Below are 57671 nucleotides of genomic sequence, written 5' to 3'. Positions count from 1 at the left end.
GCTGCGAAATCGCGATCCGGAATCCCGACCTTCTTGTCGTCATCGGGGGCGCAGAGCGGGACGTGATCGCGCTCTGCGACGAGGCCGCCAAGCATGGCGCGCGCACCGGCCTTCTCGCCGTGAAGATCGCGTCGCATACGTCAAGGCTCGCAGCGGCCTGCAAACCGCTACAGCAGACGCTTGATGCCAGCAGGCACACAGCCATCGCAAACGGGCGTGTGCTGCTTGCCGGCGGCGACGGCGAGCGCATCTTTTCGGTCGAAAGTGCCACAGCGAAACTGGCAAGACGGGTCGCGCATCCCATCGATTGGACCACGATGCTGGAAGCGCTCGCGGAGCTGGGCGTCACGGAAGTGCTGGACCTCGGCCCGGGCCATGCACTGGCCGAGATGATGCGAGCCTCGCAGCCGTCCATGCGCTGCTACGCCGCCGACGGATTTCGCACCATCGACGGCCTGCGCAAGTGGATCGCTGCGGCCTAGGCCATCGGTCTATCTCTCGCTTTTCCCCTTTCGAATCTCGGTCGATCGCGTGCCGCGCGAGCGGACAGAACCCTGGCGTAGATTAGATCGGCGCGCCCCGACTTCTGAGAGGTCCTGGCGCTGTTGGTGATTCCGACCGTAATCTCTCCGATCGTCGTGGGAGCGACCTGGCGGCTGATGTTCGACGTCCGGTTCGGTTTCGGGCCGATGCCATTACCTACTACAGTTACTAGCCGAAGGACGACAGCCCCGCGCGACATGATGAGCAAGCTGGGGCACGGTCTCTCCGCGAGCTAGGCCGAGTTGGTGGCGATCCCGCCCCCGGGGGGGCGAGCAGGCGCTTGGCAGGGTCAGGTCGAGCGCTCAGCGGCTGCCCGCACGACAAGGCGCTCGACCGCGGCGGGATTCACTCGCCGTGATATTACTGGACGGCAGGTAACAACTTGATCTCATCTCCGGGCGCGACCGCCCCGCCGTGTTCGATTTCTGCATAAATCCCGAGGTCACCCTGGCTACGATATTCGCGGATAGCCAAGGGGACATTAACATCCCGAACAGCGCTTTTGGGATTTACGCTTGTCGCCGGGCATCGTCGCGTGCGACGGACAACCTTCAAGACGACCTCTCCAATCTGAAGGCGCTGTCCGATCCAGTCGAGCTCGGTCCAGGGTTTGGCATGATCGAAGTAGAGATTGGCGCGGAAGCGAGTTGGATCGAGTTCCATGCCAATGTGTTCGCCAAGTGAAGCGACGGTCCGAAGATTGATGAGCGAGATGCTTCGCATCAATTCGGGGGAGTGGACGCTAACATCCGTAAACTGGTGCCCGGGCGAATAGACCACCCGTGGTTCGCCGCGAAGATCTGCGTTCGCGACTTGAGCCAAATACCACGCGAGTCTTGTTCGATCTTCCTCGTTCTCCAAGAGAAACTCGCTGATCTGCTCTCGGTCCCGGATCTCCAAACGATCAGGGAATTGGCGAAACTTCGCCTCCAACCGAGCTAGGGCTTCGTATTTGGCAAGCATTAAAAAGTGAGACTTGGCTGCAGGTTGCGGGGCGGCCGCGTCGATCTCAATCGAACCGTCAGTAACCGCATATTGACGATCACAGGGAAAACCACGCCCAGGCGAAAGTTCGACTCTAGCCAAGGGCTCGGCCGACAATCCTTTAAACGGATAGCGATAAAGGTTGATGACTTGCATGCTCTCTCATTTCGATGGGGAACCGTTCTCTGCAGAGCGCTGGGCAACAGTTGCTGGCGGAGCGCATCTGCATCCGGCAAAATGCTGCGCGGAAGATATTCATATCGACATCAAACTAAAGCCAGGTTAGATGCGCCGGATTGCGTTCGGAAGAAGGGCCCTTGATCTACAGAACCCCCCTGCTCGCACTCTCACGCAATTGGCGAACAAAGATTTCATCATTGTATCGGGACAGGCTGAGACGCTCGGCGAATTCGGGCCTCTTGCCCAACACCCAGCCGGCGCAGAGCGCTCCCGTTGCACAGGCGGCCATCGTTCCAAAGCCGGACATAGCACCTGCCACGTAGGCGTGCTTCGTCTTCATGGGACCGATAAGCGGCCAATTCTCCTTGGTCATCGTATAGTAGCCGCCATAGTGGGTGATCTGCCGTGGCAGCCGGCCATAGTATTGCTTGAGGCGAGGGTTGAGCCTGCTGGCTCCCCTGAGAACGATATCCGGAAAGTTCGGATCCGTTGGAAGATCGTCTCGCGGCTCCGATGGCGTGCGATTGTAGGCCCAACCGAGCTTGATCCACTTCCCGAGATCGCCGCCTTCCGGACGGCAGTGGATGCCGCCCGGCATCGGGCGGGCGAGCCACGCAGTCGCGGGATCCTCCTCGATGAGTTGGCGCTCTTGGTTGGTCCAATCAATCGCCTGCCCATCCAAATCGATCGAAAACGGCATTCTCCGGTCGATGGCGCCAAGATTGTCGGCAAAAGCAATCTTCTGATGGAAGATGTTCTCGACCGGAAGAGACTCCCCGAGCATGCGCGCGATATCGGCGACATAGGGGCCGGCCGCATTCACGACGATTGCGGCCCGGATCTTGTCTTCACCGTCGGGACCGCGCGCCGTCACCACGAAACCATCTTGCTGTCTGGCTATTTCTGTAACGCGGGCGGGAGCCAGGATACCTCCTTTCGCGCGGATCTGCTCCAGCATCAGGCTTCCAAGCTGCTGGCCGCTGATGTCTCCGGCACGGCGGATGTGGAGGATCGTGGATACCTCTGGGTCGAAGGTCGGAAAGTGGCGACGGATCAGGTGCCTGTTTTGGAGCACATCAACCCCTTCGGGAGCATCTCGCCAGTCCGCAGAGACTGGCGGAGTATAGCTCGGTGCCGACGCGCCCTCGTGAACACGTATCCGGGGGGCGCCCTCGGGCCCGTACCCAGTTTGGAGCTCCCTTAGGAGTTGCTCGGGCCTTGCTTCACGTGTGGCCAACGCATAGCCGCGTCGGCTCATATGTATGCGGCTGTCGTGCTCGCGCGAAATCTCCTCGAGCAGGTCGATACTGTAGTCTGTGAAGGCCGTCATAATCGGATGAGGCCACCAATTGCGGTAATTTTCGCCGGACGCGGCCGAGGTCAGGCTCATGGGGGCGCGGGGATCGATGATCACGATCTTTGATGACGCACGCCCCTTCGCAAGATAGTAAGCGCAGGCGATGCCGACGATTCCCGCGCCGATGACGGCAATGTCGCCGTTGCGATCGCTCATTTGATCTTCTCCAAGCCGGATTTGGGCGGATGACGCGCATCTCGGTCACCAGAAGGAGCCTCGAGCTTCGACCGCAGGTACTCTAATTTTCGTTCATTTGACCTGTGCCGCAGGACACGAACTCTATCGGAGTGGTCACTCCCGCGAAGCATGTCGCTGGGCGGATCTCAGCGTCTTCTGAGTCTGAACGATATGCTCGCGAAGAAGCCGAACAGCCTTCTCAATCTCGCCAGCGCGGCACAGATCCAGCAACTGGTAGTGCTCGCGCTGAGGTCGCTCCTTCCCCGTCGCGCGGGAAACCAGCGCTCGAGTAAATCGGCTCACATGACCATAGTTCGCTTCGATCATCGACAGCAGTCGCGGTCGATTGCATGGCGCATAGAGCGTCTCGTGGAATTTGCAGTTGAACGCGCCCCATTTTGCCGGATCACGCTCCTCGTCATATGAGTGCAGGATCGCCTTCGCCTCGTCGAGATCAATCTCTCCCATTGCGGGGATGGCCAAGCGCAGCGCATGACACTCAAGCGCGATGCGAATCTCAAGCAATTCGATGACTTCGTCTATCGACAAGTCCGAAACGACCGCGCCACGATTCGGCAGGAACGTGACAAAGCCTTCCGCCTCAAGTTGCCTGAGCGCCTCTCTCACGGGGATCCGGCTTGTTCCGAACCGCTCCGCAAGCTCGTCCTGCCTGAGCTGAGATCCAGGGGCAAGCTCACCGGCGCCGATCAAAACCCTCAGCGCTTCGCGCACGACTTCATGTGCGGAGCCATGACCTACGGCTCCCCGGGGTTTCGCAGCTGCTGCGCCTCTCATGGAACCGTTCCTCGCCTTCGCGCCGAGCAAAACGCTCGCCATATTGTATAAAATCAGTTTACTGAGTATGCAATCGGAGAGTATACAATCATCCAAAATTTTATCCCATGTGATGATTGGAGAGCTAACCGATGAAATTACTGGCTTATTCCTGTCTCATCGTTGCGGCGATCGCTATCCCGGCACAAGCGCAGTCGCCCGGCGGGACCTTGGCCAAGATCAAGGCCGCCAGTGAAATGACGATCGGACACCGCGACGTCTCGGTGCCGTTTTCCTATCTGGACGAGAACCAGAAGCCGGTTGGCTTCGCGATGGATCTTTGTTCAAGAATCGTCGAGGCCGTGAGGACCGACCTCAAACTGCCTTCCATCCAGACCAAGCTTCAGCCGGTCCAGCTCAGCACACAGATCCCGCTGATCCAGAACGGCACGATCGACATCGTCTGTGGTCCCGCAACCAATACCCTGGAACGACAGAAGGTCGTGGCTTTCAGCAACACGATCTTCGTCTCGAGCATTCGCGCTGTCGTGAAGAAGGATGGCCCGATCAAACGCTTCGAAGACCTGAACGACAAACCGGTCTCTCTGACCACCGGCTCGACGTCAATTGCCCTGCTCGTATCCCGCGCTCAAGAAAAACATTTTCAGACCAAGAATGTCATGTCGGCGGATCACGCTGCCTCGTTCCTCGCGCTGACGACGGGCCGTAGCGAGGCCTTCGTAATGGACGACATCCTGCTCGCCAGTCTCATCGCCAACAGCTCGAATCCGGGAGATTGGCGAATTATCGACGACAGCCTCCGGACCGAGCCCTACGGCCTGATCATCCGCAACGACGATCCGGAGTTTAAAGCGCTGGTCGACAAAACGCTGGCTGCCATGATGCAGAACGGTCAATTTCAGGAGCTCTATGCGAAGTGGTTCATGAGCCCCATTCCGCCGAAGAACGTCAATTTGAACTTCCCGATGACTCAGCCCTTGAAGGAAGCCGTCACAAATCCGAACGACAAAGGCGTGTGAATAGAAAATTATGTTTATCCCTCACCAAGGGGCACCGATCACGGCTCTCGCCAGAGCTATCCGACGACTTCATCAAGCACCGCGATCGGTAGTAAAGCGGCGGGCCTACATTATAGAAATGCGCGCAGTCGGCCATCCGGTATCGGCTCGTAGGTCACGGTTGGCTCCCGCCGAAAGGTTCTTCTAGTCTGCGCGCCTGCATATCATCAACGGCCATTCGATGAACCGTTGTGCGATTTTTCAATACATGCGTGGGAGAAACTTCCCGCTACGTCTTGGCAATGCACGCTGGCGACGACAAAGCATCCGTGGGAAACCTCTGCAGTGCGAGATCACCTCGGCGACCAAACGCCGACATCGGAAAGTTGCCGACAGGCACGCATCGAAAACTAATCAGCTCCGCGCAACGAGTTAAACCGAAAGGTCTCGACGGCATTGATAGCCATCGTCTCCCTTTCGGCTACACTCCAGATGAACCTAGTGCTAGTGCCGCCTAACACTTATTAGCATTACGAGGAGTCGCGACGCACGGCACACAACTTCTGAAAAATCGCTCACTCGGCCGTTCGCCGGAACGAACGGCCTGACCAACGAAGGCCGGCAGGATACGGTTATTTCTGCCGCCGGGCGTAAGAGACAGGATATGCCGCCGACCTCGCATTGATCATTGGATCTTGCACCTCGATGCCGGGTGGCAGCGCATTCGGCAGGAACAGCAGTTCCTGCTGTGCTACGTCGTTGTTCTTCACGACTTTCGTTATCGAAATCGTGCCAAGTTCTACGAGCTGGCGAGTGTCGGGCCACGCCACTGATGGATCATCCAGCTTGTCGCCGGCAGCAGCGACTTGAAGCACCACCGTGAAGTCCACCGGTCCCTGCTCCGCGCGAGTCCGGATTTCGGCACCCAGAAAATTCTCTGCTTTGTTGGCCGCATCGCCGTCGCTCAGATAGTGAGCGCCTGCCTTCGGTAGGAATTGATAGCGACCAAACGTGACCAGCCCCTCTCCGTTTGTAAACTTGAAGGTGTTTACGCCGTAGTAGGGCAGCGTCCCGTAACTCTCGGGCGCTGGTTTTGGAGCGGTCAGGAAGGCCTTAGCGATCGGGTGGGTGGCCAGATAATTATCGAGCGGCGTCGGTTTGCTCGCCTTCGGGCCGCTGTTTCCCAGCGCTATCAACAAGTCACGGAAATCGTCGGCCGTCGGCGACGGGAAGCCGTTGAATGAGTGGGCCACGATGTCGCTGTCGGTGCCATCGGGCAGCCTGAACTTGATCGCCAGTCCGCGAGGACTGGCCAGCCCCTGATTGTCTGGAATGTCGGGAATTCCGGCAAAGTTCGAAAACCGCACCGTAACGGGAACTGCTGTCCGCTGCAGGTGAGGTGCCTTGCTGATGGTAGACGCTTTCACACTCGGCGTGAAGCTTCCCTCCAGCACAATTCCCTTCGCATGAACAGCTCGCGACCCGGGATGGGAGCCGAACACCCCGTTCAACGCGTCAACAAGTTGCTCAGGCGAGGACGCCTGCCCAACCGGCGGAGCAGACGGCGTCTGGGCGCCGGCGGGATACATAAGCACAACGGAAATTGCGAACACAAACAGTGGCAACGGGCGGGACATATTCAAGCTCCTTCGTAGAAAACACTTGCAAGAGAAGTCGATCTGGATTGCTGCTCAGCGCGACCGCGCACACAAAAAACCGATCGTTCCTGCGCGCGCGGCCCCAATTAATCCGACAAGAAGCGCCTTATCTCATCGGCCACGATCGCGCCTTCTGTCTCAAGCGCAAAATGGCCGGTGTCCAAGAGAACGATACGCGCGGCGGGAATATCTCGTCGAAACGACTCGGCACCCGGAGGAGAGAAGAATTGATCATTCTTTCCCCAAGCGGCGAGTAACTTCGGTTGTCGCTGGCGAAAGAAAGCCTGGTAGAGCGGATAGCGCTCGATATTGCGCTTGTAGTCCAGCTTAAGATCAATCTGAAGGTCCGCATTTCCAGGACGAGCAAGAATCGCGGCATCCAGCGTATAAGACTCCGGCTCGATGCTGGATGGATCGGCCACACCATGAAAATAGGCCCCCTTTACTCCTTCGAGCGTCATGCGGGCGCGGATGGGTTCACGCTTATCGGGACTCGGATTAGCCCAATAGGCTCGCAGCGGAGCCCACGCCTCCTCTCTCAAGCCTTCGACATAGGCATTGCCGTTTTGGCTGATGATTGCAGCAACACGGTCTGGATATGTCAGCGCCAGATCCCAACCAACCGGCGCGCCATAATCAAAGACGTATAGGACGTAGCGCTTAAGCTCCAACGCGTCGACGAATGCCGTGGCGGTGCGGGAAAGGGACGCGAAGTCGAACCTATAGTTACGTTCTGCTGGAATCTGTGTGAAGCCGAACGACGGCAGATCTGGCGCGATCAGCCGAAATCGATCGGCAAGCCTTGGCATCAGGTGACGAAAGTAAAAAGAGGAATTTGCGAAGCCGTGCAACAGGAGCAATGTGGGAGCATCCGCAGGACCGGCTTCGCGATAGAAGACGTCGACGCCGTCAGCACGCACCCACTTATGTCTAACATCTGTTGACGACTGGGGTGGCGATGCGTGAACTGACAGACCGGTTCCTAGAGCAACGCCTGTAACGCTTCCGGCCAGCACAGCGCGTCGCGTGGGCGAGCCTGCATAGCGCCCAAACATTGGTGATCTGGATGAAGATGGTAACTGAGACATTGATTTCTCGTTCCGCGGTTAGGTGAGTCGAGTCGGTCCACTGGGAAGTCAACACCACTGCCCGGTCGTCCGCCGCGGCCCGCACTCGCCTGGCATTACCTCGTGCACGGCCTACCCGAAGCACCCCTGGCCGCTCCTCATTGACGGCGTGCCGAGCTTAATCTGCGGCCATAACGTCGACGAAGCGGCCTCTTCTTTCGACGTCACCAATCCGGTTTGATAAACCTGCCCACACCGCCGCCGCTCGTTTACAGCGGCGCGCTTCAGGTTAATGCAGTTCACCAGTCATAAATTGCGCCCGGCCCAGGCCGAACGACCAGTCCTCATCGTCGTTGATGACAAAATTGATGACAAGATCAGTTGGAGCGATTCCGCATGCCGACGACAACCTCTCGGCAAGCACTCGGTAGAACTCAAGCTTCGATGCCTTCTGTCGTGGACGGCTCGTCAACTGCAATATGACTAGCCTATCCGTGCGCGCGATGCCGAGGCCGGTGTCGAGCGCGATTACGCACGACCGCGGATGTCGATGCACCACCTGATATCGATCGCGTGTCGGTACGTGCAGCGTCTCAACCAACACTTCATGCGTGACATCCAATAGCTTTTGGAGATCGGCATCGCTCCATCCCTCGATCACGTCAAATCGCAGAAACGGCATTCAAGAACTCCTTGTCCGAACGTCTTTCGACACCACCCGAGAGACCCCCGCCCTGCCCACTTGCGGCGAACTCAACCAGGAGGTGCACGATAAATTGTGCTCGTGACGCTTCGATGGCTTATCAGCAAGCGACCACCACGAAAAGCAGCAACACCACTTGCATCTTTTCTATCCGGCGATGCGATGCATCATAAATTCAGATGACAATCATCTGCCCTGCAGATGATCTACCTATGCACGGTAGTCTTTCCCCTTGGAACCTTCAGCGAGTTCATGCTCACTTCGCAAAGCGTCAATGGCCGTACAGTCATGTTTGACTCTCCTGTCATTGGGATGCAGCCGGACGAGACCCCTCGATGTCCGATAGGCAAAACCCGTCATTCAGAGGTACGAGTTCGCTGAGCGATCATTGCATTTCCTGCAACAATATATTGTCCTGCGACGGCATTCTCTTCAGGTCCCCTCGCAACTATTACGGACACCGAAACAGGAGAAGGACCCAAATGAACCAGCAAATTCGACTCTACGGCGGCAAGTTGTCGGGACACAGCCATCGCGTTGAGTTGTTTCTCAGACTGCTTGACCTGCCGTTCGAATTCATCGCGACGCCCGCCCCGGAGCGCAAAACACCGGTGTTTCTCGCATTGAATCCTTTCGGGGAAATCCCTGTTATCGACGACAATGGCGTAATCATCGCAGACTCGAATGCGATTCTTGTCTACCTCGCCGCCCGTTATGACGAGTCCAGAACTTGGCTCCCCGCGGACCCAGTCGAACTCGCACAGGTTCAGAGATGGCTCTCCGTCGCCGCCGGCCCGCTTGCGTTCGGCCCGGCAAGCGCCCGACTCGGCACCGTGTTTGGACGATCAGTCGATCGTGAGCGGTCTGTCGAGCTTGCGGAGCGCCTTTTCAAGGTGATGAACGAACATCTGGCAGAACGGAAGTTCGTCGCCACCGCCGTGCCGACTGTGGCCGACATCGCTTGCTACAGCTACACGAGCGCCGCACCGGAAGGTGGCGTGTCGTTAGAGCCTTACCAGAACATCCTTCGTTGGCTTGAGCGTATCGAAGCATTGCCGAAGTTCGAGCCAATGCCGCCGGCTCCGCGATAGGAGGCTGATGGAGGATGGCAGCATGACGCCGGAACAAGATCCGTCTCCGTTTCACTATGGTGAGCTTGAAGTCCAGCAGCGGGCTGGCGTGGATCAGAACATCCGCAAGCGTGCAAAGGTGGCAATTCGAAAGCAGATGCCGGATCAGCATCGGGATTTCTTCGCCAACCTGACCTATGTATTTGTCGGGTCCGCCGACAAGGACGGACGCCCGACCGCGTCCCTCCTGACTGGTCTGAGCGGCTTCATATCATCGCCGGATCCTACGCGTCTGTTGGTAAAGGCTCGCCGATCTGCGGAAGCCCCCCTGAACGAGAATCTGGTGGCCGGTGCGAACTTGGGGCTACTAGGTCTAGACCTGACCAATCGTCGGCGAAACAGGCTCAACGGATGGGTTGCAAACGTCGATGCCGACGGCTTTGAGCTTGGCGTGCATCAAAGCTTTGGCAATTGTGCTAAATATATCCAGCTCCGCAAAGGCATAACCGCGAATGGCCTAGGGTCAGACCGAAATCCAAGAAATGAATTCAATCAGCTCAATGATCGGGTGAGGCAGATCATACAGAAGGCTGACACTTTCTTTGTGGCTTCGTGCATTCCAGCACAGCACACTGTGGCCGGCACATATGACTGCGATATATCACATCGTGGCGGACGCCCCGGATTCGTCCTTGCCAGCAATCACGAGATAACTGTGCCTGACTTTTCCGGTAACCTGTATTTCAATACGTTGGGCAACTTTACAGTCCATCCTTATGCAGCGTTGCTTTTCATCGATTTCTTGACCGGCGATCTCGTACATGTTCGCGGTCGCGTTGAACTTCTTTGGAACGATCCGCGTATAGCTGCCTATATAGGCGCCCAAAGGGCCTGGAGATTACAGGTCGAAGATGGATACATTGCGGATCGAGCGTCCATTCGATCCGATCCGGCCGTCGAAGTCTCGCCTTTCACATCGGCAACAGGACTTTGGGAAGGTCATTAGCTTACTGTAACTCGACCGCTCAACTAGGGCCAGACGGGAGAACGCGATGTACGTGCCGCCCAGCGGTCAGTTGCCAGGTGGGCCGAACACCCTCAACGGAACGGCGAAACTCTAGAACACGGCTACGCATCTACCGGCGTCATTTCCGGCCTACGGCGACCAGAAGATGCATCTGGATCGCGACCTGACGAACCGCTGGTTTAATTGGCCAGCCCCTGCTTTCGCCAACCTGTCGGCCTCTCACGATTTCCGAGAGCCAGCTCAAGGACAAATGCTAGCGCGAGAGCTGCGACGCCAATGAGGAACAGCAGATGATAGTCTCCTCCGGTGCTCTGAAAGGCCAAAGACAGTCCGAACGCGGCCAACGCTTGCATGATGGCAAAGCTGGTTGTCGCCACGCTCCAAGCCACCTTCTGGGACGCATGATCGTGCGGCACCAGTTCATGAACACGTCCAAGCACCAAGATCACAATCCCCGGCGTGAACGCTCCCATGACTAGGCTTGAGAACGTGAGAGAAACTGTCCCCGGATGCAGCGCGGGCAACCCAACCGCAAAGGCCTGGAGGGCGTAGGCGATGAGTAATGCGCCGCGCGCCCCGATCCGGTCGGCCAATTGGCCGGTGAGCAAAGGTCCGACGATCGCGCCGACACCGAAGAGGACCCAATAATGTGCACCCACCTGCACACCCTGCCCGAGGCCGCGGGCGACGAAGTCGACCAGGAAGAGCATGTGCGGCACGAGTCCTACTGCGTTGAGGCCGTACTCGATAAAGAGAAGCCATAGCGGCAGCGCTCGTCGGGGGGCACGAGTGCGGATTGGAAGCGCCGGTGGCGGCGCCTTGGGCCATCCGTTCCATGCGACTACAGTCAATACGGACGAAAGAGCTCCGAGGCCCATCCATGCTTGCTTCAAACCGAGATCGAGCAGCAGCGGCACGAGGCTGCCAGACGCCGCAATGCCGGCGCCAACCCCCCGTGAAAATGACGCCCCCGGCAAGACCACGCCGTGAGGGCGCCACGTGTGAAAGCACGGTCGGTGCCGCCAGGACCATTAGGACTCCGCCCGCAAAACCCGAAGCAAGGCGCCAGGCGAAGAACCAGGCAAACGAGACCGGGAATGCACAGGCGAAGAATGCGACCGACGCGAGCAGCATCATCGTACGTATCAAAGAAGCCGCGGAACTGAGCTTGAGCATGGGATGCGCCAGCAAGGCACCGGCCAAATAGCCGGCCAGATTGGCCGCCCCGATGTAGGCAGCAGCAGAGGCGCCGAACCAGTGCGCTCCGACTACTGCAGGAAGAAGGGGTGTGTAAGCGAAACGTGCGAGCCCTATTCCAACCAGAATTGCGCATACACCGGCCCAAATTGCAGGCCATGTGCGCGACGGTGGTGCCGCGATTTCTGTATGGTCCATTGAATAGTGCACCTGTCTGAAACTCGCCGACTGAGAAATACTCCTTCTCCGTAATGATAAAAAATGATTAGATAAGATATCAGCTATCTCATTTTGAGATACGTTCGTACTGACTTGGAGAAGGTCATGGATCTTTCCGACCTCAAGGTGTTCGAGGCCGTATCGCGACTCGGAAGCATGAGCCGTGCGGCGTCCGAATTGCATACGGTCCAGTCGAACGTTACAGCCCGCATCCGCGTGCTAGAAGAAGAACTCGGGGTGCCCCTGCTCCAACGCCTCGCCCGCGGGGCCATACCCACCCCCGCCGGCCGCAGGATACTTCCCTACGTTGCTCGAATTGCAAAGCTTGTTGCAGACGCAGGCTCCGCGGCTCGAGATGATGGGGAGCCGAGCGGATCACTGCTGGTTGGAAGCCTGGAAACAACGACCGCCCTGCGACTGTCTCCTGTCCTGGTGAAGTTTGCCAAGGCGCATCCCGAAGTTCGGCTCGCGATCACAACAGGTACAACGGGGCGACTGTTGAGCGACGTGCTTGAATACCGTCTCGACGGCGCTTTCGTAGCCGGCCCGGTCAACCATCCCGATCTGCAGCATGAAACGTTCTTTCGTGAAGAACTTGTACTTGTAACTGCGGCATCAATTCGAACGCCCAAGCAACTGACTGCAATCAATGATCTGAAAACGATCGTTTTCCAGATTGGCTGCTCCTACCGTCAGAAGCTGGAAGCGGTCTTGGCCGAGATGGGCATTGCGGTCGCACAGCCCCTCGAGTTCGGATCTCTCGATGCGATCGTCAGTTGCGTCGCCGCCGGGCTCGGCGTTACTTTGCTACCAAGGGGGCTCGTTGCGCCCGCCCTTAAGGACGGCAAAGTCGCGGTGCATAAGCTTCTCCCGACCCGCGCAATGGTAGAAACTGTCTTCGTCCGCCGTCATGACGTCTATGTGTCGAGCGCGATGAAGGCGCTATTCGATCTGCTCAAATTGAAGTCGGAATCAAGCCGTGCCGCCTAGAGTAAGCGTGCCTTACCGCCGAAGGAAAATCCCCGCTGCTAGCGCAGCGGGGAATGCGTCGCAGATTGCCTGGCGACAAGTCTAGGGAGAACCGGACCATTAACATAGAGAGCTCAGTTCGGGACGAGTATCGGCGCAAAGGGTGTTGCACAAATACTCACGTCAGAAGCGGAGGCTGTCAGTCGTTGGGCCAGCAGACTGCAGGCTACCTCGCACCCGCCATCTGGCGCAGACGCACTATCGCCGATTTGGCGAGATCCCGAGACAATTCTGCCGCCGGGATTTCGCGGCCCATTCCGATCGCCTGGCCGGCCCATAGATTAGTGAGATCGACCCTGCCCTGCTTCTCCAAAGCGGCCTTTAGTAGCCCGAGCGCGGTTGCAGCGTGGGGAAAAGCTGGAGCATCAGCACAAATTGGCCCGGCCTCGCGCATGAGCCGATTTTGCACGCCGAGCGCCGGCCGACCGGTCATGACGTTGGTGATGACAGTGGGATCGTCTCGTGCCTCGGCAAGCGCCCTCCGGCCTCCCGCACTGACCTTGGACTCTGGGCAGCCACTGCCAGGGCGGATACCTGTGGCTTGGCTATGCACAGCCCAATGATCGAGAACAGAAGGGTTGCAACGAGCTGGTGCAGCGCAATCGTGATAGGCGATAATCCAGGGCCATTGTCTCGCAACTGCATTGCCGCCTCCTAGTGCGATCTGGCCGCGATTGCGCTCAGCCCGACCAAGGATTTATTGTCTGCAATAATACTCCATTGCGCACATTCGCTTCGTATGCCGGCCGGTCAGCGACCAGCCGACACTATTACGCATTGCTCAGACGGCGCGCTCGCCGGACATCGGCGAAGTCGCGAGTTCATCTGCATGCACTGCACGAGATCCCGGGAACCCAATCACATTAACGACCGCCGTTAACACCGCGACTGCGATTGGATATGCCAGCCCCGCATAGATATTGCCCGTGTAACTGACGAGCGAGAGGCTGATCAGCGGCACGAAACCGCCGAATATTCCGGTTCCGATGTGGTACGGGAGGGACATCGACGTGTATCGCAGCCGCGCGGGGAAAAGTTCAACGAGGAATGCAGCATTTGGTCCGTACACCAGCGCCACAAAAATGAGCTGCGCGAGGATAAGGGCCGTCACAGCAACGTAGTTTTGTGCTTCAGTCGCGGCCGTAATCCCCATGTAGATCGGGACATAGAGGGCTGCAGCGAGCAACAGTCCCGTGACCATGAGCGGCCGGCGTCCAATTCGATCAGAGAGAGCTCCGCACACCACGATCAACGGTGTTCCGATCGCGAGTGCAACCGCGACGCAGACGTTTGCGGTTAGGAAGTCCATCTTGAGGACGCTCTGCAAGAAGTACAGCGCGTAGAACTGTCCTGTGTACCACACGCAACCGAGGCCGGCGGTTGCGCCAAAGAGAGCATAGAGTGAGTAACGCAGGCCCTGCCCCGTGCCGAAGCTTTCGCGCACGGGAGACCGCGAGACTTTGCCGGCTGCGCGCATCTGCTGGAAGATGGGAGACTCACTCAGCTTGAGTCGCAGGTAGATCGATAGCACCACAAGGAGAGCGGATAGGAGGAACGGAATGCGCCACCCCCAGGCACGGAAGGCCTCTTCACCGAGTGAAAGACGACATGAAAGCACGACGAGAATCGCGACAAAGAATCCGACGGTCGCGGTGGTCTGGATAAAGCTCGTAAAGAACCCCCGACGATTTGCCGGAGCGTGCTCCGCAACGTAGATTGCGGCGCCGCCGTATTCTCCACCGATCGCCAATCCCTGGACAAGGCGGAGCACGACGAGAGCGACGGGAGCGGCGTATCCGACGCTCGCATATGTCGGAAGAAGACCGACCAAAGTGGTCGAAAGGCCCATAAGCACCAACGTTAGCAGGAATGTATGCTTGCGTCCCAATCGATCGCCGAGACTGCCGAACAGCAGCGCTCCGAAGGGCCTGATCACAAAGCCGGTCGCGAATGTCGCCACGCTGATAAGGACCGCGGCTGTCGGATCATTCGCTGGATAGAAAAGCGTAGAAAAGAAAACAGCCAGGCTACCGTAGAGATAGAAATCATACCATTCGATGATTGTACCGGCACTCGATGCAAGCACGATGGTCCAGATCCCCGGCGAACCGGTGGCATTGTTCGATGGGCCCATAGGTCGTCCTCCCTTGTCTTTGGCGCACGAGTCTCCGCCCGCGTGCGCCGTAGCGCACACGCTTTCCCTATTGCAGTGTGATGAGCCTGCGGGGCCTGCTAAGCTGCGATCGATTTCTGCTGCGGCGCGTATCGAGACAGGCGCGCTTCGGCTTCCGCCGAAATGCGCTTCACGAGTTCGCCCGCAGTCGGAATGTCGCTGATGAGCCCGATGCCCTCCCCGACCGTGACGTTGGCTGTGTCATAGTCGCCCGAGGCCCAGGCCTTTTCGACGCGTTGCAGTTCGGCCTCCTGGAGCGAACGCAACTCATGTTCGCGGCCGTGCCATTTTTCGATGAAGCCGTTTTTCATCAATCGACCGGTGTATTCTGCGGGCCAATTTTTCTTGCGGACGACATCGTAGACTTGCGTCCGGATGGTCTCGTCTCCGGTGGCCAACACCACCTTGTCCTTCGCATTGCGATGGATGACGGACTCTTGAGTCGCCCAGAACCGCGTCCCCATCAGCACACCGTCGGCGCCGAGCATCAGCGCCGCAGCGACGCCCCGCCCGTCCGCGATCCCGCCGGCGGCCAGCAGAAGCACGCGAGATGCCCTTTGTGCGAGAAGGTCAGCGACGGCCGGAACGAAGGGCATTGTCGAACGTGCCGTCAGCCCGTGGCCACCTGCCTCGGTACCCTGAGCGATGACAACATCGGCGCCGACGTCGATCGCACGCTTGGCGTGCTCCAGCGTATGCACCTGGCAGATCAATGGAATGCCCGCGCTCTTTACCTTCGGGGCGAACGGCGCCGGATCCGAGAACGAGAGCATGATCGCCCGCTTGTGCCGCTCCAGCGCAAGATCAAGCAGGCCGGGATCATTCGCGAGCGCCCAGGTAATGAAGCCGCACCCGACGTCGGGACGGGTGACTTTAGCCGATTGCTCCTCGAACCACGCCCGATTGGCATATCCTCCGCCCAGCATGCCCAATGCCCCGGCGGCAGACACTGCGGAGGCCAGCTCGCCCCCGGATGCGGGATCCATCGGCGCCAGCACGATGGGGTGCTCGAGACCAAAGAAGTCGGTCAGCCTCGTCTTGATCGCCATTTCCTGTTCCCTTTTTGCAGGCCAAACCGGCCTCTTCTGATGAGAGGAACCTAATTTACCGATTGACAACGGAAAAGTGATTATTTTTGATCAAAGTCATCACTTCGGGAGATGACAGTCCATGGATAGCACCGACCTGAATTTCTTTTCTGCCGTCGCCATGGCGGGGGGTATTGGCCGCGCCGCCAACGACCTTCACACGGTGCAGTCCAACGTGACACAGCGCATTCGAGCGCTCGAGATTCAACTCGGCGTTCAACTTTTTCATCGATCAAAGAAGGGCGTAACACTTACGTCGATGGGAAGCAGATTGCTTCCCTACGCCAATCGGATCAGTGAACTATTGGCGGAGGCGCACCGCGCAGTGAAGGACGATGCATCTCCTAGTGGCGAGCTGCGCATCGGGTCTATGGAGACAACGGCCGCCCTTCGTTTGCCACCTCTACTCACCCGCTATGCGATCGCCTATCCCGACGTCGACGTTCAGATCGAAACAGGGCCGACGGGAGCGCTCGTAGACGCCGTGCTAGCGCGGAAGCTCGACGGGGCTTTCGTCTCAGCGCCTGTCATGCACGGTGAACTGTTCTGCCAGCCAATCGTTGAGGAGGAGCTTGTCCTGATCACACCGCCGATGGTGACCTCGCCGCAACATCTCCTCAACTTCCTTGCCTCAGGAAGCGGCCGTAAGGTTCTCGTATTCCGCGCTGGCTGCTCCTACAGGCAGCGCCTATCGGAGTATCTCGCGCATAATGGATTCGTTGACTTGCGCTGGATGGAGATGGGAACGCTCGACGGCATCATAGGGTGCGTGGCCGCCTCGGTTGGCGTTTCGCTGATTCCGCGCGTTGTGGCGGCGTCCGCCGAACAGCAGGGTTTGATCCAAATACATCCGCTGCCGAATGGAAGTGGCAAAGCGACAACGGTCTTCGTTCATCGGAGGGACACGTTCGTATCCTCCGCCCTACGGGCGTTTATGGAGTATGCGGGATCGGAAGCATCTCCGGCAAATGTCGCTGAATCAGCCGCTGACGCGCCTGCGGTTATCCGCCTCGAAAGATGACTTGGCGGCTTTCACGGAAGCCGTAATGAATTGATGGACCTCCTGAACTCGACGCGTGTCGTGCGTATCGGGGTGAGAGGTCAACCAATAGCTTCGAACAAAGCGGACGTCGGTCAATAAACGCCTCAGTTCGGGATAGCGACGGGCGGCGTAGTCGTGCAGGATGCCGATGCCATGCCCGCTTCGCACGGCTTCCATTTGCGCAACAACGCTACCACATTCGTAGCGGCGAGACATCAACCGCCCCAGGACTGCTGCGTAATCCAAAGCGCGGCTGTAGACGAAATCCTCGACTTGCGTGACAAATAATCGGCCGGCTAGATCGGCTTGACTGACGATAGGTCCTTCCCGCTCGAGATAACTCTCTGCGGCATAGACGCTGAGTGTGTAGTCGGTCAGCTTTGAGAGTATCAGACGTCCCTGCTTCGGCCGATCGAGCGTGATAGCGATGTCCGCCTCCCTTCGCGACAATGAAAACGTCCGCGGCAGGGGCACGAGTTGAATAACAAGCCCAGGCTGTCGCGCCGCCAACGACCCTAGATGATCCGCCAAAAAGTAGTTCCCCAGACCATCGGGCGCGCCCACACGCACCGTGCCGGTGATTGCTTCAGTCGCACCGCCAATGCTTGATCCAACTTTGAGAAACTCACTCTCTGCGCGCTCGGCCGCGGCGACCAACGCTTCGCCTGCCGCCGTCAGCGTGCATCCTGAGGTATGCCGTTCGAGCAACTTGGCATCCAGACTGCGTTCCAATGCCGTGAGCTGGCGGGCGACCGTGGCATGATTCAACCGCAGATGCCTGGAAGCGCTCAGAATTTGGCCTGCGCGCGCGACCTCCAGGAATATCCGAACCCGCTCCCAATCCATTCGACTACACTTTCTGCACAACGGAGCCGCGAATTCGGCCGTTGATACGCATTTTTATGCGCTCCATACCATCCGCGATCAAGCTTCATGTCGGAGGAGAGGAGCCCCATGTCTGCGACGATTCTGAATTTCATCAACGGCGAACTGGTGCCAAGCCGAGGTAGCCGCACATCCCCGGTCTACAATCCCGCGACCGGCGAGCAATCGGGAGCGCTCGGATTGGCAACGACACAGGAGGTCCGATCGGCCGTCGCGGCAGCGAGGAAGGCCTTTCCCGCCTGGGCAAACACGACTCCCCTCCGCCGCGCTCGCATCCTTAACCGCTTCCTGCGGATCCTCGAAGATCGGATCGACGAACTCGCGGAGGTGATCACGGCTGAGCACGGAAAGGTGCTCTCCGATGCCAAGGGTGAAATCCAGCGCGGCATGGAAGTCGTCGAGTTCGCGACCGCTGCTCCGCAGCTTCTCAAGGGCGAGATTACAGAGAACGTCGGTACCCGGGTTGACAGCCACTCGCTGCGTCAGCCGCTTGGCGTTGTAGCAGGAATCACGCCTTTCAACTTCCCGGCGATGGTGCCGATGTGGATGTTCCCGGTTGCCCTCGCCTGCGGTAATACATTCATCCTGAAGCCGTCCGAGCGCGACCCGTCCGCATCACTCGTCCTCGCGCGGTGGCTCAAAGAAGCCGGATTGCCCGACGGCGTATTCAACGTCGTTCACGGCGACAAGGAGGCCGTCGATGCTATCCTGACCGATCCCGACATCGTAGCTGTCAGCTTCGTCGGTTCGACTCCGATCGCCCAATATATCTATGAGACTGCCACGCGCCACGGCAAGCGATGCCAGGCTCTCGGAGGTGCGAAGAACCACATGATTGTCATGCCCGATGCCGACATGGATCAGGCGGTCGACGCGTTGATGGGTGCGGCTTATGGCTCCGCCGGCGAACGTTGCATGGCGATTTCCGTGGCGGTGCCGATCGGCGAGACGACTGCTGACCGGCTGATCGAGAAGTTGGCGCCCAAGGTTCGGGCCCTCAACATCGGCCCGGGCACCGATCCCGAGGCCGAGATGGGTCCGTTGGTGACGAAGCAGCATCTCGACAAAGTCCGCAGCTACATCGATGCTGGCGTCGGTGAAGGCGCCAAGCTGATCGTCGACGGACGCGACTTCCGGCGCCAGGGCTACGAGAAAGGATATTTCCTCGGCGGTACGCTGTTCGACGGCGTAACGACCGACATGAAGATCTACCGTGAGGAGATTTTTGGTCCAGTGCTCGCTGTCGCGCGCGCCAAATCGTACGATGAGGCCGCCGATATGATCAACAAGCACGAGTTCGGCAACGGTACGGCCATCTTCACCCGGGATGGCGATGCGGCCCGGGAATTCGCTCATCAGATCCAGGTTGGCATGATCGGCATCAATGTCCCAATTCCCGTTCCGATGGCGTTCCACTCCTTCGGTGGCTGGAAGGCGTCCCTGTTCGGCGATCACCACATGCACGGACCCGAGGGCGTTCGCTTCTACACCAAGCTGAAGACGATCACGACGCGCTGGCCGACGGGCATTCGCGCCGGCGCCGAATTCGTGATGCCGACGATGAGCTGATAGGCGTGAGCAGAGGGTCGTGGACGCACACGACCCTCTGCATCGGGCGATTGCAGACTGATGTCTCGATTCAAGCTCGGTTGTTTCTCACCGCCTCCAAGCCCCCATCGACAAGGAGCTTCATCGCTCGTTCGAAATTGATCAGTTCGCAACCAAGCGCTCAAATTCGCTGCCGACCGGCTCCAGCGTCTCTCGGCGCCTGGCCTGCCCCGGCCGGTCCACCAGGTCCTGCCCTTCGATCTCGACGAAAACCGCCGGATCGCGCTGTGACCTGTCGACAGTGAGCGAGAACACGTCGAATCGATTGTAATAACCAACGACGTCATGAAATTGCTTCGGCTCGACGCAACGAGCAATGTCGATGTCGGCATAAGCGATGCCTTCGCTCTCGGAAAGCACCTCGCTGATGACCTGTCCCGTTGGATCAAGAATCATCGAGACAGCATGCGGCGTCCCTTCAACCAGATCTAGCATCGCCGGATTTGCCTGGGCGAGTGCGTCCCTCATTCCGACGTCGACGCAGGCTGACGAAACGATGTTGAAGCACTTGGCTTCGAATGAATGAGCACCAGCCCGTATTTCGATGGCCTTGCGCAGGTCATAGCCACCCTTCTCTTTGGACGGGCGGGTCGGCCAGATCGGCGGATAAGTTGAAATGTGCACTTGCTCACCCTGAGCCATGAGCGAATAGCGCGCCAGTGGATTGGTGTTTTCGCCACAAATCAGCATTCCAACGCGCCCTACCTTCGTCTCGGCTACCCGCAATCCTCGTGCGTCTCCAGCTGCCCAGACCAGCTTCTCATAAAACGTTGGAACGAGCTTGCGATGATGATTGAGGATCGATCCGTCTTCGCCGACCAGGAGATTGGAATTCCAGATGCAGCCCAGGCTAGCGACGGTCCCTTCAGTGAAGCCCACAGAGACCACGACCCCGTGGCGCTTGGCAGCCATTCGGATCCTCGTCAATTCCGGGCTGTCGAGCAGGAGCGCCTGCGCCGACAAGGCTCTGAAGAAATCGTGGGACATGATGGGCGCCTGCAACGCTGCCCAGACGGGGAAACCAGGAATGAAGGATTCCGGGAAAGCAACCAGAGAGGCGCCGTTACGCGCCGCCTCCGCGATGAGGTCACACGCCTTTTCAGCTGTCTTAGCGGCATCGAGGAAGACTGAAGATGTGTGGCATGCGGCGGCCTTGAAGCGCGGCAAAGTCGAAACCATAGACTACCCTCCCGGTGTTGGCCGCCAGAGGTTAGTCCCTCATGAGATGCACGCGAATATGAAAATCTGCACGCCTTGTTGCACGTCTTCAAAGCACCGAGATCGGGACACGATAGATAGCGTTGCGCCGTCCGGTCACTGGTTGAAGTTCACCCGATCGGGATCTGGCTCGCGACAATAACCCGGTGCAGCCCTCCGGCACGAACAAGTCGTACACGAACTTGCTCCAGGACCATTCAGCTGCGCGCTCCAGACGACATTCCTGCCAAGTGGCCCCTTCATCAGCGCTCAGCTCGACCGCCATCAGATTCGCGTCGCCCCAAGCCCAGCCCCACACTTGCACCAGTCCGCCGCGATTGAGCTGGCTATCCGGTTTTGGCCAGACGATGATCGACTGGGGGGCAATTCCCCAAACTGGCCGGCTAGATCCGTCAGCCTCAAGATCGTTGTACCATCTCGTCGTGAAAACACTGGGCGCTCGTTCGGAGCGAAGCTCGATCTTACGCAGCCACTTGACGCTGTTCGTGCCGTAGTACCCTGGAACGACAAGGCGCAATGGAAATCCATTTTCCGCGATCAGCTCGGCGCCGTTCATCTCGTACGCCACCAGAACATCGCTCCCTACCCTGGACAGAGGCAGGTCTTTTAAATAGTGACCGCACTCGATGCCACCGAATTCACCTGAGTCTGCTCCGTGCGACCAGACAAAGCGCGCGGTCTCATCGACTCCTGCCATCCCAAGTAGGTCACCCAAGCGGACCCCAGCCCACGATACATTGCAGACCCGCCTTGTCGGCTTGTCGGGTGCGAGCGGACTTCCTGCGCATTGGTGCACCGAAACGAATTGGCGCTTTGGAAGGCTCTTGAGCTCGCGAAGTGATAGAACCAGACCTGTCTTGACCAGGCCACCAATTTCGAGCTTCCAATCTTCAACAGCTTGAGCGTCTAGGACCCCGAGATGGCACAGGACGATGCAGGCCCGGGTGGGCGTGATACGGTCCGTCAGCTCATGGGGTTCAGATGGAATTCGGCCGAAAAAGCCGCGGGTCTTGTATGTGAATTCGTCTGACATAGCAGCGCTCCAGAGCCGCGAGCCTAATCTGGCTTTAGGGAAACGCTCGAGCAAAAATCGGCAAATGGGCTTGCGGAAATTCCGTCACTCGAACTCGTTCAAGAAGGCCTTGTCTACCTTGAATATCTCATGAAGGAAACGCAGCAAGGTGCGGACTCGTCCCATGTATTCGATATCTTCGTGCACGGAGACAAACAATGACCTCGTGACGACCACGTCCTTCATGATGCGCACGAGACGAGGGTCCTTCTTCGCCGAGAAGAACGGCAAAAGGCCGACACCACGCCCGGCGCCGATTGCATTCTGCTGAGCGGCCATACTTGTCGAGCGGAATACGACGTTCTCCGGTACCAGCACATCATGCAGCCACTGCACCGGCTGGATCGCGACGAGATCGTCGACGTAGTCGATAAAATCGTGACGCTTCAGCTCCTCTTTCGAAGCAGGCGCGCCCCTGCTCACGATGTATTTCGATGACGCGAATAGCCCGAGCTTGAACTCTCCCGCGTTCTTAACCGATAGCTTAGGACCGACGAGCGGCACGAAGCTAACGCAGACGTCCGCTTCGCGTTTGGTAAGGTTGATCAGGTGCCTTTCGGTGACCAGCTCGACCAACACGCCGGGATGCTTCTCATTGAACTGAACCAGTTTCTCGGCCAGGTAGAATGCGGCGATACCCTCCATGCTGGTGAGCCGGACCCGGCCCGTGGGTTCGGTTGGTGCACTTCGAAAATCTTCCGAGACAACCAGGGCGGCTGCTTCGATTTTCTCGGCGGCCTGATAGAGCTTGTGGCCGTCCTCTGTCAGAACGAAACCATCCGGCTTTCTATCGAATATTTTGATCGCAAGATCTCGCTCAAGCTCCGATATCCGCCGACTGACTGTCGTATGATCGACTTTGAGCCGCCGAGCGGCTGGCATCAAACGGCCTTGCCTTGCGAGTTCTAGAAAGAACTTCAGATCGTTCCAGTCGAACATTCGCTCCGCTCTGCCCTCCAAGACTCCAGCGAATTTCGCATTAGTTTCAAGAGATTGCCAGCGTCCTCAGGACGCTATGGACCCTTAGCTTCCCGAGGGCTCGCAAGTCGCGTTGGAGGTTTTATTGGGAATATCAGCCACTTAGGTTCTGAAAGCCGCTTTCTGACTATCCCTTTTTGCGCTGAGTAGTCCCGGCGCCCGCCGGACCGGAAGAACCCAACAGGATCCTTCGTTGCATCTCCCGGAATGTGCCGTCGGCATCTATCTCAGCCGTGGCAAAGGATACGGCGATCGCTACCCCAAACGAAACCGGCATGGCGACAATCGCCGGGTTCTTCAACGGGACGAACCACCAGGCGCCGGCAATGTCCGCCAATGCTTTTCCCAGAACGTCGACCTGGATCGTGGGCGAGAGGCATATCAGAACAATCGAACCTATAGTACCGACGAGAATACTCGCGACCGCTCCCTGTGTGGTGAAACGCTTCCAGCTGATTGCGAGTACCAGCGAAGGAAAGTTGGCCGCGCAGGCTACGGAGAACGCTAGTCCTGCCATAAAGGCAACATTCTGTCCCTCGAACAGGATTCCCAAGACTACAGCGACGACCGCAATGATGATCGTGGCGGCGCGCGCAACCTTCAACTGCTCAGACTCTGTCGCCTTTCCGGCTCTTATGACATTGGTCCAGAGATCATGGCAGAGGGTGGCGACCCCCGACAGGGTCAATCCGGCGACGACTGCAAGCATGGTCGCGAAAGCCACAGCGCAAATGAAGCCGAAGAATGCGTTTCCTCCAACCGCTTGAGCCAGCAAGGGCGCAGCCATGTTGCCACCGCCTCCGGCTTTGAGTACCGCCTGTGGTCCGACGATCACCATGGCGCCAAAGCCGATGACGAAGACCATGAGATGAAATGCTCCGATTAGGCCGGTGGCGTAGAGAATGGAGAGCCGCGCGGCCTTGACGTCCCTGACCGTGTAGACACGCATGAGGATGTGCGGCATGGCGGCCGTGCCGAACATAAGACCAAGCCCCAGCGATATAGCGTCCCATTGACCGGTAACGACCCGCGAGCCCGGCTGAAGCACATTGTCTCCATACCGCTCAGCTGCGGCTGCGAATAGCCTCAGCGGATTCATCTGGAATTGCGCAAGGACAAGGATCGTCAGGATTGCTCCTCCTGCCATCAGGAGCGCCGCTTTGACGACCTGAACCCAGGTGGTAGCGAGCATGCCACCAAAGAGCACGTAGATCAGCATGGCCGTCCCGACAATGATGACTGACCACGAATATGGAATGCCGAAAAGCAGCTTTATGAGCGCTCCCGTCGCAACCATTTGCGCGATGAGATAGAACGAAATGACGGCCAGAGTTCCGATCGCAGCGGCAGAACGGACCGGCTTTTGCGACAGCCGATACGCCACCACGTCGGCAAAGGTGAACTTTCCGACATTTCGAAGCGGCTCAACGATGAGAAAGAGAATGATCGGCCAACCCACGAGCCACCCGATCGAATACACCATGCCATCAAAGCCGTTTGACGTAACAATACCGGCGATGCCTAAAAGCGCCGCCGCAGAAAGAAAGTCTCCGGCGAGAGCCCAACCATTTTGCCACGCGGTGATCTCGCCACCTGCCGCAAAGAACGTCTCCGTTGTCTTGGTCCGCTTGGCCGCCCAATAGGTTATAACGAGCGTCAAGGCCATGAACGCGAAGAAGAACGCGATGGAGATGTTGCTGGACTGTGCCTGCATCACGCTTGCCCCAGCATAGACTTCACGTTCCGGTCAAATATGTTATTCGCCCAATACACGTAGACGAGGCAGAGCAAGAACGAGCTGATGATGACCAATGGCCCGAGCAAGATGCAAAGCGACAGGCCTGTGGCGAGCATTCTGCCGAGGACAGGTTTGGCAAACGCGAACAGGCCCATGAAGCCGAAATAGATGGCGATCATCGCGATGCTCAGCGACGCTGCCACCGTCAATCTCGACCGCGCCAGTGCGACCATCTCTACTTCCAGTGTCTTTGACGATGTCTTCACCTGCTCCTCCTGAACTGTTTGTGACAATTTCGAGAGACTTTGCATCGTTGCCCACTGAGAATTTACGAGAGAAGACTTGCGCATTTCTCGCCCTGTCCCCGCTCGATGGTTGAAGCGGTCCGCGATCACACGATTCGAACATCTAGCTCGCAAATTGCGGAAACGGCTCTTTCTTGTACAAGAATTCGAGGATCTCTTTTCGGTACTTGATACCTTCGAAGTCGGTCGTCAGCTTTAGCCGGTCGCGTGGTCGGGGCGTCTCTACTTTCCAGATCCGACCGATACGAGCAGCCGGTCCGTTGGAAAGTGCGACAATTCTGTCGCTGAGAAAGATGGCTTCGTCGATGTCGTGGGTGACCATCACGACGGTCGTCTTCGTCGTCTCGACGATTCGCACGAGTTCGTCCTGAAGGCTTGATCTCGTCAATGCATCGAGCGCACCGAAGGGCTCGTCCAATAAGAGCACCTTCGGCTGAACGGCGAACGCCCGCGCGATACCCACGCGCTGCTTCATGCCCCCAGAGATTTCAAAGGGGTATTTGCCTATCGCGTGCTCCAGGTGCACGAGCTTTAGCGCCTGTTCGGCCCTATCCATCAGCTCGGACCTGGGCGCTCCTCGAAACGCCTGCTTTACGGCAAGATGAACGTTTTCAACGCACGTCATCCAGGGGAGCAAGGCATGGCTCTGAAAGACCATTGCCCTCTCCGGCCCGGGACCAGTAACGACCGCACTAGCGCAGCGGATTGTACCTGAAGTGGGCATCAAAAGTCCGGCTACGATGTTGAGCAGCGTACTCTTGCCACAGCCTGAGTGGCCTATTAGGCAGACGAACTCGCTATGTTCGATTGCGAGCGATATCCGGTCGAGCGCGATCAGCTGCTTGCCGGAGCGGTCAACAAACGACATCGAAACGTCGTTGATATCTAGATCGGCCATCGTGCTATTCCCGGAAGCTGAGGCGTTCGCCAATTCGTTTAAGAATGACGTCGAGGGCGAGACCGATCGCACCGACCAGAACAATGGCAACGATCATGCTGGCGATCTGCAAGTTATTCCATTCGTTCCAAATGAAATATCCGATCCCGCTTTGCGCGCCGACCATTTCCGCGGCCACGATGACGAACCACGCTATGCCGATGGAAATACGCATTCCGGACAAGATCATGGGCACGCTGGCAGGAAAGACGACCCGCGTCACGTGCTCGAGTTTAGGCACCCCGAACACACGCGACACGTTCAGCCACTCCGCACGCACCGACGCCGTTCCGGTCGCAGTGCTAATCAACATCGGCCATACGGCGCAGATGAAGATAATGAAAATAGTCGAGATTGTGCTGTCGCGAAACGTGTAAAGAGCAAGTGGCATCCACGCGAGCGGTGATACCGGCCTAAGAACCTGAATGAATGGATCGAGGGCTTGATAGCATGCGGGCCACAGTCCAAGGATGAAGCCCAGCGGAACGGCAACGGCTAAAGCCAACGTGAAGCCAAGGGCCACTCGCGCCATGGAATAGACCAAGTGCCAGGCGATCCCTAGATTGTTGGGGTTATCATTGTCCAAGGCGTGCGCGATCAGCTCATAGCCCCGTAGTGCAACGGCCCACGGGGAAGGGATCGCGCTGGCTTGCTGCCCCGATGCACTCTGGCCAGCAAGCCGCGCATACTCCGCGTCGGCAGCGCTGATAGGCCCGGACGGCGTGGTCGTGAGCCATGCCCAGATGCAGATGAACCCTACAAAAATCGCAATAGAGGCCACCCAGGGCTGCTGCAGGCGATTCAACATCCGCGTCAGCCGGACTTCTTGACGGAAGCCAAGTATTCCTGCGGCTTGTTAGAATCGAAGTCCTTCCCGAGGATCTTCTCGCTGCCGAACCCGACGACCGGGGCAGGCGCCCCCTGCTCGCGCATGATGCGCGCAGCGTCCGTGGCGAGCATCACCTTTTCAGCGAGCACCTTGTAGTCGACATCCTCCTTCAGCATGTTCCAACGCCTGAGCTGCGTCATCAGCCAGACGGCGGCTGAATATTGAGGGAATGGCTGATAATCGACCCGGCGGGCATCCTTCTTGATGCTTCCGAGGCCATCAGCATAGGTGCCGCCCAGGACCTGATCGATAACGATTTCAGGAGCATTGAGATATTGCGGCTCCGACAGCACTTTCGCCATGCCGACGCGATTCTCCGGCTTTGAAACGTGAAGACTTGCGGCAATGATGGCGCGGTAGAAGGCCATAAACGTGTTCGGGTTTTGCTGGATCCAACTCTCGGATGCAGTGACTGAGCAGCACGGGTGGCCGTCCCATATCTCCTTTGAAATGAGGTGGATGAACCCGGCTCCCTCGTAAACCGCCCGCTGGCCACCGGGCTCACCACCGAAAAAGCCATCGATGCTCCCGACGCGAAGGCTTGCGACGTACTCGGTGGGCGGCACGATCCGGTATTTGACGTCCTGGTCCGGATCGAGGCCAGCCGCAGCCAGATAATTCCGAAGCTGCAGCGTCTGGTGGCTCTGCTCGAACGGAACGGCGAACGTAAAGCCCTTCCAGTTCTTCGGATCGCGGTTGTTCCTGTGCTTGTTGGCGAGGACGAGAGAGTTTCCATTTTGATTCAGGATGGTGAGCACTTTGATCGACTGGATATTGCCCCCGAGTCCTGCCGTCATCGTGAGGGGCACTGGCATGACCTGCTGCGAGACGTCCAGCTCCCCATTGAGCATCTTGTCCCGAATCAAAGCTATTCCGGCGATCTTCTGCAGGCTGACCTCGAGGCCCTCGCTGCTATAGCTTCCAAGCTTCTCACCGTAGATCAGCGGAACCGCACAGGTAATCGGCAAAAAGCCGACAGCAAGCTTCGCCTTCTCGAGGGGCTTGCGCTCTCCGGCAATCGCCTTCAGCGTCTCGATCGGGAGAATGCTCGATAGCGCCCCGATGATCGCACTTGCTCCGACCTGACGCAGCACTTCACGTCGCAAGATCGGCTGCGGGAACAGACCATGCAGCAGCGCCTGCTCGACTTGGTCCGACAAGGCAGCCTGGAAGCTCGGCTGGGTTGGTCCGTGATCGCAACAACTGCAACACTTGCCGCCGAAGCCATGATGATCCGATGCGTTAGTCATCTGCCCTGCCCCCGTTCCAGCATCCGGTTCGAAAATTGGCGCCCGGCGCCGCTTCGACGGAGCTTGGCGCAACATTTGGGAAGCGGTACTTCGAAAATGCGCAAGGGCCTTCGCAGAAAAGCGATCTCCCGGGCCACGGCGCCCGCAAATCGCAGCCGATCCGTTCATCCTCGTCGGACTGAAGGCAGGGTATCAACCTCGCCGAGATCCCAATATAACCCCGCCATAATCTCCAGGGCCTCACGCGCCAGCCCGATCGGGAGGTGCTCATTGGCTGCATGTTGCCGGCACCCAGGATAGGCATGGGGTACCCACAACGTGGGCAACTCCAACACGTTGGCAAAGACGTCGTTCGGAAGCGATCCCGCGAAATTGGGTAACATTGCCGGCGATTTCCCCGTCGTCCGCAGGATCGAGGCTTGGGTCCACCTAGCCCAAGGATTCTCGGGATCGAGGCGCGTGGCAAGAAAAACGCCGTCGTCAGGGCTGGGCGTCACCTGAACCATGTCGAGCCCGGACTTCGCGAGGTGGCGCCGCAGGGCCGGCACAATGTCCTCATGATCAACGCCAACCACGAAGCGGAGCTGACACCGCGCCCAGGCACTCGGGGGAATGGCGTTGACCGGCGCCTGCGGATTTCCGCAGCTGATGGCGAGAACATCAAACGAGCACCAACCATACACCTGCTCTGCGGGAGTCAGTCCCGGCTCACCCCAAGCCGGATCGATCTGAGGTCCTCCAGGTCCCCCGTCAACGACACAATCGGCAAGCACCCGCCGGACGGCGTCAGGCAGCTCATTTGGAAGCCATTCTTGGATCAGGATGCGGCCGGTCGGAGAGACAATCGTGGTCAAGGCATGTGCGAGCTGGATTGCGGGATCGGAAAGCAGACCGCCCCAATTGCCCGAATGATATGCGCTCTCGCGCGCGTCAATTGAAATGTCGAATGTGACACATCCGCGCGAGCCGAGGAACACTGTCGGCCGATGCTCGGACAAGCGCGGTCCGTCCGAGGCAACGAAGATATCTGCGCGCAAGAGTTTCTTGTGCGTCAAGCAGAGTTCGCGGAGGCCGGGCGAATCGATTTCTTCGCCCATCTCGATCAGGTATTTTAGGTTGAACCCCAGCCGACCTTTTGTCTCGAGGACAGCGCGGAGACCGGCAATGTTGATGGCATGCTGTCCCTTATTGTCGGCGACACCACGTCCATACCAGCGATCATCGAGCTTTGCCAGGTGCCAAGGCGACCTTCCTGCGGCCCACGATCCCTCCATTCCCCGAACCACATCCCCGTGCCCATATCCGAGCACCGTGAGCAATGCTCCATCTTCCCTACGCTCTGCATACAGGAAGACCGCGCCCGCAAGCGTCAAAAGCTGGCAATCGCAGCCAAGCTCTTCAAGCATGCAGCGGAGCTGGCCGAGATACTCGGCAAGCTGACGTTTTCGCTCCGGGTTCTGACTCTCAGAAGGAATAGCGACGAGCCGCGAGAGCACGGCCTCGAAGTCCCCAGAATCCAGATGGCTTCTCGCGCGCGAGATTGCGGCGTTCCGGCTCATTACGGGCGGCTCCTCGCACGCCAAAGGGAGCTCAACCGACGGCCGGAAACACGCGCGTGTGCTCGGCATCAACCGAAACACGCACCCGCTGCCCTGATAGAAAAAGCGGCCGTCCGGGGCTCACCGAAGTCCGGGCTGTCAATCGAATGGACCCTACCTGCACAAGCACGCTTTGGTTTGTGCCCGTGTAGGCCGATTCCAAAACCGTCGCGGTGGCGCTGTCGTCGGCTGTCAAGCCAACATACTCCGGGCGAACGGCCAGAACGCCTCGATCGCCCGACGAGAGCACCTGATGGGTTTTCTGTATAATCTCAAGGCCAAGATCAGCGCTGCGGGCACACACCTCGCCTTGAGACCGCCGCAACTCGACCGGCAGAAAGTTCATCTCGCCGATGAAATCCGCGACAAATGCAGTAGCCGGCTTCTCGTATAGCTCACGCGGCGTCCCGCACTGTTGCAAGCGGCCTCGTTCGAGAACCGCAACGCGGTCAGCCATCGACAGCGCTTCCTCCTGGTCGTGGGTAACGAAGATGATGGTGCTACCAACCTCCTTATGGATCAGTTTGATCTCCATTTGAAGTTGCTGCCTGAGCTTACGATCGAGGGCCCCGAGCGGCTCATCCATCAGCAACAGCGGCGGACGGAAGACGAGAGCGCGGGCCAGAGCGACGCGCTGCTGTTGTCCCCCCGACAACTGGCTCGGAAGTCGCGCACCATATCCGTCGAGTGCAACGAGCTTGAGGGCTTTAGCGACTTCACGCTCAACATCTGCTCCACGCAGGCCACGGCGCCGCAGTGGAAAGGCAATATTCTCGGCGATAGTCATATGGGGGAACAAAGCATAACTCTGAAAAACCATGCCGAAGCCGCGACGATAGCTTGGAACATCATTGATCCGTGTGCCATCGAGCATGATATCGCCGGATGACGACGCTTCGAACCCTGCGATCATCATCAGCAGCGTTGATTTTCCTGACCCGCTCGATCCAAGCAAGGCGACGAACTCTCCTGGTTCGACCGACAAAGAGACGTCATCGACCGCCTTGACAGGACCAAACATCTTGGTCAACGAGTTGACCGAGACGGAGCCACGCTTGCCCTGCGACGTAGCTGCACCTGCCCTTACCCTTTCATTCACCATTGCTGTGCTGACGCTCATTTCGGCCTCGTCTCGAATATCTTGCGCGGTATCGAGGACAATCGCTTCCCACCCGAGCTGGTCACCACGACGGACTCGCTGAAGGCAAGGCCAGCAGCGGATGTGTACATGTGAAAGACCATTCCTTCCTCGACGGTCCAATCCGAACGAGGCGTGAAACAGCGATATAGGTCACTCGTGTGCTGTGAAACGAGCGGAGCGGTACCAAGCGTGTACCCGGTAATGTTATCGTAGGTCTCGCGCAACCCGGCCGCGACAACGCCTTCCCGCACAATGCGGTCGACATCAGCGGCAATCGCGCCAGGCCGGAGCGCGGCGATTTGGCGATCTTGTAACGCGATAAGAGTCTGAGCCGCAGCTCGCTGTTCGTCGGTTGCCGGTCCCACGATGACCGATCGCATGATCCGTACCGTATAGAAGCGCAATCGCGGCAAGAGCTCGATATGAACGATATCGCCATCGACCAGCGGCCGCTCTGCGAGGAACCCGTGCAGCGAATCCCAGCCTGATCCGACATTGAGAGGCCCAACAAAGCCATCGTCAAAGCCAAGCCGGTAGTAGGCTGCAGCGGCAGCTGCAGCGATGTCACGTTGACTCTTACCGCTCGCCACCTCCTTGACAGTCGCGTCGAATGCCGCATCCAACAGTGAACCGGCCCGGGACATATGCGCGATCTCTTCCGGCGACTTGCATCGCCTGAGATCCCATCCGGAACGCTCAAGGTCAAAAAACTCGGTATCCGGCAAGAGCTTGCGCAGCGATTGGAGTCTTTGGATCGTAAACGAGTTCGATTGAAACTCAGCGCCAATCCGGGCGGGCACCGAACCACTTTCCCGCAAGGTGCTCGCCAGCACCGCCAGCGGATCGTCCCAATCGCCAAACCCCACGATATTATCCATCCACGTGCGCTGCCGCGCCGGGGGCATATCAAGCTTGCGCACCAGCAAGAACGGTTCGTACGATGCCGGCACGATGCACGCTCGCCAGAGATTTTCGGAGACCGTATAGCCCGAGAGCCAGGACATCATTTCGGGCTCGTCAAAGATGACACAGTCAAGACGACGCTCTGCCATCAATTTTCGGACGGCGTCACATCGACGCTTGTACTCCTCGACGGAGAAGGTGAGATCGCGGCTCATGGTCGATGCTCCGTTGCGATTGCGAGACCTCGACCCAGATTGGATCGAGTGGACTGCTTCAGGAAAGGCGCCATTGGCTTCCTCGTAGGATGAACAATGTCACAAGCGCGCTCCATTCATCAGTTCAACGATGGAGGCTTTCCTGCGGGCGACGAACTTGAACAACCGCGCCCACGAACAGCCGCAGAAGCATCAGAAGCGCAAGAACGATGAGAAACAGAACGGCGATGACGGCGATCTGGGGACTGATTTCCAGGCGAATGTTGTCCCACATTCTCATGGGCAACGGCGTCGCCGCGGGCCCGCTCAGGAACAGACCGAACACAACGTCATCGAACCCCACGATGAACGCGAAGAGCGCTGCGCTCGCTAGCGTCGGCAACAGCAAAGGTAGCGTCACCGTTCTCAGCGTCACAATAGGGCTCGACCCCAGGCTTGCCGCAGCCAGTTCGAGGGTGCGATTAAAGCGCTTGAGCCCTGCGATCATGACAACGACCGTATATGGTGCGCCAATGATCGTATAGCTAAGGGCAAATGCCAGCGGATTGCCGATCAGCGAGGATCCGGCGAGAGCGAAGAACAGGGAAACTGCGATTACGACATGAGGAACGATCAGCGGGGAAATCAGGAGAAGATAGACAGGCACGCGTGCAGAGAACCGGTACCGCACGAGAGCGAAGGCGGCGGGCACACCAATCGCTACGCTCAGGAGAGCGGACAGTCCTGCCCATTTCAGGCTGAAGCTAAGGGCATCGAGCCATTGCGTATTCTTAAGCAAACTTGAGAACCACCGCAGCGAGTAGCCGGGCGGCGGAAAGGTGAGGTATGGTGCATCGCTGAATGCAAGAGGAATTACGACCACGAACGGCAGCACCAGAAGGAGGAGCGTCACCCCTGAGCTAACGTACAACAAGGGTCGGCGGACGGCCGTCAAGGCCTCATGCAGCCTCATTGACGGGCCGTGCAAGCTCGCCGTCAGTCGCTCCAGTATCGGCCACTGCGCGGAAAGACCGGATGTGGACTTGCCGGCCAGAGAAACGTTGTTATGCGGGCGATCGTCGAGTTCTTCCGCGATCCGCTGACGAAATATGAGAAAGACCGCGATCACCGTCAGCATCAAGACTGATGATTGGGCTGCGGCTTCATCAAAATTGCCGAGAATCAGCACGCGCAGGCTAATGCCCTGAGCGATCAGATAGCTATCAGGGCCACCAAGAAGCTCTGGCGTAATATAGAAGCCGAGACTGGACAGAAAGACGAGCGTGCAGCCGCTGATCACGCCTGGCATCGAGGCTGGCAGCGTGATCCTCAGGAAGGCGTCGGTAGGAGGACTTCCGAGGCTTTGTGCCGCTTTTGCAAGGCTTGGATTAACCCGCGCCAACACGGCGTAGAGAGGAAACACCATGAGCGGCAGCTGGACCTGCACCATGCCGACATAGACGCCGACCGAATTGAACACCATTTGCAGCGGCTCGGAGATAAGGCCAAGGTGCAAGAGGAGTTGATTAATCGGTCCGTTGGGGCTGAGCAGGACGATCCATGCATAGGTCCTGATCAGGACACTCGTCAAATATGGGAGAGTGACAATAAGAAGCAAAAATGCCGCCAGGCGCGGTGGACATTTCGAAACGGCATACGCGAGCGGATAAGCAATGAGCAAACAGACGACCGTCACGGTCGCGGCTAGCGCGAGTGTCCTGAGGACAATCCATACAAACGCCGGCGAGTTGGCGATCTCGATGTAGCTCTTGAGCGACCAGGCACCATCGTGTTGCAGGCTCTTGAGCACGAGTTGCGCAAGCGGCACGACGTAGCCGACCAAGAACAGGATCACGATCGGCAAGAGAAGGAGGACGGGCACCAACCGCACCCGTCCTGAGGTGTCTCTCCTATGCGGCATGGCCAGACTCGCATCCACCATTTTGATGCTACCGTACGCCGGAAATCCAACGCTCCCATTGAGCAACGGCAATTTCATTGTTGGCCTTGCCGTTGGAGCTCACAGTGTTCCAGAACTCGTAGTCCTGGACGAACTGCAGCTTCCGTGCTTCGGGGGAGGTCGGCAGGAGCTTCGCCCGTTCAGAGGGCACATGCTCGAATGCACGCGAGTTCGGTGGCGCATAGAGGATGTGCTGGACGAATTTCGCCTGATTTTCGGCTCGCGCTGAGAACGCGAGAAACTTGAATGCATTGTCCGCATTCTTCGTGCCTTTCAGGACTACCCAGGTGTCGTATTGCAGCATTCCCTGATTCCAGGTGTAGCCGATCTTGGCCCCCTGCTCGTTGGCTGCCGAAACCCGGCCGTTCCAGGCGCTACCGGCAGTGATCAACTTATCAATGATCATCTGCGGAGCTTCCGCGCCGGTGTTCCACCATTTCAAGATGCTCGGCTTGACCCGGCTGAGGCTCTTGAACGCGCGATCCCAATCAAGTGGATAGAGCTTCGACGGATCAACACCGTCCGCCATCAGAGCAGCTTCGAAAGTACCACCGTCGGAGGCCCAGGTTCCGGCCATGAGCGAACGCCGTCCCGCGTATTTTTGGGCGTCCCAGACATCCGCCCAAGTGTTCGGCGCATTGGATGTAAACTTCGACGCGTCATACGCAATGAACAGCGAATAGATGATCGCGGGCACGGTGAACTTGCCGACCTTGACCGGACTGAACGAGTCGAGGTCCGCCTTATCGAAGTAACCATAGTCGATCGGAAGCAGAAGATTGTCCCGCTCGAAAGTCGGGGCCTTGCCGCCAGGAAGAATTGTCACGTCGTATCGGGGAGCGCCCGCCAACACGCTCGCTCGCACCGCACCCGTATCGGTGCGTGGCTGGGCGATAACCTTGATACCGGTCTCCTTCTCGAAGGGCTCGAAGTAGGCGATCCGCTTGGCCTCCCCCCAAGACCCGCCGCCATCGTAGACAACGACTTCGCCGGTGCCCTTGGCTATCTGTGCGATTGCAGGCGCGGGAAACAGCGAGCGGGCGGCCGCCAGTCCCCCAGCCAAAGCGGTGCCCTGCAGTAGCTTGCGTCGGACGACATCCACCATGTTTCCCTCCCTTGTATAGCCAAAGCTTGCTCGGTCCGGCTTCGTGCATATAATGTGGCAACTAGGTGGCTAAATTCGCCGTTTTGCTAGCCCCAAATGCCATAAAACGGCAAATTGAGTGCTTAAATGGCTATCACGCGCGCTGACCTAGATCGCCTCGACATGAAGCTTCTCATGCTGCTGCAGGAGAATAATCTGCAGACTTCTGAGGAACTGGCAGAGCGCGTGGGACTTTCGCCGACTTCTTGCCTGCGTCGGCTCAGGCGATTGCGTGAAAATGGGGCGATCATGTCCGACGTCTCGATCATATCGCCTTCTGTCGCCGGCAAACGGGTCACGTCGATCGTGCTCGTGGCGCTCGAGCAAGAGCAGCTCGATCTTCTCCACACCTTCAAGAATCGAATGAGCGCCTATCCTGAGGTTACGCAGTGCTATTACGTAACGGGTTCGGCTGATTTCATTCTGGTTGTCAATACTGGCTCGATGGAGGAATATGGGGCTTTCACCGAGCGAGCATTCTTTCCTGACAAGAACATCAAGTCATTCAACACATATGTATCGATGCAGACGGTCAAGTTCACCACCCGCATCAATCTTGACGTATCCTGACCGGTAGCGCTTTGCTCCTGCCTATTTGTTTCCGCTCCAAACCGATACGTCGGTGGGGCCTTCCGTCGCAAAGAGCAGAACCTTGGCGCACTGATCGAGCCCAAGTGTTTTTCGGTCCTTCTCTTTGGCCGCCCTTAAGAGGCCTGCCAATCCCGCCGCTCCCGATTCTCCGACGCAAACACGCGGATCGCCTGACATGCCCTCATTAAGCAAACGTACCGCATCTGCGGCCTCTTCGTCGCTTACCGTGATGTATCCGGTAGTCAGATCTTCGATGATCGGCCAAGCCAACAACGATGGGCTTTGGCATTCGAGCATCGACATGTTCGTCGCAGGCCCCGTCGGAAGGCGCACGGGCATCTTGGCTCGAGCGCTTTCGTAGAGGCAGGCCGATCGTTCCGGCTCCACGACCCAGAGATGGGTATCGGGCCCGAATAGACCACGCGCCCAGCCATGGCCGAATACACTTGCAGCGAGACCTCCGACACCAGCTTGAACCAGAACATGCGTAAAGGGCTTTTGCTGTCCCGTGGTGGCGGCAACGATTTCATCGGTCAGGATCGAGTAGCCCTGAACCACAAGCGTGCAGGCCGTGGCATCTTCTCCTGGTCCGACCGTATCTGGGACCGCAATCCAACCGGCCTGCGAGGCGGCTTTGGCTGCAGCTTCCACCGAATCGTGATAATCTCCTGATACACGCTCGAACTGAGCACCGAGCCGCGAGATATGGGCGGCACGCTCGTCACTCACGCCTTGGTGCAGATACACAACAGCCCGCGCTCCGATGAGCCGCGCTCCGGCTGATACCGAACGGCCGTGATTGCCGTCAGATGCACAGGAAAAGGTGAGTTCGGAGAGCATAGCCCGAACGCCAGGCTCCATCAGTTCTGCCGGCAGAATTGCTCGCCCCGTCCGCCTCTCGACGTGTTGCATAGCGAGCTTCAGCACCGCATAGGCTCCGCCAAGTCCCTTGAAGCTACCTATGCCAAGACGCTGCGTCTCGTCCTTGATCCATAGTTCACCAAGACCTAGCCGTTCGGCAGCACGCGGCAGAGAGATCAAATCGGTCGGAGCATAGCGCGGGCAAGCTTTAAGAAGGCGCAGAGGCTCATCTCCTGCGTTGCGGTCGCACCATGGAGCAGCATGTTTCAGGCCAGATGAACGGTTGCGTAATAGGATAGATCGTTGATTGGCAAGCGTCGCTGTCGCGGAGTCCGCGGGCTCCAAAGGGGGTACCAAGGTTATCCTCCTGGCAAACTAGTTTGATCTTTCCGGACGTACTTTGCCAAGCAGCGAAGCCGTTTAGTGCAATCTTTGGCGTAATCCATGACGGAATTCGGCATTGTTGACCCTAAAATGGCAAGTTTGGGCTCTACTCGCAGACATATTCTAAGGCGATTTTGCTGGTCGACGGCCGCTTTCGCTCAGCAATCAGGCATTCTCCTGTGTCGCGAAGAAGGGATCTCTGGTGCAGGATATCGGGGAGCAAACCGCAAGCTCGATCGAGGATCTTTCCGATGCGGACGTCGCTCGTTTGCGAATGCATACGCCCGGCGTTGCACATCGAATCCATCTTAATAATGCCGGCGCCGCTTTGATGCCGAGCCCCGTCCTCGATGGCATGGTCGCATACCTTCAGCGCGAAGCTGAAATTGGCGGCTACGAAGCGAGCGCCGAAAGCACAACGCGGTTGGAGGGCGTATACGATAGCATTGCTCGCCTCGTCGGTTCAAAGCGCGAAGAAATCGCCCTGACCGAGAACGCCACTCTGGCGTGGCAACGGGCCTTCTATTCGCTCCGTTTTGGCCCTGGCGACCGAATTCTCACCACCTCCGCAGAGTTTGCGGCAAACTATGTTGCCTTCTTGCAGGTCGCCCGCCGTACGGGCGCACGGGTCGAGGTGATACCCGACGACGCAAATCAGGTTCTAGACCCGGAGGCGCTCGCACGCATGATTGACAAGCGCGTAAGGCTGATCGCCATCACGTGGATACCGACCAACGGCGGCTTGGTGAACCCAGCTGAAGCCGTGGGACGCATCGCGCGCGCGCATAGTGTTCCCTACCTGCTGGATGCGTGCCAGGCTGTTGGCCAAATCCCCGTCGACGTTCGTGCACTTGGTTGCGACATGCTCACGGCAACAGGCCGGAAATTCTTGCGTGGCCCCCGCGGAACAGGCTTTCTCTACGTGCGCGACGATTTCCTGAAGGGCATTGAACCGGCCATGATCGACCTGTTCGGCGCACCTTGGGTTGGACCTGAGCGCTACGAACTTAGGTCCGACGCACGACGGTTCGAGACGTGGGAAGCGAACTATGCGGCGCGGCTTGGACTTGGGATCGCCGCTGACTACGCGCTTTCGATTGGCATCGAGAGGATCGAACAACGTTGCCGCCAGCTTGCGAATGAATTGCGAGCAGCGCTTGGCGCAATCGCTGGGGTGTTGCTTCACGATCTCGGGGAAAGTCCCGCCTCCATCGTGTCGTTCACACTTCGTAGTGCGGTCGCAGGGGAGGTCATGCGGAGCCTTGCAAGGCAGAACATAAACGTATCGGTATCGCCACCAACAAGCACACCGTTGGATGCAGCGCGGAGAGGCCTCCCGGACGTCGTTCGGGCATCGCCACACTACTACAACACGATAGAGGAGGTTCACACTCTCGCGGCCGCGGTCAGAGAGATCGCCGCATAGGCGTTTGCAAGCGGCTCCAATTAGCTAACGACGTCTAGATTGGCGCCTAGTGCTAGCGAAGCTGTCTCATCGAGAACTAGACTTTCAAATCAGTGAGAAGACCCTTGCAGATTTTCTTGCCTTCCCGCAGCAGGAATGCAAGCCGTCCAATGATCCTGCAGTGTGTTCGATGGAGTCGCCCTCTCACCGTGCCGAGACCAGCGACTTCATCTGGGGACGTGACGTAAGCGCCACGGCTCACCCGCCGAGCCCTCAATTGCATCTGGCCGGGAACTATTGCACCTGGTCAACTACCAATCCCTGCAGCTTGGTCAAGACGACCGGCACGTGGCAAGCGTGACCAACGAACGCCGCGAACGTCAAGGATTCGGATGCAAGACAGATTTTGCCGCGCCAGCTGCGCTGATGAAGCCACCAATTGCTCGCCCGCCCCCCCAAAGCTGCTCGGTGGCTGGATTCCTCCGATCTCGTGGGTCACCACCAGAGGCCGCGGTGTTGCTGCCGGGCGCGCAAGTCCTTTCGAAGTTGGCCATTGTCTTTCCCTTCGGTGAGGACGCTAGCAATGAAGCGCTTCGTGAAGCCAGCTCTCTTGCCGGGTGAGCCTTGCTTTCGGTTAGCTGCCGTTTCATCGCGAAAGCCGCCTTCGATGCAGATTCGCGGGCCCGGCATACGATCCACAGTGAGCAAGGTGGATATCCGGAATGTCTCGGTAGCCAGCGTAACGAGGCTGCATTTTGCGGAGCCAGCTCTCGCCGCTGGCGCTCGGCGCATCGCCTCATGCACAAGCAACGTGTTCAGAGCAGATCATCATCGCACCTCGAGCTGAGAGGTTGGGGAAGCCTGAGTGGTTTTCTTCAGATCAATCGAGTTCTGGCTCGTCCCCCTCGCCCCTGGACGCAAAAACGCCGGGAGCTCACTTTGGGCGAATCAGGCTGCAGCGCAATCTATTCATTGCCGGCAGGCATGGACCCGAAGTGCCCCATACGTGATCGCTTTCTTGTGATGACCTCGCCTCGGACATACGCGGCTACGGCAGCACTTTCTTTCAACTCCAGACCAAGGGCAAAGCAATGTCGGCTTGTTGCCGCATTTTCGCTAGCGGCTTGTCTGGTTGGCAATTGCGTAGTGGCACAAACCGCGAGCGGACTTGATCCAAGTAACCATCCTGTGGATCAGGCCAGCCAAAGAGGAAAGACTTCCGGTCGAGCCGCAAAGCTACCGATCGACCTGATCCGTCAGACAATCCGCCCTCCTGTCCCGGCGCCATCAGCAGGTCCCGCAGTGCCGTTCGAGAAGCGCGGCAATACGGGCAGAGCTGCTCAGACGAGGTCGCAAAGGACGATCGATCCCTTCGAAAGGTACGACAAGCTGCGTGAAAAAGGGTCGTGGTTCAACATACCTGGCCCTGCGGACACGATTGATCAAGACAAGGACGGCGTTAGATCGGCGCTGGCAGATGTCGGCATTGGCTACATCGGCTGGACACACAACAGCTTTGCAAACAACCAGCTGCCGAATTCAGCCAGAAGCACTATCGCAAACCAGCTCTATATGGGCCAGAATCCGACCTTCGCGTCGGCAAACTTCATGATCGTCACCTACGATCTCAGCCGGTTTGGCATTGCGGACGGACAGATTGTCTTTGGAGCCGAGCAGCAATACTGGACGTGGGATCGCCCGGGACCAGATCGAGTGGGAATCAATACGCTCGCCTACTATCAGACTTTCTTCGACAGGACGCTAGAACTCAAACTTGGCTACCTCAGAAACCAGAATGAGTTCACCGGCACATTGTTCGGAGGGATTACAGGGTCGAACATGTCTGCCTTGTTCCAGGCAGGGATGAGCACCAATGCTGCGCCGACGCCGGCGGTCAACTTGAAGTACAATTTTGACGATCACGTGTACAACAAGGTCTCGGTACAGCGCTCAATCAGTCCAGATGGTGCCTATGCCCACATAACCGAGAACCCCACCGGCTTGACCTGGAGCACGGCCAATGCAGGCATCCTTCTCGTTGAAGAAGCCGGCTACAAGAGCAAGGCTGCTCCCGGCGTACCCGACACGTGGCTGCGGGCGGGCGTTGGTTTGAACAGTAGCCGCTACGTGAATTTGGCAGATCCCAAGCAACAAAGGGAGAGTGGGAATAATTTTCACTACATCGCTGCGGACAGGCAGCTCTGGCAGAGTGACGCCCTTGAGTCGCCGTCTCGCGGCATCTACGGCGGCTTCTCCATCATGGGAGCTCCACCTGAGCTCAACAGGATCAGCTGGTATTACGAGCTGCGTCTTTATGCGAAGGGAGCTTTTGATAGTCGGCCCGGTGATCTGATTGCTCTCGTTGCGACCAACACGGCTTGGAGCAAGCCTGCAGTGGATGCTGCTCGGGCTAAAGGCCAGCTTGCGCACCGCGAGACCACAGCAATCACGGGGACATACACTGCGCATCTCGCTCCGGGAATATATGCAGCCATCGGATTGTCATATATTCATCACCCGACAAGCATCACACACACGGCCCAAACGGAACACGCGCTCAATCTGCTGGTGTCTACGTTGATATTCTTCTGATCATCGTACGCGCCCTTTTGCTCCCAGCTTCTCATGACGCATGGAATCGGAACTTCGCGATCTCTTTGGAAAGACGGTGACCGGCCGCATCTGCCCTAGACCAGGCGTTAGGACGGATATGACGGGAGGCCAGCTAAAAGGGATTATGGGAAAGGGATGTCGTTAGTTCTCCAGGGAAATCGGGCGGATTGCTCAGGAGAGGCTGGTCCCGAGCGCGTCATTTCCGAGATCGGTTAGCGAATAACCTCCCGTCCGAAACCATGGCCAGGTCAGGTTCTCGAAAGCTTCCGCACTATGCAGACCTGTTCAGGTGATCCTGGAGGCGAGTCTAGCCGCCCGCAAGATTTGACTCGATTAACGTGCCAAGCTTGGTCGCAAGTGCAACACGCCGTCTCGCAAGAGCCCGACAAGCAGCCAGGCCGGACAAGATGGCCTTGAGCAGCACTTGGCTGAGGCAAGGCAGGCCGAACCCGCTGCCCTCGGCGGTGGAGGCTCCTATCCGATCTATCTACAGCAGACTGGGACATTATCGACAGGGCGATTGCTCAATATAAGGCTCAGAAGCACCCACAACCGAACACAGTCAGGTTGTATAACTCAGGCATTTCGTCGGACCGGCGAATGATCTTCGCGCGCCTGGGCAAACAACTGATCTAGCTGACTACAACTCCCAGGCTCATCACGCAGATACTTACGTTCCTAAGGATGCACTCATGAAGACTGCGTCTAAGCGTCCTTCGTGCGTATCCGGCATATCGTTTCTCGTGGGCGACCGCGCGCTCCCCTCCGCGAAAGGCGCATCTAACGATGGCGCGCAATCTTCGGACGAGGCGACGGATCCACGTGCTGCCGGAAGGTGCCGAGGACTCACACCGGCTCAATGCGAGACGCCATCGCGAGACTTAGCTGGGTTGCCCGAGGAGATCACTGAGACCTCGAACAAACGCAATTAAAAAGCTCGCGAGTATCAGCGCGAGACCAAGGATGGTCCACACGAAGTCTGCGACTTTCGGCGATTCGATTTTTTGTCGGATTGCACCTTCGATCGATACTTTTAATCGACCGAGGCGCCCGGTTGCTTCGACTTGTTCGACCTGCGACTTCCGATGACGCAGCCAGAAATCTCTCAGCCACGGCACTGCAATGAATATCGGACTCGCGGCGCCCAGAAAATCTTTGAGTGCGTCCCACCAAGAGTACCCCATCTACTTCAGGTTCTCATCGGCAGACCCAGACTATATAGCCATAGGCATGTGAGCCGCGAGTTCTAGATCCTCACTGGACGCAGCAACCCCCAGCGTTTTGCCGCATGCAACTGAAATTCGTTCCATCAAATCCCAGGTTGGTCCTTGGATTCCTACTCCCGATTCAATTTCGCTAACCCGAGCTTGGCTTACGTCCAGCTTTTCTGCCAATTGAGACTGTGAGAGTCCGGCATCCTTGCGCATGGCTCGAACTAACTCTCCAGCACGCATCGCCGCGCTCGATAGTTTCTTTTCAGTTGCAAGGCCTGGATCAGCACGTTCGATTTTTTCCACAAGGTCGGCGAGCGAGCGACCGCGCCCCTTGCTGCTGACCTCAGCAACAGCTTGCGGTCTACGTTCGTGGCTTTTTTCGACTTTGAGTTTGACCATTGCAGCCTCCACTCTTCATTTAAACCAAACTGAAGCTCGCGCATTCAGTATTCCGGTCTTCAATGCACTATAGTCGTTGCCATTCCAGGAGGCCCCTCCAGCATACATCGGCACGCCATGCTCAGCCGCGAGCATCAGCGTCACCACCGCGTCGCCATCATCATCAATTTCAACAGCGAAGATCGCAAACTTGTTCGCTCCGACCGCTTGGAACATCTCAATCCCCCTATACGTATAGAAGGGCGACAGATCTCTGGCGTCCACCGCTCCGCTGTGAATTTTCTGGAGGTACAGCAGGACCTCGCAGGCGAAATCGTGTCCAAGCTGCTCCAACTCATCAGCCGCGTCTCCCAAGTGCGGATATTCGAACGAAACAAGCATATAGGGAATTCCTTATATTTTGTCAAGCCCATCAGCGCTGCAGTGCAGCGTGAGATGGAGAAAAGATCCACAAAATACACGCCCGAAGCGTGCAACTATAGGGCGCTTCGAACACGCAATACCCTGCGAAGCCGTGAACTATCGTTGCGCCCCATGACCTGCTAACGGTCACGAGCATAATGCTGCATTGCAGCAATTAGCCCCCCCGTGCCGGCGGCGATTGTTCAGACGGTGAACCGGAGCCGCCGGAATCTGCGGCACACTCCCCAGCAACTTTACTCCATTCCGTGTGCACGCACGGAAGCCGAACTTGCCTGGACGGAGTTTGAGGCCAATGCCTACCGACCGGCGAGTACTAAATGGCGAGGCGCCGCCGGTTCTTGACGTCAGATCCAACGATCAATGCTGTAGCAGTTCCATCTTCCACCGGCGCCGATCACGTCACAATTGCCGCATCTGGCGCGCTCCTCCTCTCATCCGCTTTTCAGTGTTCGATCAATGAGTCCGGACGAGTCTGAGCCTTGTTTGGACCGTACCGGACTTTACTTTATTGTCGAACGAGAATGAGTAATTCCAAGTGTCGATGCTCGCGCGTTCGATGGTTTAAAAGACGCCGCGATGAAAACCGCTATGGCTTGTTGAAAAACTTGCATCAGGCATGCGCGGAGCTGAAAGTGCAATCGAGCGGACACCGGCTCAGAATAGTCAGTAGCGTGCTCAGTCCGAGCTCGCACACCACGGTCTAGCTCCGGCTGTCTGCATCAGGGCCGGAGATGCTCGGGGCCTTTTTACGCGGCTGAGGTGAGCGCCCAAAGTTGTCGGAGCTTGCGAGCTGCGGCCTCAGAGGGGGCGTCATCCTGACGTGCTTCTGCCCCTCTTGTGCGGGCAAACCTCACCTCATCGTGCGCCTTCACGAAGTGAAGGCCAGCCATCAATTCTGGTAGGCGCCCCCGAGCGCTCTTGGGGCTACCATCTACAGGCCCGCGAGCTCGACGACACTCCCGGGAAGGCGAGGTGGTAGCTTTGCTAGGCAGGCAAGCCACCGAAGTTAGCGGCGCGTGGCAGGGACAGCGCTTTTCAGGGCCGACAAAGCGCCGAGTCACGTTGCCGCTAACTTCCATTTTGGTTCGAGTGGACGGTGGACTCCACAACCTACTTGCCAAGATGGATTTCGCGGGAAGGACCGAAGTCAAATAGACCTGCCGAACAGGTAGCTGCCTCATCAAACCGAGCTGGTTGGTGGCAGCACGCGTCCGCAACGCATATTTCACCGCTGCGCGCCTTGGTCTCCCCAACCAACTTTTCGACCGACGGAGCTCTCGTCCCGCAGCGGCTTTCGACGCGACGCAGATACACCCTCGCCTCTCGCGCGCGGGAATTTTCGTCACTCGGCAAGTCCGAAAGGCTCTCATCGACGGCAGCACGCTTGCCAAGGCGCAAAAGCACCTTGGCAGCGATAAACGAGGTCTCACGATTGATCTTTAGGTGCCGCCGCAGAGCAATAATAGATACTCTCTGCGGCGGTTTAGAGTCTCATAGTCCGAAGCCACGCTCTGCGAGCACACGGTGCATGACCTCGCGTTTGATCTCGCCAGCGATCTCGTTTCGGACTTGGGCTCCAAGCACCCGCTCGGCATCCGAATCGCCTAGAAGATTATGCTGAGCCATTCGCTGATCCAAGCGGGTTTGAAACTCTTCGCCCATGGCCTCGACGAGCCGGTCTTGCATCGCTTCATATTCGTCCGGAGCGATGCGCCTCAGCACCGTTTCCCAGGGCTGCCAGCGCGTTGCCACGTAGTCGGCGAACTGGCGTCCTTCCCGCTGCCGGACCAGCTCGAGCGCCTCCGTCGCATCATCCTCGCTTACGTGAGAGACCGCCAGGAAGCGCATGTCAGGGGCGACATGAGTGAGCTCCAGCGGCTCGCGCAGCCGATGTTGATAGGCCAGGTAAACTTCGATGTCGTCTAGATTCGGGTTGTCGCTGGCGAGCGAGTTGACCCTCTCGCGCGCGATCTCGTCCAGCGCCTCCAGGCGGAACGCAACGCGGCCGCGCTGGATCAGTTCACCAAGACGGTCGTCGTACACCCCGTCCCCGACCTCAGCGCTAACACGCGCGGTCTGCATACCGTTCCAGTGCAGAGTAACACGATCCTCGCAGCTCGTGTTGGCCTCGGAAGCCTGTGTGAAGAAGTGCTCGCGCAATGTCGGATTGGTGGCCGCCCGCCGCAGATCATCAGCCACTGCTTGCCGAAACGCGTCATTGCCGTAGTTCACGGTGCCTCGTAGCCTCTCCAGGAATTGAGCGTAGTCTTGGGCGCCTGGCTCATCCGCAAAGTGCTGCCACATGGCCAGTGCCTCCGGATCGTCCCCCAGCCAGTGCGCGGCAGCGTCGTACAGAGGCCGCTGCTCAAGATGCGGTGCCGCGAGGTGAGCGCGGACCTCGTCCGGAAATGGGTTATCGCCGAACTCAAGGTTCTCCAAATGAGGATAGCTAAAACTCCTCGATAAGAGTTCCTCGGGCAGGCTGGTCAGCCGGTTACCGCTGAGATTGAGCGACTGAAGCCAGCTCGGAAGGGACTCGGGGACGTTGGTCAATTGATTGCTGCTGACATCGAGTTCAATGAGACCCGATGGGAAGGACGCGGGAAGCTCGGTCAGCTGATTGCCACTGACGGCAAGCGAGGTGAGCCGCCGCGGGAGACCGTTCGGCAGGCTGGTTAGCCGGTTGTCGTTTGCGTTTAGGATCTCGAGCCCAGCCGGAAGGTTTGCCGGCAGACTGGTCAAGCTGTTGTCAGCGACCTCCAGCTCAGAGAGGGTCGCCGGAAGATCGTCCGGCAAACTGGTCAAGCGGTTATGGCTAATGAGAAGATGCTGGAGCCCGGGTGGGAACATAGCAGGCAGGCTGCTTAGGTCGTTGTGCCTGGCGCGCAGTTCCAGCAACCTTGGCGGCAGGGCGGCGGGCAGAGCTGTCAGCGAGAGCGAGGACACATCCAGCGAGCGCGAGCCTGTGTTTTCCGAATTCCTGATTCGTCTGCGGCCCTGTTGCCTATTCTCGGCTAAGCCCTGCCCCTCTTCGGCAACCCAATTGTCCAGGATCTGCGCGCGCGCGGAGGCCGGGGTCCGATACCCCGTCAAGGTCTCGACCAAATTCGCCACGGCCCGATTGAAGCCGACGAGGTAGCTTTCCTGGTCCGCGTCTTCATAAGGGGCCGAGGAAGAACCTGCACTCCACTGTGCCTGTCCCGTATTCATCAATTTCTCCATCCTCATAAGCAAAGAATACCCGCTTCTCGATCTCGCGAAGCAAGTGGTTGCGCACCCGCCATGATCCTTCGACTGCCGGTGCACGTGCTCTGCGGCTCCCGCCGGACTTGAGCGGATACAGCTCCACACGAGCCTGACGACCACGGCAACTCGATCGATATTGCTGTAAGCTTGCTGCCTTTCGTTGCCAGATAAGTCCGGCAGGACGGCAACGGGCATAGCGTTCTGCCGTTAGCAGGCCGACCTGTCGATCAGCTGACGAGTGTCGCTGCAGAACCTCCGACTTGCTCAAATTGCCAGTGATAAACGAAGCAATCCAGCTTGCGAGTGAACCGGTCAAGCTTCGCAAAGACCAGCTCGACACCGACTGGCCCAGGCGGTCTGAGAAGGGCACTTTGAACTTGGCCGTTCGGGCCGCCTGCCGCCTTTCCTTTCCAGCTCCTTAGTGAAAAGACTCCGCTGGCCGTCGTTGAGATAAAGCACCATCGCGGCTCTGGGACCCTTACTGAACCCGCTGCCCCTTTGGTATCCGCAGAAACGTGTAGGCTGGAGATAGCTAATCCAATGCTTCTGACGTCCGCCGCGGTAAGGCCGATCGCGATGTTTGGAGACCAACCCTCTAGGCCCATCCGGCAGGCTGCCCAAAAAAAGATCTGGACCGATCTCGCCGCGCTCGAATGGCGCCACCGTTAACCCGTCCAGCCGCCGTGCCAATAGCCTCTCTAGGTTTGTCTTACGGAGGTGCAGAGGCAGACCGCGCAAGTCGTCGCCGGCCATCGCAAGAACGTCGAAGGTGTAAAGCTGGACTTCGTGATCATGCTTGCGGGAGTGCAGCGCGTTGAAGTCGCTGATGCTTCGAGCAATGGAATCCTTTTGCTCTGCGGAGAACTCCGTCGACTGCAAAAACCGATCGACCTCGTCTTTATCTAAGCGGTTTAGATCTGGGAACTCAATCAGCTGAACCACCGCGCCTCACGAACTTGCATTGTGTCAATGAATTTTTCCCAGATGTCAGAGAGCGCTTCGTATTCCTTTTCGTTCGAGCGTTTGCCCCGGTCTTCGAAGTGGCGCAGCCTGTCTTTTAAACGATCGATCTCGTCATCGTGCGATCGCTTCAGCGCGGCCAGCTTTTTATCAAAACCATACCCGGAAGCGGAACGCTCATCTGCTTGCGAACGAAGCGGCATCCGTTCAGAATGAAGAGCGGAATGGCGTTCAGAATGAAGGTCAGAAAAAGGCCAGATAGTTGAGCGTTTTCAATTGGCTGGGGCGGGAGGGATCGAACCTCCGAATGCGGAATCAAAATCCGCTGATTTCTCTTTATCTTTCAAAGCGACGTCCGAACTTTCCCCCTCCGTTCACCCATTGATGATGCTTGTGAAATTCAATCGTTCGGAGCGACTGTCCATCTGCAAGTTCTCGGCTTCCGACGTTTCAACTGGACGGTAAGCCCCGTGGAGCCGGTGCGAAAAATCGCGAGACATCTAAACCTAAGGAGTGCAGCACAAGGTACGCAAACGCCAAGGCAAGCAAAGCGCCTGTCAGCATTTCAAACTTGCTGAATCTCGGCATCGTTGATCTCAAGGTGGCCACTAGTTCGGCAGCTGTCGTGTAGACCAGACGAACCCGCGTCGGATCGGGCTGCCTTACCTCCGCGCCGAACTCTCCGCCCGTCATAGCGTCCAGAAAATCCGCGACGTTGGCAACGATCTGATCGTGCTTGGAGGTCCACGAGCGCTCTCGGATCAGAACCTGAAAGAAGTTCACCTTAAGCTGGTAACCTTCGAGCTTGCTTTCCGCGAGTGCAAGCTTCGCCTTGAGCTCCGGTGCCGGCTTCGCCACCTTGGATGGCTTCTTCGTAATCCAATACTCAGCGGCCTGATCGGCCGCTTCAAAGATCAGCTTACAGAACTCGTCAACACGGGCATTGTAGGCGTCTCTACGATTTTTCCAAAGCTGCTGCAGCAGCGCGAAACCAAGCGCGACCACAGCGGTGATCAGAATTTTTTCGAGATCGCTAATTTTCAGCCTGCGGCGATGGCGCTGGGCTTTGCCTCGGAGATATATCGCAGGGCTAGGCGCTTGTATGGCTCGTAGAAGGGATCACGGGCCACGATCTCCAGGGCCCCGCTAAGTTGCTTCTGATCGAACACCCTGAAGCGGACAAGTCCGCCAAAAGCCTCTTCTAGGAAAGACGAAAGATAGCCGCGTGGGCCATCCAAAACGACCGTCACCTTTTCACCACGCGCCACGGCATCCTTCAATGCAGGCGCAAGCGTACGATCCCTAAACAGCTGGCCACTGAACGGCCCATCGCTGATCAGGCGTCCGCCCGGAGTGCGCGAAAAATCTCTTCCAATGTCAATCACGGTCGTCATCTCTTTCGCCCGTCACAACAACATTTCCCACTCGACCAAGGTTCCTCGCAAGGGCGACGCGTGGGACGCGTGCTTGGGTTCTTCTCCGGCAGTGCAGGTGTAGGTACCATTGCGGCTGATGATCCGCACCGTGCCGCTTCGGCAGTTATCTATGATGTCCCGTATCACGGGCAATCCCTTGCCGTGGTAGTCTTTTCCAGTCGATGAGTGACCAAGTTCCATCGCCTTAGCGATAGTTTCGCCGTCTCTATGGGGGGTGTCGGTAGGATTATACTCCCCGCCGACCGTTTTAGCAACGTTAGCACGAAATTCGTCGTACTTGGTCCAACGCGGCAGACTCACTGGGATCGATATTCCATGATCGTAAATGGCGATGGTAAACCGTTTCTTATTAGGCTCGACCGCGCCGGTCATCCACCACTTCTTGGCTAAGCTGGGATCCGCCAGCCAGACGGGATAGGCGTGATCCTGGACGTTTTGGATCGCCTCCCCTAAGCCATCGTATACCCGCGAATGTCCAAGCAAGGTCTCGCCATCTGCGACCCCAGACGAACCTGCAAGTTCTCCCAACGCTTTGATCAGTCCCTCGATCTTTTCACCACGAACTTTACTACCGGCAATGAACGGGATGGTGTAGATGCCGTTCCGCTCTTCCAGCTTCGATCGTGGATCTTCAACTCCCAGCAGATTTAGAAAGCCCACGTCTTTTAGAGTGGCGAGCACCTCAGGCTCCCACAAATGCAGATTCACAGCGCGCAGCAATTCATTGACGCCAAAAACTGCAATCGCCCGATCATATTCGGACGCAAGGACCAGCGCGGTGACGGGACTGATATGTTTCAATGTCGCGAAGTCAATGTAGCTCTGAAGGCGGTTGCTCTGAACGATCTTCTTACCTTCTACCCTCATTCGGTTAAGGCGTTGGCCTTGGGTGTCGAGCCTGCGGCGAAGCAGCGCAAGAAACTGCGACACCTCCTCGTAATTTTCGATCAGACAAAAATTTTCGGGCATCGCCACGCTGCTCCAGGACACTCCTGAGCTCACCGTGCCCTTCCGGTACAGCGCGACCTGATGCAGCCCCAGCCTTTGCTCGCGCTGTATGCCGTCCGCAGGCTGCTCCCCAAGAACCCGTTGCCTGGCCTTCTTCTTAAGTATGTTTCGGCGCTGCATGGCGTGCCGGGACTTCCAGAGCAACCGGGCCTTTTGCCGTGCTGATAGCCGCTTCACTCGTTAATTACCCCATCCGCCGATAGGGTGCTATTACCCAGATTCCCGTCAAGCGAGAAGGTTTTTTTCCGACTTTAAATGACGGGTGAGATCGTCAACACAGCGTCTCAGAATAAAACCCGGCGCTGGCCGGGCTTGCTATCGTTAGGAGCAAGCTTTCTCACCGCCGCCCCTGTAGCTGATCGCATTCCTTCCGGGCCGCCGCGTGCCGCTCGTCAATCCAGCGGGCGAGGTCGACGAGATGCACGCCGCGCGTCGCTTTCGCGCTGCCCTCGATCCGGACAACCGGGATGTTGAGCCTTCCGTTCGTAGCCTTCCGCGCAAATTCGTTCGGCGTCAAGTGCTGGAAGTAGTCGCGGCACACCATTTCCAGCGGAATGATGGCCGCGCCGTTGTACTGCGCCATAAGTAGGAATGCGGTGTTCACGCCGCAATCTCCGTGGGCTCCAGAAGGCGATCTAGGTTGCCGTCGTCGAGCCACGCCGCAGCTCGCTGCATCATACGAGCCCTGCCCTGGTGGACGGCTCAAGCAGCTGCATCCCTCGCGCGAGGCGTTCCCACGGGCGCTATCGCCCACAGGACCGCTTCGTGCTCTTCGCCAGCCCGAGCGGTTGCGGGAATGGCACGGATGTCCGCCTGCGCAAAGAGCGCGGCGCGTTGGAGCTTACCAAATTTAGAGATCAGATAATCTTCGCCGCGAGTGCGAGCGCTAGCAAGGGCCGCCATGACAATCCATCCTTTCAAGGTTGCTTGACTGCGTATGATCTGTATCATACATATGATAACACGATACGCAAGATGGTGATAAGAGAAATCATCAAAATCTTTTGGATGGTCCACATGCCCCCGAAGTTGGAAGACGAAACCAAGCGCCTGAACATGGTGGCCCCTGCCAGTTGGGTGAAGAAAATCGACGATTGGAGGCGACAACAGCCTGATCTGCCGAACATCTCGGAGGCGATCCGGCGGCTCGTCGATTTGGGGTTAGATGCCTCCAAGAAGTTGGGCAAGCCGAGCCGCTAATTTTTAATCGAGTCGGCTGGCCCCTTACTGTGGGCAAGATCGCATCGCTTGTTGCTGTTATCGGAACACCGTTGCGACTATCGCAGCGAGTTTGCAGCCATTAGTTGTTCAGCTATTCTCCACTAAAGCATTTCAATGCGAGGGCCACATCAATGGAAGCTAGCAGAGGTAAGGTGATGGACGAGGGCAGCGCCGCAGAATGGAGCCGGGGCTATTATCTGCTCGTGTCAGTTCTCGTCGCCGCACTCATCAGCGTGTCGGTGGCACCTACGCTTTTTGAGCGTCATCCTGACACCGAGCTGCCAAGCTGCTTTGACATCGAAGCGAAGACAGGGGCCGCACCCGGAGCGAGGTGCAACCCCGTTTTCTGATTTAGGATTTGTCACGCTTTCACCTGAGCGCCGCTGTCGGTCGTGCCGGCAGTCGGCCCGGGTAACGTGGTCCCGTTCAATTCCAAGACCGCCCCCGTGAATAGCTGATACTTGGTGCCAGCTAGCAGCGCGGAACCGGTGTACGTAGCCGTCGTGTAAATCGACGCGTTGAGCGAACCGATAAGCCACGAAGTCATGCTGACGCCGGCTGCGATATTCACGGTCGCACCGAACAGATTGACGCTGCCACCTGCAGCGTTGATGTGGTAGCCGGTATTCCCGAGAATTTTGTACGTGCCGCCACCGGAGTTGAAGAACCCACCCTGATTGGTGACGATATGCACCCCGTTCGTGAAAGTGCCGTACGCCATATTGAACGTCTCAATAAGCTAAGCTTTCCAGCCGTCGGCCAGTTCGCCCTGACCCGATCCCATCCAACCTGAAGCCATCAATCAGGACGAAGGCGTTATCGTGGACGACGAGAGCCTGACCGGTAGTTTGCCAAGCCGTGTTTAGAGGATTTGCCGGCGTTCCTTTGAGATAAATCCCAGAGGTCGCGCCCCAAGTGCTCGTGATAACCACGTCCTCTGTGAACACTTCACCAGCGGCGGGCCCGGCAATGGTGATATTGCGCTTGGGCGAATAGACATTCCTTAGAGCGGTATCGACTGCGAACTGATATGTCGCGAACGCGCCGACACCTACCCCTAGGCCGTCATTGTTGACGTTCGATCCGAGCCCATGATCGACATTGAAAAATACAAACGTACCGGGCGTCCAAAGGCCGGGGTCTGCCAGCACCGTCCAGGCACCGTCTACAATGCCGACCGTGCCGGCCTGTAGCGGCCAGAGGATGCCGCTGCCTGTTCCGAAGTCGGACGGAAATCCAGATAGTACCTTACCCCTGTTCGTTTCGCCATTCTTGATGGTGACAGTGAAGCCCTCAAAGAGGCTTGCGGCTGACGGCAGCGCAATCGTGAACAGCCCGGTTGCTCCAGTGCCGGCTTTTACAACGGAGCCGTTGTCGTTGGCCGAAATGGTATAGTTGGCCGTCACGATCCTGGGGTTGATTGTCTTGGCGAGCTTCCAGTAAGCGCCGGATGCATCCTGAAATGCACCAGGATCGCCGGCAACTCCGCGAACATATTGAGCCCCGCCACCGTCCCCGGCCGTCACAAGACCATACGTATTGATGACATTGATGCCGGCAGGAATGACTGCGCCCGCCGCTTGGGCGCGCGTGTCGTATTGATGCGCCTGATTGCCTAGCGCAGCGGCTGCCGCTAGCGCAGCATCGCGTGCATCGATAGCAACCTGCCCGTTCGCAGCGGCATTCTGAACTGCGAGAACGAAAGCCGTAATGTCGGCAGGGCTTGACGACGCCTGCAACACAACCGCGCGATCCAGGCGTTCGCTCAATTGCTGATCGCGCATGGCGACGAAATCAAGCGCGACTTCGACTGTTTGAGCATAGAACGGCCCTTGGTTTTCCAAGTCCGTCTCTTGCGTGAAGGGAACGTTGCGCGCGATCGTGATATTCTGGCCGGCGATCGGCGCAGCGATCATCGTGATCGAGCCACCACCTGTCTCGCCAACACCTGTCACGGTGTAGTCGGAACCAAACTCCAAAACTGTATCGATACCTGCCTCAGTGCGAATGACCTTTACATGGGCCTCGTTCAGAATGAGGAACCCATAGGCAAAAATAGTAGTGACGCCGTTCCCGATATAGGGGCCGGATCGGTTTACTTCGCTCGCAACAGTCATGACATCCCCGCCGAGTTGAGATTGACGGGACCATGAGTGGCGAATGGTTGGTTCTTAAATTTTCGCCGGTTTCTTTCAGTGCAATCCGGCAGCAGTGCCCTGCCCAAGGGCCGTCACTGAAGCCGCGTGCACCTCACGCTCAAGCGCCACCGCGTTATAAGCCCGGCGTAGGCCTTTCCGACCATTTCATTATTCGGATGTATGAGTTCATTCGTGATGAAGTGGCGGCGGACACGTCAGGCGGCACACGGCTTGTTGGAATTCCGGCGAGACATCGCGCCGACAGTCTGCTTGCTGAGATCAACCGCAGGGGACTTTATTGTAGGCCTATCGATTGGCCACCCTCGTAGGTGAAAGGCGAGCCGAGCTGACGGCGACCTGAACGCATTCCGCCGAGGTACGCTTTGTTTCGATCGAAGCCGCTGGAGCGAGCGGTCGCGCAGTAACAGATCGGAGCTGCCGCGAACGTTTTGCCGCCCCATTCAGCTTTGGCTTCGACCTGACGAAAAGCGGCAATCATCCCTATTCGCAGGTGCGCCCTTTTTCAAGCAAAGTGGCGCTTTGCACGGGATGGAGTAACTATTGTCGGCAGCTGCTGATCTTAAGCCCCTATTGGGCTCTTCGGCGTCAACCGCACCGCACATGAGATCACGGTGGAAATACATCCGATCAAGATAAAGGGACATCACGCACTCGAGCAGGGCTTCTTCAGGAGCGTCAAAGCTTTGCTAAACCGCCGCTAGGGTGGCCAGGAATCTCTGCCCTTCCAGCTTCAGACGGTTGCTATCCTCAGCCAGGTACCTGGCAGCGGCAACCACCTTGCGTTGACGCGGTGACCGTCTGGTCCGCACCTCGATTGATTTCGGCGATATTTGTACCGACCAGGGTCGTACCAATTGGGCCTGCTGCACATCCCGAGCAATCTCCTGGTCTGCCAATCCACGCGCTCCAACAGCAAATCGTTCGAGACTTTGCTGGGTAGGCTGTGGCAGGTCGCGTTCCTCGCTGCGCAGATCACCGCCGAGCATTGCCCTTCGCGGGACCTTTGAGAGTATTCGCACCGGTCCAATTCAAGACGTTGTGTGCAGAACCCGACAGAGAATTGCGATTGAGCTGATCTGAATCGCAAAGAGATGATGGTCTGAACCAAGCTCTCGTCCTGGCATGTCCATTGCTAAGAAGTGGCTGTTACATCATGCGACTGACTGGACGCAAAGGCCGAGTCAGATCCGACTTGCCGTCCAAACCAAGTCTCTAGCATAGAAGCGGCGCTGTTAACTGCCGCTCCTTCAACGGAGCCAGGTCATGTTGAACGATACATCCGAAATCTTGGACTCCATTCGCATCAATAAGCAGGAAGCGCAGGAGCGCCAGCCTGCGGCGCTATGCGAATGGCCTGGCTGCCAGAACAAGGCTACCCATCCCGCGCCCAAGGGCCGCGACAATGCGCGCGCCTATTGGAACTTCTGCATCGACCATGTTCGCCAATACAATCGGTCCTACAATTTCTTCTCGGGAATGGATGCGGAAGCGGTCGCGCGTTACCAGAGGGACGCGCTAACGGGCCACCGTCCGACCTGGAAGATGGGCGAGAACATCAGCGCACACAAAATGACCGGCAGCACTGCCAATTTCGAGGACGACTGGCATGCCCTCTGCACGCTCGCGGAGCTAAACGGACGCGCCGATGCCCGCCACCGCGCGAAGGCCAAGCCTGAGGCGCGCAAAATTCTCAATGTTCAGTTCAAAGCGTTGCAGGTGATGGGCCTGAATGCCAATGCGACGCTCGGCGAGGTCAAGGCGAAGTACAAGGTGTTGGTCAAGCAGCACCATCCCGATGCCAATGGCGGCGACCGCTCCACGGAGGATCGCCTGGTTGAGATCATCAAGGCCTACCAGTACCTGAAGACCGTGGTGCGCTAGAGCTAGCCCGAACATGTCAGCGGGCCACAACTGCGAACTGGAGGACGGAACCATCCAGAGCTTCGCTCTGGCTACGCGGGTTGGGTTGACTTCCCTGGCTAGTGGCTTTCGGGCGACCGTAGCGGACAATCGACACGATGCCCGGTTCGTTTGGCTCCGCGCAGCCGTCGGGAAGAAGGGCCGGAAAAAGGGACGCGGCAAGATCCTGCGCACGTGGCGGCTGCATCGGCCTGAGTTCGTGGAAATACCAAACGGTCCTTGCACTCCTGACGGCTGAATCTCTATACCGCCCGTCCCACCTTGGAAGCTCCACAGCAGTTACGCACGATCGATCCCTCCGTTGTTCGAGAGGCAACACGAAAGTACGAACCTTCCGGGAATCGGCCGCAGGGCTCAAGGCCAGTTCTGACATAGCTAGGAGCTGTAACGCCCGGCCACCCACCAATCTCAAGGGCTCTGCCGATCGCTGCGTGGCAAGGCAGCCATTGTGAACTTGATCGCGCTTCATCGTGCATCGACTTCATCAAGCACTGGGCTATCGCACGCAGTTGCGCGTTTCCCTGTTCGTGAGTAACCGTCTGGTGAGGCTTTCCATTACCCACAAATATGGTGCGCAGCGCGACGTGGATGACAGCCCACGCTGCCGCGCCCATGCCGGCGTCATATCCGCACTCCCCCGTCATTCATCCGACGATCGTCGCCGTCTCGTCACCGTTGCTTTGCCATCCACCGATATGGTTCCCTTGGCAGCCAATCTGTGGCGCCTCCGAAGAACACGCTCAGCGACCATATTGCAGCTTCTCCATCTGTCAGTTGATGGGAGTGAGCCTCGCGGGCTGAGGGGTTGGCCCCGATGCCGAAGGATCTGTATTCAGCATAATAGCTTGTCCTCAACGTGTTGGTCTTGCCCGGCGTCCATTCGCGCCACCCCTCCGCGATCACGGGGGCATCTATCTTCGCCGCCAGGAAGACCACTGTGGCGTAGGGACGCCAAGGGCGGCCAAGTGCGATATAGCCTGCACTAGGGTCGGCAGTTAGCCTACAATGATCAAAAACATAGGCACTGTCCTCATCCGGCGCTGCCTTGCTCTGAGCGGTATAGATGACCGCTTGGTTTGCGATGCCGTGCAACTCACATTGCCGGAACCAGGCCTTGGCGTTGCCAAATATGAAATCGACATGCCCTTCGATGTAGCAGTTCGAGAAGTATTGTCGTGACATTCTGCCGTTTGGTCCCTTGCCGGCAAATAGCGTGTCTTGGGCGCCGAGCAGGCGGACGCGCGTAACGACGTCTCTATCCCCGGTAACGGACAGCGCTACCCCCTGCGAGGGGGGATTGGCCGGATTGAGCGCGTAATCGTTCTGGATCGTCAGATTCTCGAGCCGCAAGTCATCGCCGGCGGCATCCAGCGTCGCCGAACGCGCGGTTCCTCCTACATTGATCGCGCCGTCGCCATACACAATGACCGTATCCTCCGGCTTCCTGCCAGTGCCTTCGATATGAATACCGGATTTAGAGATTTTGACCTTCTCGCGATAGACGCCCGGCGCGATCCGGACATTTCCGCCTTCCTCCGGCAACGCCTCGATGGCTTGCTGCACGGAGCGATAGTCTGCATTTCCGGCATGCGACACGAATAGTGGCTCAGCGTACGCTGCCGGGATGCAGAACCATCCGGCCAGAAGCGAAGCGGAAGGCACGAAAATTCGCATATGATCTCATTCTTCGTTGAGTTCGCGGCACGTTCGACGCAGTCGATATAAGCGACCGCCGCGGGATAGCCGCCGTGCATGCTCAAACACATTTTCCTACCCAGCCCAACCCCCCAGGTGACTCTCGCATTGCGGCCCTGCAAACACCCGGCGGCGGCCCGCAACGAAGTACCGGATATGAGGCTGAGATTCTGCCAGACCAGCGATTGGTACGGCCGATGCGGAATTCACCAGCCGGGTTCAGCGCCGAGTGTCGTACTTAGCGACGGGCGTCGCGGAATGCTCTGGCACAGGCCTTCGATCCGCGCAGCGGTTCTGTGGCTCGTCCCGGCAGCGGCGATACGTCAGAGGGGCTTGCGGTCAACTTCGCGTGTTCGAGTTGCCAAGTCGCGGAATTTGCAAACCGGACATCCTCGAGCGTCACGTCAAGGGCATGCTGCTCGTCTACGCCGCGCATCAGCAGCACGCCATCCTCGCCACGCACATGCCGCAGAACGATCTGGCGATAGACAGGAATTCTCGTGCCTTGTGCGCGCGGATCATATTTTGCATCGAATGCCAGCGGCCACCGGTTGCCTCTCAGGCACACGTTCTCGTAGGTCACGCGCTCGACCAGACCGCCTCGACTGACATCGCTCTTGATGCGCAGGCCAGACGTCGTGCCGTCCAGCACCAGATTACGGACCAGTATGTCGCTAGCGCCGGAATTCACCTCGCTGCCGATCGACATGCCGTGCCCCCAGCCGAAGTAATTATCAATGATGGAGATATGGCTGCTTGAGCCATTGTCACCAGCTTTGATCGCGACGTTGTCGTCTCCCGTTCGGATCGAGCTATGGATAATGGTCACATCCTGACTCGCGCCGGGGTCGATGCCATCGGTATTGCGGGCATCCGCCGGTGCATCGATCGTGACGCCCCAAAACGTGGCACCTTCGACCCGGTTCATTGCGACATGAAAATTGGGCGCATTGCGCAAGGTGACGCCAGAGAACGTGATGTCCTGCGCATGATCGATCTGGATCAAGCG

48 protein-coding genes and 2 pseudogenes (2 of these 50 cut by a window edge) are annotated in these 57671 nt (G+C 58.0%); 12 read left to right on the top strand and 38 right to left on the bottom strand.

Annotated features, from left to right (window positions below):
* Positions 1-482, top strand: the 3' portion of a protein-coding gene (locus BM190_RS35445; protein WP_092262143.1) for an acyltransferase domain-containing protein. It extends 436 nt beyond the left edge of the window; only the last 482 of its 918 coding nucleotides appear in the window; the start codon falls outside the window, past its left edge; its stop codon occupies positions 480-482.
* A gap of 421 nt (positions 483-903) precedes the next feature.
* Here BM190_RS35445 and BM190_RS35440 read toward each other — a convergent pair whose 3' ends face one another.
* The 3 genes from BM190_RS35440 to BM190_RS35430 form a co-directional block, all read right to left on the bottom strand.
* The gene (locus BM190_RS35440) at positions 904-1683 is read right to left on the bottom strand and encodes an MOSC domain-containing protein (protein ID WP_092262142.1); all 780 of its coding nucleotides are present in this window, start codon (positions 1681-1683) and stop codon (positions 904-906) included.
* 166 nt (positions 1684-1849) lie between these two features.
* On the bottom strand, positions 1850-3220 hold the full coding sequence (locus BM190_RS35435) for an NAD(P)/FAD-dependent oxidoreductase (protein WP_092262141.1): 1371 nt from the start codon (positions 3218-3220) through the stop codon (positions 1850-1852).
* Between the two features lie 135 nt (positions 3221-3355).
* Positions 3356-4036, bottom strand: coding sequence for a GntR family transcriptional regulator (locus tag BM190_RS35430; protein WP_092262173.1), 681 nt, complete (start codon positions 4034-4036; stop codon positions 3356-3358).
* Positions 4037-4167: 131 nt separating this feature from the next.
* Between BM190_RS35430 and BM190_RS35425 the strand changes: the two genes are divergently transcribed.
* Positions 4168-5055 carry an amino acid ABC transporter substrate-binding protein gene (locus tag BM190_RS35425; RefSeq protein WP_092262140.1) on the top strand — a complete coding sequence of 296 codons (888 nt, stop codon included), beginning with the start codon at positions 4168-4170 and terminating at the stop codon, positions 5053-5055.
* Between the two features lie 611 nt (positions 5056-5666).
* On the opposite strand, the gene BM190_RS35420 is transcribed toward BM190_RS35425, so the two are convergent.
* From BM190_RS35420 to BM190_RS35410, 3 genes are all read right to left on the bottom strand, one after another.
* Entirely contained in the window at positions 5667-6671 is a 1005-nt protein-coding gene (locus BM190_RS35420) for a catalase family peroxidase (RefSeq protein WP_210189099.1), read from the bottom strand.
* A 107-nt stretch (positions 6672-6778) separates the two neighbouring features.
* Entirely contained in the window at positions 6779-7747 is a 969-nt protein-coding gene (locus BM190_RS35415; RefSeq protein WP_092262138.1) for an alpha/beta fold hydrolase, read from the bottom strand.
* A gap of 301 nt (positions 7748-8048) precedes the next feature.
* On the bottom strand, positions 8049-8441 hold the full coding sequence (locus BM190_RS35410) for a tautomerase family protein (protein ID WP_092262137.1): 393 nt from the start codon (positions 8439-8441) through the stop codon (positions 8049-8051).
* A gap of 503 nt (positions 8442-8944) precedes the next feature.
* Here BM190_RS35410 and BM190_RS35405 point away from each other — a divergent pair.
* On the top strand, positions 8945-9553 hold the full coding sequence (locus BM190_RS35405) for a glutathione S-transferase family protein (protein WP_092262136.1): 609 nt from the start codon (positions 8945-8947) through the stop codon (positions 9551-9553).
* 22 nt (positions 9554-9575) lie between these two features.
* A complete protein-coding gene (locus tag BM190_RS35400) occupies positions 9576-10538 on the top strand; it encodes a pyridoxamine 5'-phosphate oxidase family protein (protein ID WP_177237484.1) in 963 nt (320 codons plus the stop codon).
* 200 nt (positions 10539-10738) lie between these two features.
* On the opposite strand, the pseudogene BM190_RS35395 reads toward BM190_RS35400, so the two are convergent.
* Positions 10739-11954: pseudogene (locus BM190_RS35395) on the bottom strand (YbfB/YjiJ family MFS transporter).
* 126 nt (positions 11955-12080) lie between these two features.
* Here BM190_RS35395 and BM190_RS35390 point away from each other — a divergent pair.
* Complete coding sequence (locus tag BM190_RS35390; protein ID WP_092262172.1) at positions 12081-12965, top strand: LysR family transcriptional regulator; 885 nt, start codon at positions 12081-12083, stop codon at positions 12963-12965.
* A gap of 205 nt (positions 12966-13170) precedes the next feature.
* Here the strand turns inward: BM190_RS35390 and BM190_RS35385 are convergent.
* The 3 genes and pseudogenes from BM190_RS35385 to BM190_RS35375 form a co-directional block, all read right to left on the bottom strand.
* Positions 13171-13518: pseudogene (locus BM190_RS35385) on the bottom strand (nitronate monooxygenase); the annotation flags it as partial.
* A gap of 267 nt (positions 13519-13785) precedes the next feature.
* A complete protein-coding gene (locus tag BM190_RS35380; protein WP_092262134.1) occupies positions 13786-15138 on the bottom strand; it encodes an MFS transporter in 1353 nt (450 codons plus the stop codon).
* A 98-nt stretch (positions 15139-15236) separates the two neighbouring features.
* Positions 15237-16226 carry an NAD(P)H-dependent flavin oxidoreductase gene (locus BM190_RS35375; protein WP_092262133.1) on the bottom strand — a complete coding sequence of 330 codons (990 nt, stop codon included), beginning with the start codon at positions 16224-16226 and terminating at the stop codon, positions 15237-15239.
* Between the two features lie 121 nt (positions 16227-16347).
* Between BM190_RS35375 and BM190_RS35370 the strand changes: the two genes are divergently transcribed.
* A complete protein-coding gene (locus BM190_RS35370) occupies positions 16348-17286 on the top strand; it encodes a LysR family transcriptional regulator (protein WP_092262132.1) in 939 nt (312 codons plus the stop codon).
* Here the strand turns inward: BM190_RS35370 and BM190_RS35365 are convergent.
* On the bottom strand, positions 17245-18153 hold the full coding sequence (locus tag BM190_RS35365) for a LysR family transcriptional regulator (RefSeq protein WP_092262131.1): 909 nt from the start codon (positions 18151-18153) through the stop codon (positions 17245-17247). The genes BM190_RS35370 and BM190_RS35365 overlap by 42 nt on opposite strands.
* A 108-nt stretch (positions 18154-18261) precedes the next feature.
* Between BM190_RS35365 and BM190_RS35360 the strand changes: the two genes are divergently transcribed.
* Complete coding sequence (locus BM190_RS35360; RefSeq protein WP_092262171.1) at positions 18262-19761, top strand: CoA-acylating methylmalonate-semialdehyde dehydrogenase; 1500 nt, start codon at positions 18262-18264, stop codon at positions 19759-19761.
* Positions 19762-19902: 141 nt separating this feature from the next.
* Here BM190_RS35360 and BM190_RS35355 read toward each other — a convergent pair whose 3' ends face one another.
* From BM190_RS35355 to BM190_RS35295, 13 genes are all read right to left on the bottom strand, one after another.
* Positions 19903-20979 (bottom strand): carbon-nitrogen hydrolase family protein, encoded by a 1077-nt coding sequence (locus tag BM190_RS35355; RefSeq protein ID WP_092262130.1) that lies wholly within the window; start codon positions 20977-20979, stop codon positions 19903-19905.
* Between the two features lie 88 nt (positions 20980-21067).
* A complete protein-coding gene (locus BM190_RS35350) occupies positions 21068-22051 on the bottom strand; it encodes a molybdopterin-dependent oxidoreductase (protein WP_092262129.1) in 984 nt (327 codons plus the stop codon).
* 84 nt (positions 22052-22135) lie between these two features.
* Positions 22136-23029 (bottom strand): LysR family transcriptional regulator, encoded by an 894-nt coding sequence (locus BM190_RS35345; protein ID WP_092262128.1) that lies wholly within the window; start codon positions 23027-23029, stop codon positions 22136-22138.
* A 166-nt stretch (positions 23030-23195) separates the two neighbouring features.
* Positions 23196-24782 carry a solute symporter family protein gene (locus BM190_RS35340; protein ID WP_092262127.1) on the bottom strand — a complete coding sequence of 529 codons (1587 nt, stop codon included), beginning with the start codon at positions 24780-24782 and terminating at the stop codon, positions 23196-23198.
* Positions 24782-25039, bottom strand: a complete 258-nt coding sequence (locus tag BM190_RS35335) for a DUF485 domain-containing protein (protein WP_092262170.1) — start codon at positions 25037-25039, stop codon at positions 24782-24784. Before BM190_RS35335 ends, BM190_RS35340 begins: the two co-directional genes overlap by 1 nt.
* Before the next feature lie 175 nt (positions 25040-25214).
* Positions 25215-26009 (bottom strand): ABC transporter ATP-binding protein, encoded by a 795-nt coding sequence (locus tag BM190_RS35330; protein ID WP_092262126.1) that lies wholly within the window; start codon positions 26007-26009, stop codon positions 25215-25217.
* Positions 26010-26013: 4 nt separating this feature from the next.
* Positions 26014-26856, bottom strand: coding sequence for an ABC transporter permease (locus BM190_RS35325; protein WP_092262125.1), 843 nt, complete (start codon positions 26854-26856; stop codon positions 26014-26016).
* A gap of 5 nt (positions 26857-26861) precedes the next feature.
* Entirely contained in the window at positions 26862-28187 is a 1326-nt protein-coding gene (locus BM190_RS35320) for a CmpA/NrtA family ABC transporter substrate-binding protein (RefSeq protein ID WP_092262124.1), read from the bottom strand.
* A gap of 164 nt (positions 28188-28351) precedes the next feature.
* Positions 28352-29746, bottom strand: a complete 1395-nt coding sequence (locus tag BM190_RS35315; protein WP_092262169.1) for a M20 family metallopeptidase — start codon at positions 29744-29746, stop codon at positions 28352-28354.
* Between the two features lie 31 nt (positions 29747-29777).
* Positions 29778-30905: an ABC transporter ATP-binding protein gene (locus BM190_RS35310; protein ID WP_092262123.1), complete on the bottom strand. Its 1128-nt coding sequence runs from the start codon at positions 30903-30905 to the stop codon at positions 29778-29780.
* On the bottom strand, positions 30902-32044 hold the full coding sequence (locus BM190_RS35305; protein WP_092262122.1) for a M24 family metallopeptidase: 1143 nt from the start codon (positions 32042-32044) through the stop codon (positions 30902-30904). Before BM190_RS35305 ends, BM190_RS35310 begins: the two co-directional genes overlap by 4 nt.
* Before the next feature lie 124 nt (positions 32045-32168).
* The gene (locus BM190_RS35300; protein ID WP_092262121.1) at positions 32169-34022 is read right to left on the bottom strand and encodes an ABC transporter permease subunit; all 1854 of its coding nucleotides are present in this window, start codon (positions 34020-34022) and stop codon (positions 32169-32171) included.
* The gene (locus tag BM190_RS35295; RefSeq protein ID WP_092262120.1) at positions 33973-35088 is read right to left on the bottom strand and encodes an ABC transporter substrate-binding protein; all 1116 of its coding nucleotides are present in this window, start codon (positions 35086-35088) and stop codon (positions 33973-33975) included. The genes BM190_RS35300 and BM190_RS35295 overlap by 50 nt, the downstream gene beginning before the upstream one ends.
* Positions 35089-35214: 126 nt before the next feature.
* Here BM190_RS35295 and BM190_RS35290 point away from each other — a divergent pair, with 126 nt between their 5' ends.
* Positions 35215-35697: an Lrp/AsnC family transcriptional regulator gene (locus tag BM190_RS35290; RefSeq protein ID WP_092262119.1), complete on the top strand. Its 483-nt coding sequence runs from the start codon at positions 35215-35217 to the stop codon at positions 35695-35697.
* Between the two features lie 21 nt (positions 35698-35718).
* Here the strand turns inward: BM190_RS35290 and BM190_RS35285 are convergent, their stop codons facing one another.
* Complete coding sequence (locus BM190_RS35285; protein WP_210189098.1) at positions 35719-36936, bottom strand: diaminopropionate ammonia-lyase; 1218 nt, start codon at positions 36934-36936, stop codon at positions 35719-35721.
* A gap of 301 nt (positions 36937-37237) precedes the next feature.
* Between BM190_RS35285 and BM190_RS35280 the strand changes: the two genes are divergently transcribed.
* Positions 37238-38389, top strand: coding sequence for an aminotransferase class V-fold PLP-dependent enzyme (locus BM190_RS35280; protein WP_092262167.1), 1152 nt, complete (start codon positions 37238-37240; stop codon positions 38387-38389).
* Between the two features lie 1281 nt (positions 38390-39670).
* Entirely contained in the window at positions 39671-40960 is a 1290-nt protein-coding gene (locus BM190_RS35275; RefSeq protein ID WP_244550836.1) for a carbohydrate porin, read from the top strand.
* Positions 40961-42195: 1235 nt separating this feature from the next.
* Here BM190_RS35275 and BM190_RS40960 read toward each other — a convergent pair.
* The 9 genes from BM190_RS40960 to BM190_RS35230 all read right to left on the bottom strand — a co-directional run bounded on the left by BM190_RS40960 (position 42196) and on the right by BM190_RS35230 (position 50271).
* On the bottom strand, positions 42196-42594 hold the full coding sequence (locus BM190_RS40960) for a helix-turn-helix transcriptional regulator (RefSeq protein WP_092262118.1): 399 nt from the start codon (positions 42592-42594) through the stop codon (positions 42196-42198).
* A 15-nt stretch (positions 42595-42609) separates the two neighbouring features.
* On the bottom strand, positions 42610-42975 hold the full coding sequence (locus BM190_RS35265; RefSeq protein WP_092262117.1) for a hypothetical protein: 366 nt from the start codon (positions 42973-42975) through the stop codon (positions 42610-42612).
* Positions 42976-44508: 1533 nt separating this feature from the next.
* A complete protein-coding gene (gene nopM, locus BM190_RS35260) occupies positions 44509-46227 on the bottom strand; it encodes a T3SS effector NEL-type E3 ubiquitin ligase NopM (protein WP_177237483.1) in 1719 nt (572 codons plus the stop codon).
* Between the two features lie 348 nt (positions 46228-46575).
* Positions 46576-47205, bottom strand: a complete 630-nt coding sequence (locus tag BM190_RS41385) for a DNA ligase-like domain-containing protein (protein ID WP_349516926.1) — start codon at positions 47203-47205, stop codon at positions 46576-46578.
* Positions 47193-47426, bottom strand: coding sequence for a hypothetical protein (locus BM190_RS35250; RefSeq protein ID WP_092262116.1), 234 nt, complete (start codon positions 47424-47426; stop codon positions 47193-47195). Before BM190_RS35250 ends, BM190_RS41385 begins: the two co-directional genes overlap by 13 nt.
* Before the next feature lie 247 nt (positions 47427-47673).
* Positions 47674-48228 carry a hypothetical protein gene (locus tag BM190_RS35245; protein WP_092262115.1) on the bottom strand — a complete coding sequence of 185 codons (555 nt, stop codon included), beginning with the start codon at positions 48226-48228 and terminating at the stop codon, positions 47674-47676.
* 35 nt (positions 48229-48263) lie between these two features.
* Entirely contained in the window at positions 48264-48617 is a 354-nt protein-coding gene (locus tag BM190_RS35240) for an STAS-like domain-containing protein (protein WP_092262114.1), read from the bottom strand.
* A gap of 12 nt (positions 48618-48629) precedes the next feature.
* On the bottom strand, positions 48630-49787 hold the full coding sequence (locus tag BM190_RS35235) for a hypothetical protein (protein WP_092262113.1): 1158 nt from the start codon (positions 49785-49787) through the stop codon (positions 48630-48632).
* 217 nt (positions 49788-50004) lie between these two features.
* Positions 50005-50271, bottom strand: a complete 267-nt coding sequence (locus tag BM190_RS35230) for a pyocin activator PrtN family protein (protein ID WP_092262112.1) — start codon at positions 50269-50271, stop codon at positions 50005-50007.
* 161 nt (positions 50272-50432) lie between these two features.
* Here BM190_RS35230 and BM190_RS39975 point away from each other — a divergent pair, with 161 nt between their 5' ends.
* Complete coding sequence (locus BM190_RS39975; RefSeq protein WP_143109146.1) at positions 50433-50867, top strand: hypothetical protein; 435 nt, start codon at positions 50433-50435, stop codon at positions 50865-50867.
* A 382-nt stretch (positions 50868-51249) separates the two neighbouring features.
* On the opposite strand, the gene BM190_RS35210 is transcribed toward BM190_RS39975, so the two are convergent.
* Both BM190_RS35210 and BM190_RS35205 read right to left on the bottom strand, forming a co-directional pair.
* Complete coding sequence (locus BM190_RS35210; protein ID WP_092262108.1) at positions 51250-51609, bottom strand: hypothetical protein; 360 nt, start codon at positions 51607-51609, stop codon at positions 51250-51252.
* A gap of 10 nt (positions 51610-51619) precedes the next feature.
* A complete protein-coding gene (locus BM190_RS35205; RefSeq protein ID WP_092262107.1) occupies positions 51620-53005 on the bottom strand; it encodes a hypothetical protein in 1386 nt (461 codons plus the stop codon).
* Positions 53006-54310: 1305 nt separating this feature from the next.
* Between BM190_RS35205 and BM190_RS35200 the strand changes: the two genes are divergently transcribed.
* Entirely contained in the window at positions 54311-54928 is a 618-nt protein-coding gene (locus BM190_RS35200; RefSeq protein ID WP_092262106.1) for a J domain-containing protein, read from the top strand.
* A gap of 708 nt (positions 54929-55636) precedes the next feature.
* Here the strand turns inward: BM190_RS35200 and BM190_RS35195 are convergent.
* Together BM190_RS35195 and BM190_RS35190 are read right to left on the bottom strand one after the other, a co-directional pair.
* Positions 55637-56641 carry a pectinesterase family protein gene (locus tag BM190_RS35195; RefSeq protein WP_092262105.1) on the bottom strand — a complete coding sequence of 335 codons (1005 nt, stop codon included), beginning with the start codon at positions 56639-56641 and terminating at the stop codon, positions 55637-55639.
* Positions 56642-56900: 259 nt separating this feature from the next.
* Positions 56901-57671: the 3' portion of a glycoside hydrolase family 28 protein gene (locus BM190_RS35190; RefSeq protein WP_092262104.1), read on the bottom strand. Its footprint extends 522 nt past the window's final position; 771 of the gene's 1293 nt are visible here — the last part of the coding sequence; its start codon lies beyond the right edge, outside the window; the stop codon is at positions 56901-56903.

Origin of the sequence: Bradyrhizobium sp. Rc3b (genome assembly GCF_900114915.1) — a bacterium.
GTDB lineage: Bacteria > Pseudomonadota > Alphaproteobacteria > Rhizobiales > Xanthobacteraceae > Bradyrhizobium.
The sequence above is the reverse complement of the archived record's forward strand: the minus strand, read 5'-3'. Positions and strand labels throughout refer to the sequence as shown.

What these genes read in the sequence shown, in the direction of transcription:
- BM190_RS35440 (WP_092262142.1), bottom strand. Translation starts at nt 1,683, where the DNA reads ATGCAAGTCATCAACCTTTATCGCTATCCGTTTAAAGGATTGTCGGCC.
- BM190_RS35435 (WP_092262141.1), bottom strand. Translation starts at nt 3,220, where the DNA reads ATGAGCGATCGCAACGGCGACATTGCCGTCATCGGCGCGGGAATCGTC.
- BM190_RS35430 (WP_092262173.1), bottom strand. Translation starts at nt 4,036, where the DNA reads ATGAGAGGCGCAGCAGCTGCGAAACCCCGGGGAGCCGTAGGTCATGGC.
- BM190_RS35425 (WP_092262140.1), top strand. Translation starts at nt 4,168, where the DNA reads ATGAAATTACTGGCTTATTCCTGTCTCATCGTTGCGGCGATCGCTATC.
- BM190_RS35420 (WP_210189099.1), bottom strand. Translation starts at nt 6,671, where the DNA reads ATGTCCCGCCCGTTGCCACTGTTTGTGTTCGCAATTTCCGTTGTGCTT.
- BM190_RS35415 (WP_092262138.1), bottom strand. Translation starts at nt 7,747, where the DNA reads ATGTTTGGGCGCTATGCAGGCTCGCCCACGCGACGCGCTGTGCTGGCC.
- BM190_RS35410 (WP_092262137.1), bottom strand. Translation starts at nt 8,441, where the DNA reads ATGCCGTTTCTGCGATTTGACGTGATCGAGGGATGGAGCGATGCCGAT.
- BM190_RS35405 (WP_092262136.1), top strand. Translation starts at nt 8,945, where the DNA reads ATGAACCAGCAAATTCGACTCTACGGCGGCAAGTTGTCGGGACACAGC.
- BM190_RS35400 (WP_177237484.1), top strand. Translation starts at nt 9,576, where the DNA reads ATGACGCCGGAACAAGATCCGTCTCCGTTTCACTATGGTGAGCTTGAA.
- BM190_RS35390 (WP_092262172.1), top strand. Translation starts at nt 12,081, where the DNA reads ATGGATCTTTCCGACCTCAAGGTGTTCGAGGCCGTATCGCGACTCGGA.
- BM190_RS35380 (WP_092262134.1), bottom strand. Translation starts at nt 15,138, where the DNA reads ATGGGCCCATCGAACAATGCCACCGGTTCGCCGGGGATCTGGACCATC.
- BM190_RS35375 (WP_092262133.1), bottom strand. Translation starts at nt 16,226, where the DNA reads ATGGCGATCAAGACGAGGCTGACCGACTTCTTTGGTCTCGAGCACCCC.
- BM190_RS35370 (WP_092262132.1), top strand. Translation starts at nt 16,348, where the DNA reads ATGGATAGCACCGACCTGAATTTCTTTTCTGCCGTCGCCATGGCGGGG.
- BM190_RS35365 (WP_092262131.1), bottom strand. Translation starts at nt 18,153, where the DNA reads ATGGATTGGGAGCGGGTTCGGATATTCCTGGAGGTCGCGCGCGCAGGC.
- BM190_RS35360 (WP_092262171.1), top strand. Translation starts at nt 18,262, where the DNA reads ATGTCTGCGACGATTCTGAATTTCATCAACGGCGAACTGGTGCCAAGC.
- BM190_RS35355 (WP_092262130.1), bottom strand. Translation starts at nt 20,979, where the DNA reads ATGGTTTCGACTTTGCCGCGCTTCAAGGCCGCCGCATGCCACACATCT.
- BM190_RS35350 (WP_092262129.1), bottom strand. Translation starts at nt 22,051, where the DNA reads ATGTCAGACGAATTCACATACAAGACCCGCGGCTTTTTCGGCCGAATT.
- BM190_RS35345 (WP_092262128.1), bottom strand. Translation starts at nt 23,029, where the DNA reads ATGTTCGACTGGAACGATCTGAAGTTCTTTCTAGAACTCGCAAGGCAA.
- BM190_RS35340 (WP_092262127.1), bottom strand. Translation starts at nt 24,782, where the DNA reads ATGCAGGCACAGTCCAGCAACATCTCCATCGCGTTCTTCTTCGCGTTC.
- BM190_RS35335 (WP_092262170.1), bottom strand. Translation starts at nt 25,039, where the DNA reads ATGGTCGCACTGGCGCGGTCGAGATTGACGGTGGCAGCGTCGCTGAGC.
- BM190_RS35330 (WP_092262126.1), bottom strand. Translation starts at nt 26,009, where the DNA reads ATGGCCGATCTAGATATCAACGACGTTTCGATGTCGTTTGTTGACCGC.
- BM190_RS35325 (WP_092262125.1), bottom strand. Translation starts at nt 26,856, where the DNA reads ATGTTGAATCGCCTGCAGCAGCCCTGGGTGGCCTCTATTGCGATTTTT.
- BM190_RS35320 (WP_092262124.1), bottom strand. Translation starts at nt 28,187, where the DNA reads ATGACTAACGCATCGGATCATCATGGCTTCGGCGGCAAGTGTTGCAGT.
- BM190_RS35315 (WP_092262169.1), bottom strand. Translation starts at nt 29,746, where the DNA reads ATGAGCCGGAACGCCGCAATCTCGCGCGCGAGAAGCCATCTGGATTCT.
- BM190_RS35310 (WP_092262123.1), bottom strand. Translation starts at nt 30,905, where the DNA reads ATGAGCGTCAGCACAGCAATGGTGAATGAAAGGGTAAGGGCAGGTGCA.
- BM190_RS35305 (WP_092262122.1), bottom strand. Translation starts at nt 32,044, where the DNA reads ATGAGCCGCGATCTCACCTTCTCCGTCGAGGAGTACAAGCGTCGATGT.
- BM190_RS35300 (WP_092262121.1), bottom strand. Translation starts at nt 34,022, where the DNA reads ATGAAATTGCCGTTGCTCAATGGGAGCGTTGGATTTCCGGCGTACGGT.
- BM190_RS35295 (WP_092262120.1), bottom strand. Translation starts at nt 35,088, where the DNA reads ATGGTGGATGTCGTCCGACGCAAGCTACTGCAGGGCACCGCTTTGGCT.
- BM190_RS35290 (WP_092262119.1), top strand. Translation starts at nt 35,215, where the DNA reads ATGGCTATCACGCGCGCTGACCTAGATCGCCTCGACATGAAGCTTCTC.
- BM190_RS35280 (WP_092262167.1), top strand. Translation starts at nt 37,238, where the DNA reads ATGCATACGCCCGGCGTTGCACATCGAATCCATCTTAATAATGCCGGC.
- BM190_RS40960 (WP_092262118.1), bottom strand. Translation starts at nt 42,594, where the DNA reads ATGGTCAAACTCAAAGTCGAAAAAAGCCACGAACGTAGACCGCAAGCT.
- BM190_RS35265 (WP_092262117.1), bottom strand. Translation starts at nt 42,975, where the DNA reads ATGCTTGTTTCGTTCGAATATCCGCACTTGGGAGACGCGGCTGATGAG.
- nopM (WP_177237483.1), bottom strand. Translation starts at nt 46,227, where the DNA reads ATGAATACGGGACAGGCACAGTGGAGTGCAGGTTCTTCCTCGGCCCCT.
- BM190_RS35250 (WP_092262116.1), bottom strand. Translation starts at nt 47,426, where the DNA reads ATGCCGCTTCGTTCGCAAGCAGATGAGCGTTCCGCTTCCGGGTATGGT.
- BM190_RS35240 (WP_092262114.1), bottom strand. Translation starts at nt 48,617, where the DNA reads ATGACGACCGTGATTGACATTGGAAGAGATTTTTCGCGCACTCCGGGC.
- BM190_RS35235 (WP_092262113.1), bottom strand. Translation starts at nt 49,787, where the DNA reads ATGCAGCGCCGAAACATACTTAAGAAGAAGGCCAGGCAACGGGTTCTT.
- BM190_RS35210 (WP_092262108.1), bottom strand. Translation starts at nt 51,609, where the DNA reads ATGGCGTACGGCACTTTCACGAACGGGGTGCATATCGTCACCAATCAG.
- BM190_RS35205 (WP_092262107.1), bottom strand. Translation starts at nt 53,005, where the DNA reads ATGACTGTTGCGAGCGAAGTAAACCGATCCGGCCCCTATATCGGGAAC.
- BM190_RS35200 (WP_092262106.1), top strand. Translation starts at nt 54,311, where the DNA reads ATGTTGAACGATACATCCGAAATCTTGGACTCCATTCGCATCAATAAG.
- BM190_RS35195 (WP_092262105.1), bottom strand. Translation starts at nt 56,641, where the DNA reads ATGCGAATTTTCGTGCCTTCCGCTTCGCTTCTGGCCGGATGGTTCTGC.